The sequence below is a fragment of the Streptomyces sp. NPDC041124 genome, assembly GCF_055592385.1.
Window position 1 is genome coordinate 436,469 of the sequence record NZ_JBVIYR010000003.1, and the last position, 55,057, is coordinate 491,525.

Sequence of the window (55,057 nt, forward strand, 5' to 3'; positions counted from 1 at the left end):
AGGGAGGGCTGGAGCAGCCCGGCGTCGATCAGGCAGGGCACCCCGCGGGCCTCCTCGGCGGGCAGCGGGCCTTCGCGCAGCACCCGGGCGTACAGCTCGGCGCCCGCCTCGCACAGGTCCTCCGTGTCGTGCTCGTGCGCCGTCACGCCCGTTCGCCCCTCCTCGGCTTCACTGTTGCTGTTCCAGGATTCCCGACTGTGCGATCAGGTACCCCAGTTGGGCGCGGCTGCCGCTGCCGAGGGCGGATGCCAGTTTGGCTATGTGGGCGCGGCACGTGCGGACGTTCATGCCGAGGCGGCGGGCGATGGCCTCGTCGACGTGGCCCTCGACGAGCAGTTTGGCGATGGAGTGCTGGATGTCGGTCAGGCCGTCCGAGGCCGGTTCGTAGGGGGCGCCGGTGTTCAGCGACACCGCGCGGGTCCACATGAACTCGAAGACCTTGATCAGGTAGCGGATGAGGCCCGGGTGGCGCAGCTCCAGGGCGACCTGCCGGTCGTCGCGGATGGGGATGAAGGCGACGGTCTCGTCGCAGATGATGAGCCGCTCCACCAGTTCGTCGATGGTGCGGTACTCCACCTTGGCGGTGTCGAACCGGGCCACGTAGGCGAGGGTCTCGGGGCTGTGGCGGGCGGTGTGCTGGTAGAGGGTCCTGATGCGCACCCCCCGCTCGGTCATCTCGTGGTCGCGCTCCAGTCCCTGGGCCAGGGTGTGTTCGAGGCGGCGGCCGCCCGGCTGGACGGAGAGCATCTCGGACCGGCACTGGGAGGTGGCCAGGTCGAGGGCGGCGTTGATCCGGTCGAAGCCTTCCAGCACCGTCATCGAGTGGGTGCTCATGGTGGTCTGGGCGCTGAGGGCCATGAACGGCTCGAAGGCGTCGGCGAGTTCGATCGACATCCGCCGGCGCTCGGTGATCTCCCTCTCCAGGGGGTTGAGCCGCTGCGCCAGGGCGACCGCCGGGGACACCGGGCGCAGCCAGGTCGGGTCGTCGGGATCGGGGTGCAGCAGGGCGAGTTCCATCAGGCAGGGAGCGGGATCGACGTCCGCGCGCGGGATGCGGCCCGCCCGCAGCGCGTCGGCGTAGAGACGTCCACCGGCCTCACACAGTTCGGTCACCGCATGGGGATGTGTCTCATTGGTCCGATTCGTTGTCAAATCTCCACCCCCCAGGGTCCTGAACATGCAGGAACATGATGCACCGATTGTGTGGCCATGACGTGCCCGAATGAGCCATCGTCGTACTTGACGGGGGAAGGGTGACTTTCGAGTGAGGACGAAGCCGACTATGCGTAAGAGAGAGCTTCGCTCGGTACTTGTCGCCGCCTTCTCTGCCGTTATGGCCTTCGGAGTGCTGAGTGGCCTGGCCGGCACGAAGGGCGACGTACGGGCTGACAGCAGCTGGGGACCGGCGCCGGTGGCCAAGTCCGTGCCCCCGGACAGCAGCTGGGGACCGGTGGTGCCGCAGATTGCGAACGACAGTACGTGGGGCTGAGTGATGACCACACCACCCGACGACCGCTCCTTCCGCCGTGAGATGGCGACCGCCTACCGATCCGGATGGCACTTCATCGACCTGGTCACCGCCATCCCCCACAGTGGTGACTCGTTGATGGTGACCGTGTTCGGCGAGCCGGTCGTGGTCACACGCGACGAGGACGGGGACGTGCGGGCGTACCGGTGCCTGCGACGGCCCAGGGGCGCGCCGAAGCCCGTGCGCTGTGCCATCCGGTACGGAATGATCTTTGTGAACCTGGACCAGCGTGACCACCGGCAGGTGGAGTCCGACTCGCCTGCCACCCGGACCATCTCGGCCACCCCCCGCAGTGCCTGACGCGATTCCCCCGTCGTAAAAGATCGCGCAGGTGCTTCCCCCCGCAGCGGCGTCACCGTGACCTGAACACGGTGACGCCGCTGCAGTTTCACGGGACATTTCCCGGTATCGGGCGATCGTCCGATGGCCGGAACCCGCCGCTCGGCGACACGCTCCGCCCCGCTCGCCTCACGGGCGCCCCATGGCCCGCGTGAGCGTGATCTCGATGGCCACCCGGGCCGGGTTCGGCGACGGCATCCGCCCGTAGCGCTCCGCGTGCCGGAGCACCGCCTCCTCGACGCGCTCCGGTTCCGTCACGACCACCGCGCGCCCTTCCAGGGTCGCCCACCGCCTGCCGTCCACCTGGCAGACCGCGACGTGCGCGCCCTCGTCCCCCGCCGCCCGCACGTGGCGCGCCTTCGCGCTCGACCCGTTGGTGATGACGCGGGCGAGTCGCGCCCCGGGGTCGTACGTCACCCCGACGGGTACCAGGTGCGGGGTGCCGTCCGGGCGAAGGGTGGTGAGCGTGCACAGGTGCCTCTCGCGCCAGAAGCCGAGGAACGTCGCGCCCGGATCGCCCGGATCCACCGAATACGTGATGGCCATGACCCGGAACTTAGCCCCGTCGCACTCCCCGACACCACCTTGAGTGGAATAGACTCAAGTTTGTGTACGCTGACAGAGTCAGCCACGAAGACCGCTGAGGGTCACTGAAGGGTCACCGAGAAGGAGAACGGACACGTGGACGCCGAGCTGACCAACCGGAGCCGGGACGCGATCAACGCCGCCGGAAACCGGGCCGTGACCGAGGGACACGCCGACCTCACCCCCGCCCACCTGCTGCTCGCCCTGCTCACCGGGCAGGAGAACGAGAACATCACGGACCTGCTCGCCGCGGTCGACGCCGACCAGGCCGCCGCACGCTCCGGCGCCGAGCGTGTCCTCGCCGGACTGCCGAGCGTCACCGGCTCCACCGTGGCGCCGCCCCAGCCCAACCGGGAACTCCTCGCCGTCATCGCCGACGCCCAGTCCCGCGCCCGCGACCTCGGCGACGAGTACCTGTCCACCGAGCACCTCCTCATCGGCATCGCCGCCAAGGGCGGAGCCGCCGGGGAGGTGCTCTCCCGGCAGGGCGCCACCGCGAAGAAGCTGCAGGACGCCTTCCAGAAGACGAGGGGAGCCCGCCGGGTGACCACCGCCGACCCCGAGGGCCAGTACAAGGCCCTGGAGAAGTTCGGCACCGACCTCACCGCCGCCGCCCGCGAAGGCAGGCTGGACCCCGTCATCGGACGGGACCAGGAGATCCGCCGCGTCGTGCAGGTGCTGTCCCGCCGCACCAAGAACAACCCCGTCCTCATCGGCGAACCCGGCGTCGGCAAGACCGCCGTCGTCGAAGGCCTCGCCCAGCGCATCGTCAAGGGCGACGTCCCCGAATCCCTCAAGGACAAGCGGCTCGTCGCCCTCGACCTCGGCGCCATGGTCGCCGGCGCCAAGTACCGCGGCGAGTTCGAGGAACGCCTCAAGACCGTCCTCGCCGAGATCAAGGAATCCGACGGCCAAATCGTCACCTTCATCGACGAACTCCACACCGTCGTCGGCGCCGGCGCCGGCGGCGACTCCGCCATGGACGCCGGCAACATGCTCAAGCCCATGCTCGCCCGCGGCGAACTCCGCATGGTCGGCGCCACCACCCTCGACGAATACCGCGAGCGCATCGAGAAGGACCCCGCCCTGGAACGCCGCTTCCAGCAGGTCCTCGTCGCCGAACCCTCCGTCGAGGACTCCATCGCCATCCTCCGCGGACTCAAGGGCCGCTACGAGGCCCACCACAAGGTCCAGATCGCCGACAGCGCCCTCGTCGCCGCCGCCACCCTCTCCGACCGCTACATCACCTCCCGCTTCCTCCCCGACAAGGCCATCGACCTCGTCGACGAGGCCGCCTCCCGCCTCCGCATGGAGATCGACTCCTCACCCGTGGAGATCGACGAACTCCAGCGCGCCGTCGACCGGCTGCGCATGGAGGAACTCGCCATCGGCAAGGAGACCGACGCCGCCTCCCTGGAACGCCTGGAGCGGCTGCGCCGCGACCTCGCCGACAAGGAGGAGGAACTGCGCGGCCTCAACGCCCGCTGGGAGAAGGAGAAGCAGTCCCTCAACCGCGTCGGCGAACTCAAGGAGAAGCTCGACGAACTCCGCGGCCAGGCCGAACGCGCCCAGCGCGACGGCGACTTCGACACCGCCTCCAAGCTCCTCTACGGCGAGATCCCGGGCGTCGAACGCGACCTGGAGGCCGCCTCCGAGGCCGAGGAGGAAGTCGCCAAGGACACCATGGTCAAGGAGGAGGTCGGCGCCGACGACATCGCCGACGTCGTCGCCTCCTGGACCGGCATCCCGGCCGGCCGCCTCCTGGAGGGCGAGACCCAGAAGCTGCTCCGCATGGAGGACGAACTCGGCAAGCGCCTCATCGGCCAGAAGGAGGCCGTACGCGCCGTCTCCGACGCCGTACGCCGCTCCCGGGCCGGCATCGCCGACCCCGACCGTCCCACCGGCTCCTTCCTCTTCCTCGGCCCCACCGGCGTCGGCAAGACCGAGCTGGCCAAGGCCCTCGCCGACTTCCTCTTCGACGACGAGCGGGCCATGGTCCGCATCGACATGTCGGAGTACAGCGAGAAGCACTCCGTCGCCCGCCTCGTCGGCGCGCCCCCCGGCTACGTCGGCTACGAGGAGGGAGGCCAGCTCACCGAGGCCGTCCGCCGCCGCCCCTACAGCGTCGTCCTCCTCGACGAGGTCGAGAAGGCCCACCCCGAGGTCTTCGACATCCTGCTCCAGGTCCTCGACGACGGCCGCCTCACCGACGGCCAGGGCCGCACCGTCGACTTCCGCAACACCATCCTCGTCCTCACCTCCAACCTCGGCAGCCAGTACCTGGTCGACCCGCTGACCACCGAGGTGGAGAAGAAGGAACAGGTCCTGGAAGTGGTCCGGTCCTCCTTCAAGCCCGAGTTCCTCAACCGCCTCGACGACCTGGTCGTCTTCTCCGCCCTCACCAAGTCCGAACTGGAACGCATCGCGGACCTCCAGCTGAAGTCCCTCGCCCGCCGCCTCGCCGAACGCCGCCTCACCCTGGACATCACCCCCGAGGCGCTGGCCTGGCTCGCCGAGGAGGGCCTCGACCCCGCCTACGGTGCCCGCCCGCTGCGCCGCCTCGTCCAGACCGCCATCGGCGACCGCCTCGCCAAGGAGATCCTCTCCGGCGAGATCAAGGACGGCGACACGGTCCGCGTGGACCGCGTCGAGGACGGGTTGCTGGTGGGGCCGGCGACGGGGAAGACGCTGTAGCCCGCCGGGTCCCGCCCGGCCGTGGGGTCGGGCGGGACCCGGTCGTCCGCGCCGATGGCCGATTTCGACGGTCGCTGTCGGCCTGGGCAGGTTGCCCGGCACGGGCCAATGGAGAGAGGGTGGGGGGTGTACGTCTGGTCTCAGCGACGACCGGACGCCAGACGACCGCAGGAGTGTCCCAGTATGACCATCGACCCGTCCTCGATTCCGAATTTCGGGGGCCAGCCCGAGCCGCAGCCGCAAGGACCGGCGGGCCCCGTCGTCCCGGATCAGGACCTGGTGAAGCAGCTCCTCGACCAGATGGAACTGAAGTACGTCGTCGACGACGAGGGTGACCTCGCGGCGCCGTGGGAGCAGTTCCGCACCTACTTCATGTTCCGCGGGGAGGGCGACCAGCAGATCTTCTCCGTCCGGACGTTCTACGACCGGCCGCACCAGATCGACGAGAAGCCCCAGCTGCTCGAGTCCATCGACGACTGGAACCGGCGCACCCTGTGGCCCAAGCTGTACACCCACACCCACGACGACGGCACGGTCCGTCTCATCGGTGAGGCCCAGATGCTGATCGGCATGGGCGTCAGCCTGGAGCACTTCGTCTCCTCGACGGTCAGCTGGGTGCGGGCCGCGATCGAGTTCGACAAGTGGCTCGTCGAGCAGCTCGGCCTGGAGCAGGAGATCAACGAGGCGGACAAGCCCGGGGACGACGAGTAGTCCGCCTCCGAGCAGGGCGTGGCGGCGGGTGCCGAAAGGTGCGCGCCGCACGCGAGGGAGAGCCCGCCCAGGGCACCGGCCGCACCATGGCCGGTATCGGGGGCGGGCCCTCTTGTGTCCGGGGTGCGTCCGGGGTGGCATCCCGCCCGCGGTTCCGGTCCGCCCGCCCCGCCCGGCTGCCTATTCTGTGGCCATGACAGCCCAGACTCCGGAGCCCTCCTCGCGCCCCGCTCCCTCGGGTGACCTCCGCGCCTCCCACGACGACCGGGAAGCGGTGGTGGAGCGGCTGCGCGACGCGGCAGCCGAGGGACGCATCGACCTCGAAGAGCTGGACGCGCGCCTGGAGCAGGCGTTGACGTCCAAGACGTACGCGGAGCTGGCCGTCCTGACCGCCGACCTGCCGGGACAGGATCCAGCCGTCGCGGACCGGCGTCCCCTGGTGCTCAAGGGCGGCCTCCACGGAGCGTCCCGGGGCCCCGGACGCTGGGAGGTCCCCGGACACGTGATCGCTCACGGAGGCATGGCGGGGGTGAAGCTCGACTTCACCCGGGTCGAGTGCCGGCTCAGGGAGGTCACGGTGGAGGCGTACGGGGAGGCGGCCGGCGTCACGATCGTCCTCCCCGACGGCTGGGCCGTGGACACCAGCGCCATGGATCCCGGTTTCGGCGGCCTGAAGGACAAGACCACGTCCGACCGTCTTCCGGGCACCCCGCTGATCCGGCTCACCGGGTCCGGCGGCGTGGCGGGAGTACTCGTCCGCCACCCGAACCGCTGGGAGCGCCGCAAGCTGAACAGCAACCCGGCGCAGGGTTAGGGCGCTCCTCCCGTTCGGTGGACCCACAGCTCGGGCAGAGGACCGTTGGTGAGAACCGCCCCGCCCGGTCTCACTGGAGTTCGCTGAAGCGTTCGGTGGCTCGGGTGCGTCCGGCGACGATGACGGTGTCGTCTGCTTCCACGACGGTTTCGGGGGTGGCGTAGGTGAAGCCTTCGCCGGGGCGCTTGATGGCGACGACGGTGACGCCGTAGCGGGAGCGGACGGCGCTGTTGGCCAGGGGGAGGCCGATGATGTCGGCGGGCGGGTTGGTCTTGACCATGGCGAAGTCGTCTTCGAATTCGATGTAGTCGAGCATGCGGCCGCGTACGAGGTGGGCGACGCGCTGGCCCATGTCGTGTTCGGGGTAGACCACGTGGTGGACGCCGAGCTGGGTGAGGATGCGTCCGTGGGCTTCGCTGGTGGCCTTGGCCCAGACGTTCTCGATGCCGAAGGAGATCAGCAGCGAGGCGGTGAGGATGCTGGCTTCCAGGTCGGTGCCGATGGCGACGACGGCGCGCTCGAACTCGTGCACGCCGAGCTGGCGCAGGGCGTCCTCCTTGGTGGAGTCGGCCCGCACGACGTGGGTGAGGGAGCCGGAGAGGGCCTGGACGACTTCGGCCCTCTCGTCGATGCCGAGGACCTCGGTCTCTTCGTCGGCGAGTTCCAGGGCCAGGGCGCGGCCGAAGCGGCCCAGGCCGATGACGACGACGGAACCCTGCGGCCCGGTGCGGCGCTTCTTGGGGGTGGGTTTCCTAGCCAATGACGGGTCGCTCCTCGGGAAGGTCGTACAGGCGGTGGCGGGTGCGCAGGGCGAGCGCGGAGGCGACGGTGATGGGGCCCAGCCGGCCGAGGAACATCAACCCGATCAGCAGCAGCTGCAGTCCGGCGTGCAGGTCGGCGGTGATGCCGGTGGACAGGCCGACGGTGGCGAAGGCGGAGGTCACCTCGAACAGCGACTGGTCCAGGCTGTGGTCGCTGAAGACCATGAAGGCCACGGTGGAGGTGGCGACGGCGGCCACGGACAGCAGCACCACGGTCAGGGCCTGACGCTGGAGGTCTCCGTGCAGGCGGCGGTGGAAGATGTTGACCGCGCCCTCGCCCCGGATCTCGGCGTATATGACGAAGAACAGTACGGCGAAGGTGGTGACCTTGATACCGCCGGCGGTGCCGGCGCTGGCGCCGCCGACGAACATCAGCACGTCCGTGCCCAGCCAGCTCGCGGGGGTCATCTGGGAGGTGTCGACGCTGTTGAACCCGGCGGTGCGCGCCATGGCGCTCTGGAAGAACCCGGCCAGCAGTTTCCCGGGGGCGTCCAGGGGACCCAGGGCGGAGGGGTTGGACCATTCCAGCGCGGTGATGAAGAAGCTGCCGCCGACGAGGAAGGTCCCGGAGGCCCACAGCACGATCTTGGTGTGGAGGGACCAGGACCGTGGCCGGTGCCAGCGGCGGCGCAGCTCGAACAGCACGGGGAATCCCAGTCCGCCGGCGATGACCGCCAGCGCGATGGGCAGGCAGATCCACGGGTCGGTGATGAAGCCGATCAGGCTGTCGGAGTACAGGGCGAAGCCGGCGTTGTTGAATGCCGAGACGGCGTGGAAGACGCCCAGCCACGCCGCGCGCGGCCAGGACTCGTCGTAGGCGGTGGCGAACCGCAGGGCCAGCACCAGTGCGGTGACCGCTTCCAGCAGCAAGCTGACCTTGACCACACCGGTCACGACCGAGCGGACATCACCCAGTCCCAGGGTCTTGGTTTCCGCGGCGGCCGTCATGCGGGCCTTCAGGCCGATGCGGTGGGAGACCAGCAGCACCAGCAGGGAGGCGAAGGTCATGATGCCGAAGCCGCCCACCTGGATGAGAGCCAGGATCACCGCCTGCCCGAACCCGCTCCAGTAATGGGGGGTGTCCACCACGACCAGGCCGGTCACACACACCGCGGAGGTGGAGGTGAACAGCGCCTCCATCGCACCGGCGCCCCCGGGCCCGGCCTTGGCCACCGGCAGCATCAGCAGACCGGTCCCGGCCGCGACCGCCGCGGCGAAGCCGGCCACGACCACCTGCGCCGGATGCCGAAGACGCGGCCACCGCGCCCTCACCATTCCACGCCCGCCGCCCTGCGGACAGGCACCACGATTGTTCGCACCGGAAGACGATAGACAACCCCGCCGCCGTTCACGGCACCGGACTCTGCCGTGGGCCCTGCGCCGTCTCCAGGCTTACGCCGTGCGACCTCAGACCAGCACCTTGTGGCCGCCGCGGTTCTGGTCACCGTCGGTGCTCTCACTGAGGAGTGCGGAAGCTCTACAAGGTGCACTCCGCCCACACCGTCTTGCCCACGGGCTCACGGGGCTCCCAGCCCCAGCGCTCCGCCAGGACGTCCACCAGGAGCAGGCCCCGGCCGGACTCGGCTTCGGGCGGGACCGGAGGGGTGGAGAGGGGCGGACGCTTCGCGGTGGCGGCGTCCGCGACCTCGACCCGTACCAGGCCCGCCGCCTCGTCGAGTGTGAGCCGCAGGCCGAAGTCCCGTCCGGGGACCCGGCCGTGCCGCACGGCGTTCGCGGCGAGTTCGCCGACGACGAGGGCGATCGCGCACGACACGTCCGCCGCGGGCGGGTGACCCCACGCTTCCATGCACTGCACGGCGAAGCGCCGTGCGAGCTGCGCACCACGCGGTGAGGAGGTGAACTGCGCGGCGGCGGTGGGTGGTCCAGCGGCTTCGTCGGTGAGTGTGACGAGGTCCGACGGTGTCGGGCTCCGCCGTGGCTCGTCCTCAGCTGCGGTCGTTCTCGTGAGCACGGCTTCTTCCGTCCTTCTTCGTCGAGCCGGTGATGTCTCGTGGCGTGCACGAGTCGTTGCTTTCCGTGTTCAAGGTTCGTCGGATCGCCCTGATCCCGACAGAGGGCGCGGCCTTACCTTTCAGGCCATAAGGAACGGAAGTGACGCTTTGGCCAACGGAATTGACCCCAGCGCGTCGATGGCGGCGCTGTTCGGTGCGCGGGTCCGCCGCCTGCGTAGGGCGGCCGGACTCACGCAGGCCGAACTCGGTGCCATGACGCACGTGGTGAGTACCCGGATCACGCAGATCGAACGGGCGTCGGGCGCGAAGCCGACGCTGGAACTGGCGCGTGCGCTGGACGCGGCTCTCGGAGCGGACGACCTCCTCGTCGAGCTGTGGCCGTACGTGTACCGGGAGGCGTTCCCGGACTGGTCGCGGAAGTTCATGACGTACGCGGAGCGGGCGGTGGCCATCAGGCAGTACGCGGCCCATGTGGTGCCGGGTCTGTTGCAGACGGAGGACTACGCGCGGGCCGTGCTCAAGGTCGGTCGGACGCTCAGTGGTGAGGAGCAGTTGGCAGAGCGGGTTGCCCTTCGCATGGGGCGGCAGGAGCGGCTCGGCTCGCCGGACCGGCCGGAGTTGTGGGTGGTTCTCGACGAGGCTGTGCTCAGGCGCCCGGTCGGTGGTCTGCCGGTAATGCGCCAGCAGTTGGCGCGGCTGATGGCGGCCGGAGAGGAGCCTCACATCACTGTCCAAGTGCTGCCGTTCGACCAGGGCGAGCATGAGGTCATGGGCGGTTCGCTCACCGTCCTCGCCCTGCCGGACGGTTCGGAGGTGGCCTACACGGAAGGCGCGCACTACGGCCAACTCGTCGAGGAACGAGAAGAAGTCAGGAGTTTTGCGCTGACCTACGATCGGCTGCGGGCGGCAGCGCTGCCCCCGCTCATGTCGCTCGACATGATCCGATCCGTGAGGGAGGACAACCATCGTGGAGCGAACGTCCCGTCCCGATCCGAGCGTCGCCGTGTGGCGCAGGAGCAGCTACAGCAATCAAGAGGGGGGCGACTGCGTGGAAGTGGCGGACGGATTCCCCGGCGTCGTCCCCGTCCGTGACAGCAAGGCCGCGCACGGTCCCGCGCTGTGCTTCGCCGCCGCGTCCTGGGCCGTCTTCATAAGCGGGCTGAAGGCTGGACATCACGACCTCTGAGAGGGCGACCATCGTGAAGCGAACGTCCCGTCCCGATCCGAGCGTCGCCGTGTGGCGCAGGAGCAGCTACAGCAATCAGGAGGGCGGCAACTGCGTGGAAGTGGCGGACGGATTCCCCGGCGTCGTCCCCGTCCGTGACAGCAAGGCCGCGCACGGTCCCGCGCTGTGCTTCGCCGCCGCGTCCTGGGCCGCCTTCACAGGCGGATTGCGGGCGGAACACCACCGTCCCTGAATCGGCCGGGCCCTGGTGGCCTTCCGTCTTCCGGGCCCGCCGGGGCCTCGTCCGCGAGGGTCCGGTGGGCCACTGACCTCCCCAAAGAACCGGGAGAAAGAACTACCCGCCCACCCGCCCTCCCGGCCGGACGGCCCGCGTCACTCGTGCGGGTGACCGGCTTGCAGGCGCGGGAGACGGGCGGTTACGTTCACCGCACCGAGCGCAAACAGATACGGCCCCCGGCCGGGACTGGCATCCCGACCGAGGACCTGACCGATCAGGAAGAACGGACCTTCCCAATGGCTGACTCGCAGTCTAACGCGCGCCCGCGCGCCGACGCCGGAGCTCCGTCCTCCGGCGTGACCCACGTACGCACCCGCCTCACGGCCGACTTCACCGTGATCGCCAACGCCCTCGCCCAGCGGCGCGGCAGCGCGGTCACCATCGGCGTCGCGGCCTACATCGCCTCCCTGCCCGACGGCGCCCCCGTGAGCATCGCCGCCCTGTGCGGGCACTTCACCGAGGGCGAGATCCTGATCTCCCGGGCCCTGAGGGAACTGGAAGCCGCCGGCTACCTGGAGCGCCGCCGCGAGCGCCTGCCCTCGGGGCAGATCCGCACCCGCACGTACTTCTACGACGTCCCCGGCGGTACATCCGCCCCGGACCCGGACGGGCCACCCGAGCGGCCGGCCCCTCGCGCAACCCGGAAGCGTCCCGCCGCCGCGCCGGTCACCACCCTGGACACCTCGGCGTCACTCGCCGACGCCGACCCCCGGGCGGTCGGCGTGCTGGCGGCGCTGCGTCGGTTCGATCCCCGTCTCGTCCTCTCCGAGCGGGAGGCGGCGCGACTGGCTCCGGCCGTCTCCCAGTGGCTCGCGGCGGGTCTGGGCACGGTACAGATCATCAAGTCGCTGACCGAGGGCCTCCCCGACCGTTTCCTGACACGTCCTGCGGGCATCCTCGCCTACCGCCTGCGGGAGACACCCCTGCCCACCCCGTGCCACTCGGAGACGCGCCGGGACGACCGCCCTGGTGTTGTCCTCCCTTTCCAGACCTGTGAGGGCTGCGACAGGGCATTCCGTGCCCCTGCGCCGGGACGGTGTCGGAGCTGTCGAACAGAGAGTCTTCTGAGTGCTGTCGGCTGAATGGATGGCCGACCGGTTCGGCGACGGCCCGCTCCTCCCGATTGAAGTCAGAACACGATCTGAGTACTCTCTGAGTATGGCTAGCGTGCCCCTGGAAGCAGAAACCGAGACCGTCTCCTTCACCGACCTGTCCCGTAACCCCAAAGGAGTCGCTGCCAGGGCCGCAGCTCTGGGACGCCTCCGCATCACGCACAGAGACGCACCCGACATGATGCTGACGACGGCCGCACGCGCCGAGCACGCCGAGGAAAATCTGACCACCGCCTCGCGGCTCTTCCTCGCGCTGATGAAGCAGGACGACGGTGCCAGGTCGCTGCTCCTCGCGCTCCCAGAGGTTTTCCCTTGGGTGCGACACCTGGACGCGGAGGAGGTGCGCGCCTTCACCGTCGAGCTCCTCGAAGCGCTGTCCGACGCGGCGGAACTGGATGCGGGAGAGGCCGTTCACCGCGTCATCGTCTCCTGGCGCGCCACGGCCCGTATCAACGCGGACCCCGATCAGTTGAGGGAGTCGCTGCGTCCGCTCGACGGCGACGACCTCGGCTCGGTCGAGGTGCGTGGGTGAGCCCGAAGAAGGGAGATCGGGTCAGTGTTCCGCCACTCAATGGATGGAACGTCGTCTTCGGAACGACGGAGGCGGTAACAGGCTGGGAGGAACTGTGCCGCGTGGCACTGCCGAACGCGCACCGTTGCTTGGACGCGCTGCGCACTGACCCCCTGTCCCGGTCCAACTGGAGCCGTCAGCACCAGCTGCGGGGAAGGCATGCCACCAAGGTGTGGAAGGGGTCGGGCCTGGAACAGTGGGAGTACGAGGTCACCAGCGGTGGACGAGTGCGGTACCTGGTCAGTCCGGAGACCTCCACGGTGATCGTCGTGTACGCCTCTCCGCGGCATCCCAAAGACACCGAGTGAAAGTCGGATTCAAGGCCGGTGGGTGCCCGGGACACATGTCGGGCCAACCGCTCGCCCAGGGGTGCTCGTAGTGTCCGTCTGTCAGGGCGTCAGCCCCTTGAGACGGGCCGCCGCCTCTTCGAGTACCGCCCGCTTCTTGCAGAAGGCGAAGCGGACGAATGGGGCGCCCATGTCCTGGTGGTCGTAGAAGACGGCCGTGGGGATGGCGACGACGCCCGCCCGTTCGGGGAGGGCGCGGCAGAAGGCGATGCCGTCGGATGCGCCGAGGGGGCGGATGTCGGCGGTGATGAAGTAGGTGCCGGAAGGGCGGTAGACGGTGAGGCCCGCCTCCGCCAGGCCGGACGCGAGGACGTCGCGTTTGGTGCGCATGTCCGCGCGGAAGTCGGTGAAGTACGACTCGGGCAGGGCGAGCGCCTCGGCGATCGCGTACTGGAACGGGCCCGCGGAGACGTAGGTCAGGTACTGCTTGGCCGAGCGGACCGCCGTGACCAGGGGCGGGGCGGCCGTGATCCAGCCGACCTTCCAGCCCGTGAACGAGAAGGTCTTGCCCGCGCTGGAGATGGTGACCGTGCGGTCCCGCATGCCGGGGAGGCCGGCCAGGGGGATGTGCTCGGCGTCGTCGAAGACGAGGTGCTCGTAGACCTCGTCGGTGACCACGAGCAGGTCGCGTTCGACGGCCAGCTCCGCGATCGCGGTCAGCTCCTCACGGGTGAGGACGGTCCCGGTCGGGTTGTGCGGGGTGTTGATCAGCAGCAGGCGGGTCCGGTCGGTGACGGCGTCGCGCAGTTCGTCGAGGTCGAGGCGGAAGCGGCCCTCGCGCGGGCGGAGCGTGACGGGGACACGGGTGCCGCCGGCCATGGCGACGCAGGCCGCGTAGGAGTCGTAGTACGGCTCCAGGGCGATCACCTCGTCGCCGGGCTCCACCAGGGCGAGCAGGGCGGCGGCGATGGCCTCGGTGGCGCCCGCGGTGACCAGGACCTCGGTGTCGGGGTCGTAGGACAGGCCGTAGCGGCGCTGCTGGTGCGCGGCGACGGCGGTGCGCAGCTCGGGGACGCCGGGGCCCGGTGGGTACTGGTTGCCGCGGCCGTCCCGCAGGGCCCGCACGGCGGCCTCTCTGACCTCCTCGGGGCCGTCGGTGTCGGGGAAGCCCTGGCCCAGGTTGATGGCTCCGGTCCGCAGGGCCAGGGCGGACATCTCCGCGAAGACCGTGGTCCCGAACTCGGCGAGCCGGCGGTTGAGGAGGGGGCGCGCACTGGAGGTCATGGCGGCCATCCTGCGCCGAACCTCTGGACTTCCTCAACTCTGCTTTGGGCCGCGTGGGCGGAGGGCATCTCCCGGTCACCTGCGTGCGTGAGGTGCCCACGGGGGGCTGCTTCGGGGGTCACGGGGGACGGAAGGAGGGGTGGGGTCATGGAGGTCGGCATCACCTTGATCGCGCTCGTCGTGCTGTTCTACGGGGTCGGCTGGGCCGGCTCCAGGGGTCCGGGGCGCAGGGCGTCCGGGAGGCGTCGCGGGAGGGCCCGCGGGGAGAGCTGGTGGGCCGGCGACGGCGGCGGCTCAGGCGGTGGGGGTGCCGGGTGCGGATCGTCCTCCGGCGGTGGCTCGTCCTGCGGAGGCGGGTCGTCGTGCGGGGGCGGCGGATGCGGCGGCGGAGGGGGCTGACACGGGGCAGCTCGCTTCCCTGTCGGGGGAAGACGCATCCGCCGAGGCGGGGTCCGCACCTGGGCGGACCCCGCCGTTCCCGTGAAGCGGCGGTTCGGGGTCCGGTTCCGGGCGGGGACGCCCGACGGCGTACGCCGTCACTCGGGGGCGTACTCGGGGGTTGAACAGGTGAGCTGGGGAGCCCCCGAGCGGATGGAAAGGCCACGAAGTTGGGTAAAAACGCTGTGGTGGCAGCACAGTTCATGATTCCCTATAAATCACCAGCGCAGCTCTCGGACTCCCCGCGGACCCTTCCTCCGGCCGGGCGACCGGGCTGACGGGCCGCGTCTCCCGGTGCGATCCGGGGCGCGCGGACCCACCTCTCCTCCCTCTCCATGTGTGCTTGCGGAGCCGATCCATGCTCACGACCCTGAAGACCGCCTATTCCGACACGCGCGCGGCCGATCTCGCCTGGGCCCTGGGGCGCGAGCCGCTTCCCGCGCTCGCCGCGCTCGACCTGGAACTGACCGGTGTGAAACTCCAGTTGCGCCTGCTCGGCGCGTCCCACCAGGTGCTGGTGGAGGAGGAGGGGGGCCTGTGCTCGGAGACGGTGGCGTGCATCCCGGGCAGCAGTACGCCGCTTCCGCTGGGGGTCGCCAAGCGGGTGGGCGACTGGGAGTACGAGTTCGCCGCCCGGGTGGAGGTGATGACCCCGGCGTCGTTCGCGGGCCGGGCGCAGGAGCTGCTCGCCCTGGTCTCCGACCATCCGCAGGGCCTCGCCGGGGTGTTCCCGGGCAGTCCGCACGCGTTCACGGCGATGCTCGCCCAGCGGCGCGAGGGCCGGCTCCACTGGCGGACCTGGCACGCGTATCCGCAGGACGGGCAGTTGGTGGCCACGCGGACCAGGGTGGGGGTACGGGTGCCGGTCCGTTCCGGCGTCGGGCCGGTGTAAACAAACATCACGCGTGTGGGTGACGTTGCGCGGTGGAGCCGTGACGTAACGTCGCTGGAGTGATCGAGTCGCAGGCCCCCGCACCGCCCGGCTCCGCGCAGTCCTGGGACGGGCCCGGTGGCGACGCGGGGAGTCCGCTGCGGCTGCCCGTGCGACAGGACACCGGGCGGTTCCTGGTCCTCGCGGGAGTGTTCGTCTGCGCGGCCTGCGGCCTGGTGTACGAGCTGGAACTGGTCGCGCTGGCCGCGTACTTGATGGGCGACTCCGTCGCCCAGACGTCCGTCGTGCTGTCCGTGATGGTCTTCGCGATGGGCATCGGATCCCTCGCCGCGAAGCGGCTGCGGCGGCACGCGGCGGCCGGTTTCGGCGCCGTCGAGGCGGCCCTGGCGCTGGTCGGCGGATGCAGTGCGATGGCCCTGTACGCGGTGTTCGCCTGGACGGGCGACTGGGGCGGCGTCTGGGCGAGCGGCCCCCGCATCCTGCTGGTCGCCTTCTCCCTCGCCACCGGGCTGCTCATCGGGGCCGAGGTGCCGCTGCTGATGGAGCTGATCCAGCGGATCCGGCGACAGGACGCGGGCGGCGCGGTCGCCGACCTGTCCGCCGCGGACTACGTCGGCGCGCTGGTCGGCGGGCTCGCCTTCCCGTTCCTCCTCCTGCCCCTGCTCGGGCAGTTGACCGGAGCGCTGATCACCGGCGCGGTCAACGCGGTCGTCGGCGCGGCGCTGGTCCTCGGACTGTTCCGGCAGGACCTCACGCCCCGCGCCCGCCGCCTTCTGGTGGCGGCCAACGTGTGCGTGCTCGCCCTCCTCGGCTCCGCCGCCGCCCTCGTCGACGACTTCGAACGGGCCGCCCGGCACGCCATGTACGGCCCGGACGTACGGGTGGCCCTGCACACGGACGTGCAGGAGGTGCTGATCACCGGCGGGCGGGACGGGCGGCCGCTGAACCTCTTCCTCGACGGGCGGCTGCGGGTCAGCGGCCGGGACGAACTCCGGTACCACGAGGCGCTGGCGCACCCCGCGATGAACGGTCCGCACGACCGGGTCCTCGTCCTCGGCGGCGGTGACGGGCTGGCCGTGCGCGAGGTGCTGCGCCACAGCGGGGTGCGCCGCGTCGACGTCGTCGAACTCGACGCGGGCGTGGTGCGGCTGGCCCGCCACGACCCGGCGCTGTCCGCGCTGAACGCGCACGCCCTCGACGACCCACGGGTGCGGGTGACCACCGCCGACGCCTTCGACTGGCTGCGCGGGGCGCCCCCGGCCGCGTACGACGTGGTCGTCTCCGATCTTCCGCATCCCGGGATCACCGCGAGCACGAAGCTGTACTCGCGGGAGTTCTACGGGCTGGCCCGGAGGGTGCTGGCCCCCGGGGGACGGCTCGTGGTGCACGGGGGCGCGGTGGCGCACCGGCCCCGCGACTTCTGGACGGTGGACTCCACGCTCCGCGCGGCGGGCCTCCACACCGCCGCGTACCGCGTGCGCGGCCGGCAGGCCCCCTTCGCCACCGGGCCCGACCGCGGCTCCGGGACCACCGCGCACGCCCACCGCGACTGGGGGTTCGTGCTCGCCGCCCGCCACCGGCCGCCCGAGCCGCGCCTGGGCCCGTCCGGGCCGCACACCCGCACCCTCACCGACGCCTCCCTCGCGGCGGACGCCCGCGCCGCCGAGCGCACCCGGGTACGCGGCCTGCCACCCTCCACCCTGCTCCACCCGCGCTACGGCGACTGAACCCCTTACCGCGTTCCGCGCCGACGCGCCGCCACTTCCCGCGGACGGGGGTGCGGCCCGCCGTCGTCTGGGTAGGCTCCGCAGTCATGGAGCACGAGGTGTTCGTTCCGGTCGGGGAGCAGCGGCTCAGGGATGTGCTGGACGACCCCGCGCGGGTCGCCCGGGCGGTCCCCGGGCTCCAGCACGACGCCGGCGCGGATCCCGTCGCCGGCCGCCTGAAGGTCCGCGTCGGCAGCCACTCCGTCACCTACCGGGGTGCCCTGCGGGTGTCCGCGCGGGACGACGGCTCCTACGCCGTCGAGGGCGAGGCGTCGGAGACCCGCGGCAGCGGCACGGTGAAGCCGGCGCTGCGGCTGCGGCTGCGGCCCGCGGAAGGCGGCACCACCCTCACCGTCTCCGGCACGGCGACGGCCGCCGGCCGCGTCACGGAACTGCCCCCGGAAGCGGTGGCGGCGGCGGTGACCCGCCTGCTGGACCGCTTCGCGGAGAACCTGGGGCGCGTGGCGGCGGAGACACCCGGAGCGGAGCCGGAGCCGTCGGGCCCCGCTGCGGAACCCCAGTCGCCGGAACTGCTCTCCACGGGCGACTTCGAGCCCCGGGCCACCACCGACTTCGAGACCACCCCGGACGCCGAGGACACACCCCCGCCGCCCGCACCCGCGCCGGACGCGGACCGCGGCCCGGGGGCCCGGCAGGAGACCCCGCCACCCGCTCCCGGGGACGCCCAGGACGGCCCGGACCACGACGGGGACCACGAGGACGGCGAGGACGGCGTCGCGGAGGCCGCCCACGCCCGGCGGACGATGATCGGACGCAGCGCCGAAGAAGTCGACCACGCCCCGCCCCGCGGCCGCTACGCCCCCGTCCCCGCCCCGCAGACGGTCTCGTCCCCCACGACGCTCCGCTGGGCCGCCCCGGCGGCAGCCCTGGCGGTCGCCTCCGCCGTGGTCGCGATCCGAGCCCTCCGCAAACGCCACTGACCCCTGCCGGGGACGCCCGGGGTCCCGGTGACCTCACCGGTAACCCCCCCCGGCCTGCCCCCCCGGCCGTCCGCCCGTCGTGCCGCCGGACGGTTCCGCCGGCCGTGTGGGCCGTAGTCGCGCCCGCAGGCCGGGCGGCACCGGTGCCCGCGCCTCCGTCGGCCGGGCGTGCGGGGGCGCGGGCCGGGCGCTGCGAACCGCGCGGCCGGGGGCGCGGCGGACCGGAGCCTTCCGGTGCGCTTCGGGCCGGTGGGCGGATCGCGGCTCCGTCCACCCCTGCGACCACCCGGGCCGGCTGCCGGGGCCCCGTCGGGCGGTCCCGGGAACGCGCTCTTGATCGTCCCAGTAGGGTCGTTGACGTGAGTAACGAACACATCACGCTGACCGCGGGCGACGCGGAAGTGGACGTGCTGCCGGGGAACGGCGGGCGGGTCGGTGGGCTGCGGGTCGGAGGCGTCGAACTGCTGCGGCAGGGGGAGCGGTACGGGTGCTTCCCGATGGTGCCCTGGTGCGGACGGATCCGTGACGGACGCTTCCAGGACGGCGCCACCGTACGGCAGATGCCGCTCAACGCCCCGCCGCACGCCATCCACGGCACCGCCCGCGACGCCCCCTGGAGCGTCGCCCGCGAGACCACCGACGAGGTCGTCCTCACCTACGACCTCGTCGACCCGTGGCCCTACCCGGGCCGGGTCACCCAGCAGGTCGCGCTCGGCGAGGACGCGCTGACGCTGACGCTGAGCGTGGAGACGTACGAGTCGTCCTTCCCGGCGCAGATCGGCTGGCACCCGTGGTTCAACCGCCGCCTCGACGGCGCCGAGGTGAGCATCGACTTCGCGCCCGCCTGGCAGGAGGAGCGCGGCGAGGACCACCTGCCGACCGGGCGGCGCACCGACCCGCAGGCGGGGCCGTGGGACGACTGCTTCGCCATGCCCGGCGGTGTCGACGTCACCCTCACCTGGCCGGAGCGGCTGGCGCTGAAGGTGACCAGCCGCGAGGAGTGGGTCGTGGTGTACGACGAGCAGAGCGAGGCCGTGTGCGTGGAGCCGCAGACCGGGCCGCCCAACGGGCTGAACACCCACCCGCGCCTGGTCACACCCCTGGAGCCGCTGGAGGCCTCGACCACGTGGACCTGGACCCGCCTCTAAGCTGGCAGGCATGACGGACACGCGCGGCGCGCTGCTGCAGCAGATCAAGGACAAGGCCGTGGTGCACGGCAAGGTGACGCTCTCCTCCGGTCTGGAGGCCGACTACTACGTCGACCTGCGCCGCGTCACCCTCGACGGGCAGGCCGCCCCGCTGGTCGGACAGGTGCTGCTGGACCTGACCGCGGAGCTGGAGTTCGACGCGGTGGGCGGGCTGACCATGGGCGCCGACCCGGTCGCGGCCGCGATGCTGCACGCCGCCGCCGCGCGGGGCCGGAGACTGGACGCGTTCGTGGTCCGCAAGGCCGCCAAGGCGCACGGACTGCAGCGGCGCGTCGAGGGCCCGGACATCAAGGGCCGCCGGGTGCTCGTCGTCGAGGACACCTCCACCACCGGCGGCTCGCCGCTGACCGCCGTCGAGGCGGTGCGCGAGGCCGGCGCGGAGGTCGTGGCCGTCGCGACCATCGTGGACCGGGCGACCGGTGCCGCCGAGAAGATCCGGGAGGGCGCCGGGGTGCCGTACCTCTTCGCCTACTCCAAGGACGAGCTCGGCCTCGACTGAGGCCGCCGGACCCCGCCGGGGCGCCGCGGGGCCGCCCCGGCCGGACATCGCCCGACATAACGACTTGACCTGCACCGTCGACCCGCCGGGCAAGTCTGGGAGGATGAGCCCGACAATGACGTCGCTTCCAAGGTTCCAGGTCAGGGCCGACCGTACGCAGCACGCCACACCGCACGCTTAAGGAGCGGACAGATGCCCATCGCAACTCCCGAGGTCTACAACGAGATGCTGGACCGGGCGAAGGCGGAGAAGTTCGCCTACCCGGCCATCAACGTCACGTCGTCGCAGACCCTGCACGCGGCACTGCGCGGCTTCGCCGAGGCCGAGAGCGACGGCATCGTCCAGATCTCGACCGGCGGCGCCGAGTTCCTGGGCGGCCAGCACAGCAAGGACATGGTGACCGGCGCGGTCGCCCTGGCCGAGTTCGCGCACATCGTCGCCGAGAAGTACGACGTCAACATCGCCCTGCACACCGACCACTGCCCGAAGGACAAGCTGGACGGGTACGTACGCCCGCTGCTCGCGGTGTCCGAGGAGCGCGTCAAGGCCGGCCGCAACCCGCTGTTCCAGTCCCACATGTGGGACGGCTCCGCGGAGACCCTCGCGGACAACCTGTCCATCGCCCAGGAGCTCCTGGAGCGCGCCCGCGCCGCGAAGATCATCCTCGAGGTCGAGATCACCCCGACCGGTGGCGAGGAGGACGGCGTCTCGCACGAGATCAACGACTCCCTCTACACCACGGTCGACGACGCGATCCGCACGGCGGAGGCCCTCGGCCTCGGCGACAAGGGCCGCTACCTGCTCGCCGCGTCCTTCGGCAACGTGCACGGCGTGTACAAGCCGGGCAACGTCGTCCTGCGCCCCGAGCTGCTCAAGGAGCTCAACGAGGGCGTCGCCGCCAAGTACGGCAAGCCGGCCGGCGCCCAGCCGTTCGACTTCGTCTTCCACGGCGGCTCCGGCTCCACCCCGGAGGAGATCCTCACCGCGCTGGAGAACGGCGTCGTGAAGATGAACATCGACACCGACACCCAGTACGCGTTCACCCGCCCGGTCGCCGACCACATGTTCCGCAACTACGACGGCGTCCTGAAGGTCGACGGCGAGGTCGGCGACAAGAAGACCTACGACCCGCGCACCTGGGGCAAGCTCGCCGAGGCGTCCATGGCGGCCCGCGTCCTGGAGGCCTGCCAGAACCTGCGCTCCACGGGCACCCGCATCAAGTAACCCGCCCCCGGCACGCACGGGCCCGGCACCGCTCGCGGTGCCGGGCCCTTCCGTATGCTCGGCCGCATGCCCGACGTCCGGCTGTCCTCACCGCAGGGCAAGTGGATCCTGCTCACCACGGTCCTCGGCTCCAGCATGGCCCTGCTCGACTCGACCGTGGTCAACGTGGCCCTCCCGCGCATCGGCCGCGACCTCGACGCCGACCTCGGCGCCCTGCAGTGGACCGTCAACGCCTACATGGTCACGCTGGCCGGGCTGATCCTGCTCGGCGGGGCGCTCGGCGACCGGTTCGGACGGCGCAAGGTGTTCGTCGTCGGGGTGCTGTGGTTCGCCGCGGCCTCGCTGCTGTGCGGGCTCGCCCCGAACGCCGGGATGCTCATCGCCGCCCGTGCGCTCCAGGGCGTCGGCGGCGCGCTGCTCACCCCCGGCTCGCTCGCCCTCATCCAGGCCTCCTTCCACCCCGACGACCGGGGCCGCGCGGTCGGCCTGTGGTCCGGCTTCGGCGGGATCGGGGCCGCGGTCGGCCCGTTCGTCGGCGGCTGGCTGGTCGACGGGCCCGGCTGGCGCTGGGTGTTCCTGATCAACGTGCCCCTGGCCGTGCTGTGCGCCCCCATCGCCGTACGCCACGTACCGGAGTCCTCCGGTGGGAAGGCCGAGGGCCGCTTCGACGTGCTCGGTGCGGCGCTCGGCGCGATCGCCCTCGCACTGGTGACGTACGCGCTGATCGAGGCCGAGTCCGGGTCGCCGCTGGTCGCCGCGTCCGCCGTGGCCGGCCTGGCCGCCGCGGTCGCCTTCGTCCTCGTCGAGAAGCGGCGCCCGCACCCGATGATGCCGCTCGGCATCTTCGCCTCCCGGCAGTTCACGGCGGTCAACGTCGTCACGCTGTGCGTGTACGCGGCGTTCGGCGGCTTCTTCTTCCTCGCCGCGCTCCAGCTCCAGGTCGTCGTCGGCTGGTCCGCGCTGGCCGCCGGTACCGCCCTGCTGCCGACGACGGCGCTGATGCTGCTGCTCTCCGCCCGCTCGGGTGAGCTCGGCGACCGGATCGGCCCGCGCATCCCCCTCACCGCCGGGCCGCTGCTGTGCGCGGCGGGGATGCTGCTGATGCTGCGGGTCGGGCCTGGCGCCTCGTACGCCACCGAGGTGCTGCCCGCGCTGCTGGTGCTCGGCCTCGGCATGGTCACCCTGGTGGCGCCGCTGACGGCGACCGTCCTCGCCTCCGTCGACACCGCGCGGGCCGGCCTGGCCAGCGGCATCAACAACGCCGCAGCCCGCGCGGCCGGCCTGGTCGCGGTGGCGGCGCTGCCGCTGCTCGCCGGGATGGGCCCGGAGGCGTACCGGCTGCCCGAGGCCTTCGACGAGGCGTTCGGCCGGGCGATGGTGCTGTGCGCGGCCGTCCTCGTGGCGGGTTCCGCCCTCGCCTACGCGACCGTGCGCCGTCCCGCCCCCGACTGCCGGCACCCGGAGTGCCGCACGCACGGCAGCGTGGCGGTGCCGCCGCTGGAGGCGGGGGAGGAGCGCGGCGGCGGGACGCGCTGATGTACGAGACTGGACCCATGTCCATTCACGAGAACCTCCTCGGGGGCCCGCCCCCGACCCACCTCCCCGACGACCCCGGCCCGCGCGAACTGCTCGCCTCCGGCGCCACGTCCGCCGACGTCGCCGCCCGGTACCCCACCTCCTCACTGGCCTGGGCCCGGCTGGCCGACGAGGCGTTCGAGCGGGGCAGCGTCGTGGAGTCCTACGCGTACGCCCGCACGGGCTACCACCGCGGACTGGACGCCCTGCGCCGCAACGGCTGGAAGGGCCACGGCCCCGTGCCGTGGGAACACGAGCCGAACCGCGGCTTCCTGCGCGCCCTGCACGCCCTCGCCCGGGCCGCGCGGGAGATCGGCGAGCAGGAGGAGTACGAGCGCTGCTCCCAGTTCCTGAAGGACTCCTCACCGACGGCCGCCCAGGCCCTGGCCTGACCCTGCCGTGACCTTCCCGGGGCCCGCCTGTGAGCAGGCGGGCCTTGCGGTTCCGGGTGACCATTACGGAGGATGCACCGTGGGGACCGGGGCCCCCGTGCCGGTAACGGCAGGGGCGGACCGCTACCCGGAGTACACGTACAGGAGACAGCGATGTCCCACGAGGCTCACGAGCCCGAGACCCCGCATCTCGACTTCCAGGGAACCACTCCCTACGAGGACTACGTCAAGGCCGACGTCCTCACCCACCTCCAGCACACCCTCTCCGACGATCCCGGAGAGATGGTCTTCCTGGTCACCACCCAGGTGATGGAGCTGTGGTTCACCGTCATCGTCCACGAGTGGGAGACCGCGGCGAAGGCGCTGCGCCAGGACGACGTACCGACCGCCGTCGACGCGCTGAAGCGGTCCGTGCGGGAGCTGGAGGCGCTCAACGCGTCCTGGACGCCGCTGAGCGGACTCACCCCGGCACAGTTCAACTCCTACCGCGGCGCCCTCGGCGAGGGATCCGGCTTCCAGTCGGCGATGTACCGGCGCATGGAGTTCCTGCTCGGCGACAAGTCCGCGTCGATGCTGGTCCCGCACCGGGGCGCGCCGCGCGTGCACGCCGAGCTGGAGAAGGCACTGCACGAGCCGAGCCTGTACGACGAGGTGCTGCGCTTCCTCGCGCGGCGCGGGCACGCGGTCCCCGAGGACGTGCTGCGGCGCGACGTGACCCGGCGGTACGAGCCGTCGGCGGAGGTGGAGGCGGTCTGGACGGCCGTCTACGCGGGTGACCAGCGCGACGAGGTGGCGCGTCTCGGTGAGGCGCTGACCGACGTCGCCGAGCTGGTGTGGCGCTGGCGCAACGACCACCTGGTCGCCACCCGCCGTGCGATGGGCGCCAAGACCGGCACGGGCGGCTCCGCCGGGGTGGCCTGGCTGGAGAAGCGGGCGCAGAAGAGCGTGTTCCCCGAGCTGTGGACGGCGAGGTCCTATGTCTGAGCAGGCACGGAAGGCGGAGAAGCTCGACGCCGCCGATGAACTGGCGGCCAAGCGGGCCGAGTTCGTGCTGGACGACGTGGTGTACCTGGACGGGAACTCGCTGGGCGCGCTGCCGGTGGCCGTGCCCGGACGGGTCGAGGACGTGGTGCGCCGGCAGTGGGGCGAGCTGCGGATCCGGTCCTGGACGGAGGGCGGCTGGTGGACGGCGCCGGAGCGGATCGGTGACCGGATCGCGCCGCTGGTCGGTGCGGCGGCCGGGCAGATCGTCGTCGGCGACTCGACCAGTGTCAACCTGTTCAAAGCACTCGTGGGCGCGGTGCGGCTGGCCGGTGCCGGACGGGACGAGGTCGTGGTCGAAGCGACGACGTTCCCCACGGACGGCTACATCGCCGAGTCGGCGGCCCGGATGACCGGGTGCACGCTGCGCCCGGTGCAGCCGTCCGAGGTCCCGGGCGCGCTCGGGGAGCGTACGGCCGCCGTGCTGCTCAACCACGTCGACTACCGCACCGGCCGGCTGCAGGACCTGCCGTCGCTGACGGCGGCGGTGCACGCGGCGGGGGCACTGGCGGTCTGGGACCTGTGCCACAGCGCGGGAGCGCTGCCGGTCGGGCTGGACGAGCACGGCGTGGACCTGGCGGTCGGCTGCACCTACAAGTACCTGAACGGCGGGCCTGGTTCACCGGCGTTCCTGTACGTGCGCAAGGGGCTGCAGGACCGCTTCGACTCGCCGCTGCCCGGCTGGACCTCCCATGCGGAACCCTTCGGGATGCGCGCGGAGTACGAACCGGCGGCGGGCGCGGTGCGCGGGCGGGTCGGCACCCCGGACATCCTGTCCATGCTCGCCCTGGAGGCGGCCCTGGAGGTCTGGGACGGCGTGTCCGTCGACGCGGTGCGGGCCAAGTCGCTCGCCCTGACGGACTTCTTCCTGGAGTGCGTCGAGGCGTACGTCCCCGCGGGCCGGGTGGAGTGCGTGACACCGCGCGCCCACGCGGAGCGGGGCAGCCAGGTCGCGTTGCGCTGCCCGGACGCCGGTGAGGTGATGAAGCGGCTGATCGGGCGTGGGGTGGTCGGCGACTTCCGTCATCCCGACGTGCTCCGGTTCGGGTTCACCCCGCTGTACGTCGGCTTCGCGGACGTGGAGCGGGCGGCGCGGGTGCTGGCGGAGGAACTGGCATAGAGGGCGCCCGGGGGCCGGTGCCGTGCGGGCCGGCCCCCGGGGGCGCTGACCGAGCGTGACATCCGCATGTCGGGGGGCGTGGGCGTGCTGATACCGTCCCGGCCAAACGGCCGCGTCCCCGTCGGTCCGTCACCTACGTTGCACCGCTGAGAGGTTGAGCATGACGGACGACGTCGCAGCCGCCCGGACCGCCGCCGAGGAGGAGTCGGCTCTCTCCCGTCCGCCCGTGGATCCGGACACCACGGCGGCCTACGGCGACGACCCGGACCAGGTGATCGACTTCTACCTGCCGCGCGTCCAGGGCGGGCCGGGGCCCGCACCCGTGGTGGTCGTCCTGCACGGCGGCGCCTGGCGGGCACCCTACGACCGGCGCCACATCAGCCCGTTCGCCGCGTTCCTGGCCGGGCGGGGCTTCGCCGTGGCGAGCGTCGAGTACCGGCGCGGAGACGCGGGCGGCAGTGACACGGCCGCCGGACGCTGGCCCGACACGTTCGACGACGTGGCCGCCGCGATGGACGCGCTGCCCACGCTGATCCGGGAGCACCTGCCGCGGGCCGATCCGCGGCGGACCGTGCTCACCGGTCACTCGGCGGGCGGGCACCTGGCGCTGTGGGCCGCCGCCCGGCACGTGCTGCCGCGTGACTGCGCATGGCGGACCAGCGGTCCGGCGTCGCTGCGCGGTGTCGTCGCGCTCGCCCCGATCGCGGACCTCGAGGTCGCGGACAAGCTGGGTGTGTGCGGGGGTGCCGTGCGGCAACTCCTCGGCGGCGACGATCACTTCGCCGAGCGGCGGCCGTACGTGGATCCGGCGCTGCTGCTGCCCACCGGGATCGCCACGACGCTGGTGCAGGGACGCACCGACGTGGATGTGCCGCAGGCGGTGGCCGAGTCGTACGCGGAGGCGGCGGCGAAGGCGGGAGAGGTGGTGGGGGTGACGTTGCTGGAGGACGTCGGACACTTCCCGCTCATCGATCCGGGGGCGGACGCGTGTGCGGTGGTGGCGGAGGAGATCGCCCAGCTGGGCTGGTGAGCCGTCTCCCAGGGAGGGCTTCCGACACCCCTCCACAGGACGGCACCGCATGATCCGGGTACTCATCGCCGACGACCAGCAGATGGTCCGGCAGGGCTTCACCGTGCTGCTCAACACGCAGCCCGACATCGAGGTGGTCGGCCAGGCGGTGGACGGGCTCGACGCGGTCGAGCGGGTCGCCGAACTCGCCTCTGACGTCGTACTGATGGACATCCGCATGCCCGAACTCCGCTCATCGCGCAGGGCCTGTCGAACGCGGAGACGGCCGTACGGCTGGTGGTCGCCGAGCAGACCGTGAAGACGCACGTCGGCCGCATCCTGGTGAAACTCGGCCTGCGCGACCGCACCCAGGCGGCGGTGTTCGCGTACGAGTCGGGGCTGGTCCGCCCTTCGGGATACTGACCCCCGCAGTACCGCGGAGCAACCCGTCCTGATTCCGCGTAGTACCTGAGACGGACGCCCCGGAACCCGTCTCAGCGGGGACGACCGCCCTCACCCGGTCGGCCTACCGTGTGAGCGTGACCGAGACGACTCAGCAGCACATCCCGCGCGCCCCACGCGGCGACGGGGACGGCGCCGGGGCACGCAGCCCGGAGTACCGGCTGGCCCAGAACTCCCTGCGGGGACTGCGCCAGGACCTCTTCCACGACGCCTTCGCCTACCGGCCGCTTCCGCCCCGGCCCACGGACGGCCCGTTCGTCCGCAGGCTGCCCACGCGGCTGCGGTCCGCCGCCCAGCACCTCCCGCACGCGCTCGTGGGGGTGGTGGCCCTGCTCGCCCTGATGGCCGGCGCGCTGACCAGCGGACTGCCCGGCGGGGACCTGCCGGCCCTGCTGGTCGGCCTGCTGTGCGCGCTCCCCGTGCTCGCCACGCTGGTCCGGCCGGTCGGTGCGTTCTGGCTGTCCCTCGCCGTGACCCCGGTGGTCGCGGTCCTGGGCGGCGGCGGCTCCGACTGGCCCTGGATGCCGGGCGCGTTCATCTGCCACCTGGGGGTGCTGGTCGTCGTCGCGCTGCGCACCCGTCCTCGCACCGCCGCCTGGATGTGGGTCCTGACCGCCGTGTACGCCCTGCTCTCGGACGTCCTCATCGGCGGGTCGTACTACTACACCAACAGCGGCCCCATGATGGTGACGTCCGCCTTCGCCCTGCTCGTCGTCTGTCTCCGGCACGTCCGCCACACCGCCCAGCAGGAGGTGACCGCCCAGCAGACGGTCACCGCGCACGAACGCTCCCGGCGCACGGCGCTGGAGGAGCGCACCACCATCGCCCGCGAACTGCACGACGTGGTGGCCCACCACATGTCGGTGGTCGCCATCCAGGCCGAGGCCGCGCCGTACCGGGTGGAGAACCCGCCGCCGGAGCTGGAGCGGGCCTTCGCCACCATCCGGGAGAACGCGGTCGCCGCCCTCACCGAACTGCGCCGCATCCTCGGCGTGGTCCGCGCCGAGGACTACGAGGCCCCGGACGCCCCGCAGCCCACCCTCGCCGACCTGGACGCCCTGCTCGTCAATGTGCGTGGCGCCGGGCTCCAGGTGGAGAAGGTGGTGACCGGTGCGGTGCGGGAGCTGCCGCAGGGCGTGGAGCTGTCGGCGTACCGGATCGTGCAGGAGGCGCTGAGCAACAGCCTGCGCCACGCGCCCGGCGCGAGCGCCCGCGTGGAGATCGGGTACGTCCTCGGCGGGCTCGGCGTGCGGATCGTCAACGGTCCGGCACCCAACCCGAGCCTGGTGAAACCCTCCCCCGGAGCCGGCCACGGCATCACCGGCATGCGCGAGCGGGTCACCATGCTGAACGGCGGGATGACGGCCGGGCCGACGGACGACGGCGGCTACGAGGTCGCGGTGTTCCTGCCGGTCGCCACGGTGATCGAAGGTGACGCATGACCATCCGCGTCCTGATCGCCGACGACCAGATGATGGTGCGCGAGGGGTTCTCGGTCCTGCTCAACGCGATGCCGGACATCGAGGTCGCCGGCGAGGCGGTCAACGGCCGTGAGGCCGTCGAACGGGTCCGGGAACTCGCCCCGGACGTGGTGCTGATGGACATCCGCATGCCCGAGCTGAACGGCATCGAGGCGACCCGGGAGATCGTCGCCGCCGACGGCGCGGCGAAGGTGCTGGTGCTGACCACCTTCGACCTCGACGAGTACGTGTACCAGGCGCTGCGCGCGGGCGCCTCCGGCTTCCTCCTCAAGGACGCCTCCGCCCGCCAGCTCGCCGACGGGGTGCGGGTCGTCGCGTCCGGGGAGGCGCTGCTCGCCCCCACGGTGACCAGACGGCTGATCACCGAGTTCTCCAAGCTGTCCGAGGCACCGAGACTGATGCCGTCCGCGCAGGCGGCGTACGGCGATCTGACCGAGCGGGAGACGGAGGTGCTGGTGCTGATCGCGCAGGGCCTGTCCAACGCGGAGATCGCCGAACGGCTGGTGGTCGCCGAGTCGACGATCAAGACGCACGTGAGCCGCATCCTGGTGAAGCTGGGCCTGCGGGACCGTACGCAGGCGGCGGTGTTCGCCTACGAGGCGCGGCTGGTCACCCCGGGCTGACCCTGGTCAGCGGGGGTGCCGCCGGGCTACCGTCCGGTCATGGCAGCCCTTGACGACCTCGCCTTCGACCCGTGGGACCCGGCGTTCGTCGCCGACCCGTACCCCGCCTACGCCGAGCTGCGCGGGCTGGGCCGGGTGCGGTACTTCGAGCCGACGAACCAGTGGCTGGTCGCGCACCACGCGGACGTCTCGGCCCTGCTGCGCGACCGCCGCCTGGGGCGGACGTACCAGCACCGTTTCACCCACGAGGAGTTCGGCCGGACGGCACCGCCGCCCGAGCAGGAGCCGTTCCACACCCTCAACGACCACGGCATGCTCGACCTGGAGCCGCCGGACCACACCCGGATCCGGCGCCTGGTGTCGAAGGCGTTCACCCCGCGCACGGTGGAGCGGCTGAAGCCGTACGTCACCCATCTCGCCGGGCGGCTGGTCTCCCGGCTGGTCGACGCGGGCGGCGGCGACCTGCTCACGGACGTCGCCGAACCCCTCCCGGTCGCGGTGATCGCCGAGATGCTGGGCATCCCGGAGTCCGACCGGGCCCCGCTGCGGCCCTGGTCGGCGGACATCTGCGGGATGTACGAGCTGAACCCGTCGGCGGAGACGGCGGAGCGGGCCGTCCGGGCGTCGGTGGAGTTCTCGGACTACCTGCGCGAGCTGATCGCCGAACGCCGCAAGAACCCCGGCGACGACCTGATCTCGGGCCTGATCGCCGCCCATGACGAGGACGACGACCGGCTCACCGAGCAGGAGATGATCTCCACCTGCGTGCTGCTGCTCAACGCGGGCCACGAGGCCACGGTGAACTCCACGGTCAACGGCTGGTGGGCGCTGTTCCGCCACCCCGGCCAGCTCGCCGCCCTGCGCGCGGACCACTCCCTGGTCCCCTCCGCCGTGGAGGAACTGATGCGCTACGACACCCCGCTCCAGCTCTTCGAACGCTGGGTGCTGGACGAGATCGAGATCGACGGCCAGGTGATCCCGCGGGGCGCGGAGATCGCCATGCTCTTCGGCTCCGCCAACCACGACCCGGCGGTCTTCGCCGACCCCGCCCGCCTCGACCTGACCCGCACCGACAACCCCCACATCTCCTTCAGCGCCGGCATCCACTACTGCATCGGCGCACCCCTGGCCCGCATCGAACTCGCCGCCTCCATGCGGGCCCTGCTGGAGAGGGCCCCGACGCTGCGGCTCGCGGCGGAGCCGACGCGGAAGCCGAACTTCGTGATCAGGGGGCTGGAAGGCCTGAGCGTGGAGGTGGGGTGATCACCGCATTCGACGCCGAGGAGCTCAAGCCGTACATGGACTGCGGCCCTCCGCCGCCGGGGCACGGTGCGTCGACGGAGGGGCGGGGGGCCTACTTCGTTTCGAGGTCCCGCCGGCGGAAGCCCGCCAGACCCAGCCACACCAGTCCGGCGGCGACCAGGGTCAGCAGGAACAGCGGCGTCCAGTCCAGGTCCGCGGCGGGGAGCCGGGGGACGTGGCCGAACGGGGAGAGGTTGTTCATCCAGTCCGGGAACTGCAGGATCTGACCCAGGTAGCCGACCACGAAGGCGTACACCGGCACGGCCCAGGCCGCCTGGACCGCCCGCGGGAACCAGCCGAAGAGCACCACGGCCACCCCGGCCGTGACCCACAGCGCGGGCGCGTACGCGAGGGCCGCGCCCACCAGGTCCGGCACCAGCCCGGCGTCACCGGTCGAGGCCGCGCCCGCGACACCGAAGCCGAGCCCGGCCAGCAGCAGGACGACCGTGCCGCCGACCGTCGCCACGGCCAGGTGGCCGCCGGCCCAGCGGGTACGCGAGAGGCCGGTGGCGAGGAGCGGCTCGGCGCGGCCCGCCGTCTCCTCCGACCGGGGCCGCAGGGCCGCCATGACGACGTACACCGCCGCCACGACCGTCAGCACGACCATGACCATCGAGGCGAAGGACTCGACGACGCCCGCCCCGCCGATGCGCTCCAGGGCCTCCTCGATCTCCTCGATGCCCGCCAGCATGTCCTCGGCGTCCCCGAGGATCGACCCGTACATCGCGCCCATCAGGAACAGGCCGGTGCCGAAGCCGGTCAGCATGCCGCGGTGCAGGCGCAGGGCGAAGCCGACCGGTGTGGTGAGCGCGGCGGAGGCCGTGGGGCTGCCCGGCTTCTCCGGGCGCAGGCCCGCGCCCACGTCCCGCCGGGTGGACAGCGCGAACCCCGCCGCCGCGCACGCCGCCGCGGACCCCAGGCACAGCAGGAGCGGCCACCAGCGGTCGTCCACGTACGGGTAGCTGCGCTGGACCCAGCCGATCGGGGACAGCCAGGAGAGGGTTTCGTGCTGCCCGCTGTCGCCGGCGGCGCGCAGCACGTAGGCGACGCCGATGGCCGCCAGTGCCGTGCCGGTCGCCCCGCGCGTGTGCGCGGTGAACTGGACGGTGACCGCGGCGACGGCCGCGAAGACGAGGCCGGCGGCGGCGTGGGCGAAGCCGTAGACGAGCGAGCCGGCCGCGTCGACGCCCTCCAGGCCGAGGCCGGTCAGGCCGAGGGCCAGCAGCAGGGCGAGGGCGAGGTTGGCCAGGACGGCGACGGACAGGGCGGCGGCGAGGTGGGCGTGGCGGCCGACGACGGTCGAGCGCACCAGCTCGGCCCGGCCCGTCTCCTCCTCCGCGCGGGTGTGCCGGGTGACGACCAGCACGCTCATGAGACCGACGAGGACGGCCGTGAAGCCGATCATCTGGTGGCTCAGGATGGAGCCGAAGCCGTCGTCGACGAGGTAGTGGCGGGGGCCGGACAGGGCCAGGCCGGCCGGGCTGTCCGCGCTCTCGACGGCGTTCGCCCGGTCCTGCGGGTCGCTGTAGAGCGTCGTGAAACTGTTCGCCGTGGCGAGCGTGGAGAGGAGCAGGGCCCCGATCCACACCGGGAGCCGGACCCGGTCGCGGCGCAGGGCGAAGCGGATCAGCGTCCGGGTTCCGGCCAGCGCGTTGCCGCCCGCGACGGGTGCGGCGGGCGCCCGGGTGGCGGGGGCGGTGGTCGCGGAGGTCATCGCGGCTCCCCGTCCGTGTCGCGTCCGGTGGCGTGCCCGTTGGCGGCGAGCTCGTCGCCGTAGTGGCGCAGCATCAGTTCCTCCAGCGTCGGCGGGTGGCTGATCAGGCTGCGGATGCCGAACTCGGTGAGCTTGCGGACCGTGCCGTCGACCCGGCCGCCGTCGACGGAGAAGCGGATCCGGCCGGTGGCCTCGTCGACGGTCCGCAGGTCATGGACACCGGGCAGGGCGGCGAGGCCGGTCGCGGGCCGTTCGGTCTCCACCTCGATGGTGGTGCGGGTCAGGTGGCGCAGCTCGCCGAGGCTGCCGGACTGGACGGTGCGGCCCAGCCGGATGATGCTCACCCGGTCGGCGAGCTTCTCCACCTGGGCCAGGATGTGACTGGAGAGCAGCACCGTCCGGCCGGCTGCCTTGGCCTCGCCGATGACGTCCTGGAAGACGACCTCCATGAGCGGGTCGAGACCCGCGGTCGGCTCGTCGAGGACCAGCAGCTCGGCGTCGGAGGCGAGCGCGGCGACGATGGCGACCTTCTGCCGGTTGCCCTTGGAGTAGGCCCGGCCCTTCTTGGTCGGGTCGAGGTCGAAGCGGTCGATGAGCTCGGCGCGCCGCTTGTTGTCCAGGCCGCCGCGCAGCCGCGCCAGCAGGTCGATGGCCTCGCCGCCGGTCAGGCCCGGCCACAGTTCGACGTCGCCGGGTACGTAGGCGAGGCGCCGGTGCAGCTCCACGGCGTCCGCCCACGGATCGCGGCCGAGCACCCGGGCGGCGCCCGAGTCGGCGCGCAGCAGGCCGAGCAGGACGCGGATGGTGGTGGACTTGCCGGAGCCGTTCGGACCCAGGAAGCCGTGGACCTCGCCCGGTTCGACCTCCAGGTCGAGACCGTCGAGTGCGCGCGTGCGGCCGAACGACTTGTGGAGTCCGGACACGGTGATGGCCTTCGTCATGCTTCGGAACGTACGCTGCATTCACAAATTTGTGAAGTTAAGGAAGCGTATGAACGCTGATTACACTGATCCGTGACGCCTGAGCAGGGGAGATGGTCGGATCATGGCGGAACCGAGCAGGACGGCCAGGGACCCGGAGGCGGTCTCACGCTTCGTGGAGCACTTCGCGTCCCAGTTGGTGGAGGCCGGACTGCCGCGCATGCCCGCCCGCGTCTTCGTGGCCCTGCTCTCCTCCGACACGGGCGTGCTGACCTCGGCCGAACTGGGCGAACAGCTCAAGATCTCACCGGCCGCGGTGTCCGGCGCGGTGCGCTACCTGGCGCAGCAGCGCCTGGTCTCCCGTGAGCGCGCGCCCGGCTCCCGCAGGGACCGGTACCGGGTCCACGGCGACCAGTGGTACGAGGCCCTCACCAACCGCGAGGCCGTGATCCGGCGCTGGGAGGACGCCCTGCGCGAGGGTGTCGGCAGCCTGGGCGCGGACACCCCGGCGGGGCGCCGGCTGGCGGAGACACTGGCCTTCTTCGAGTTCATCGAGAAGGAGTTCGAGGCGATGATGGGGCGCTGGCGCGCGGAGCGGGAGGAGCGGTTCGGCCGGGGCTGAGTGCCATCACGCCCCCTGCGCACCCTCACCTCGCCGGCAGGACCAGCCCCCAGGCCCCCGCCCGCACCACCCATGTCCGTGTCCGCACCGGTCCCGACACGACCGCGTCCGCCCGGTAGCGGAAGTGCGCGCCCGACACCGTCACCGTGCCGCCCTCGGCCGACAGCGGGGACGCCTCCGCGCCCACCGACGCCGGACGCACCTCGACCCGGGCCCTCCCCGCCGCGCCGGGCACGACCGTGACGCCCTCCACCGGCTGCCCCAGGTCGACGAGCGTCTCCCCGTCGACCTCCACCCGCAGCCGGGTGGGCCCCGCCTCCAGCGCGGAGACGGTCCCCGACGGCCGCGCCGCCGGCACCAGCGTCCGCACCAGCGACCGGCACGTGCGCAGCCACGGGCCGCCCATCCCCGCCGCCGCCCCCCGCACCGGCGTCACACCTCCCACCGGAGGGATCCGCAGCGTGCCGAGCACCACCCCGTCGCTGTCGTCCACCAGCAGGTCCATCCGCCGCTCCGCCCCCTCCAGCACCGCGCGGGCCGCCGCCACCGTCCCCGTGGGCACCCCCAGCGACCGGGCGAGAGCGACCGCGCCCCCCACCGGCACCAGTGACAGCGCGCACGCGGCCAGCTCCCGCTGCCGGTGCAGCAGCTCCACCGCCCGCACCAGGGCCCGGTCGTCACCGACCACCACCGGCCGCCGCGACCCGCGCCGGGCCAGCGCCCGCGCGAACTCCTCCGGACCGTCCGGCAGGCACATCTTCGTGCCCGCCGCACCCGCGCCGATCACGTCCTTCGCGATCCGGACGGACTCGCCGTCCGCCCGCCGGGCCACCGGATCGACGACTACCAGGAGCTGATCGGACGTCGCGGAAAAGGTCCTGGAAGTCGCCACCTCGGCCATGCCTCACTTCCTCGGGTAGCATCTTTGTGCAAGAGCCCCTTGCGCTGTTGCGCCAGGGGCTTCGTCTATTCCGGGGCACCCGGTCCGACGGTCGGCGGCCAACGGTGGTCGCACGGTGCACACGGTGGTGATCCTCCGTACGCGCCCCTGACCTTGGACATGCCCCGCCCGGAAGGGGTGTACGCGCGTGCCCGCACTTGTGCTGCTCGGTGCTCAGTGGGGTGACGAAGGCAAGGGAAAGGCGACGGACCTGCTCGGTGGGTCCGTCGACTATGTGGTGCGCTACCAAGGCGGCAACAACGCCGGCCACACGGTAGTCGTGGGCGACCAGAAGTACGCCCTCCACCTGCTCCCTTCCGGGATCCTGTCCCCCGGCTGCACGCCGGTCATCGGCAACGGCGTCGTCGTCGACCCGTCGGTCCTGCTCTCCGAGCTGAGCGGTCTGAACGAGCGAGGCGTCGACACGTCGAAGCTCCTGATCAGCGGAAACGCTCACATCATCACGCCGTACAACGTGACGGTGGACAAGGTGACCGAGCGCTTCCTCGGCAAGCGCAAGATCGGGACCACCGGCCGCGGCATCGGCCCGACCTACGCCGACAAGATCAACCGCGTCGGCATCCGCGTCCAGGACCTCTACGACGAGTCGATCCTCACCCAGAAGGTCGAAGCGGCCCTCGACGCCAAGAACCAGATGCTCACCAAGCTCTACAACCGGCGCGCGATCGCCGTGGAGCAGGTGGTCGGGGAACTGCTCGGCTACGCCGACAAGCTCGCCCCCTACGTCGCCGACACGGTGCTGGTGCTGAACGAGGCGCTGGAGCAGGACAAGGTGGTCCTCTTCGAGGGCGGCCAGGGCACGCTCCTCGACATCGACCACGGCACGTACCCCTTCGTCACCTCGTCCAACCCGACCGCGGGCGGCGCCTGCACGGGCGCGGGCGTCGGCCCCACGAAGATCAGCCGCGTCATCGGCATCCTGAAGGCGTACACCACCCGCGTCGGCGCCGGACCGTTCCCGACCGAGCTGTTCGACGAGGACGGCGAGGCCCTGCGCCGCATCGGCGGCGAGCGCGGTGTCACCACCGGCCGTGACCGCCGCTGCGGCTGGTTCGACGCGGTGATCGCCCGCTACGCCACCCGCGTCAACGGCCTCACCGACTTCTTCCTCACCAAGCTCGACGTCCTCACCGGCTGGGAGCAGATCCCGGTCTGCGTCGCCTACGAGATCGACGGCAGGCGCGTCGAGGAGCTGCCCTACTCGCAGACCGACTTCCACCACGCGAAGCCCGTCTACGAGATGCTCCCCGGCTGGAGCGAGGACATCAGCAAGGCGAAGTCCTTCTCCGACCTCCCGAAGAACGCCCAGGCGTACGTCAAGGCACTGGAGGAGATGTCCGGCGCCCCGATCTCCGCGATCGGCGTGGGCCCGGGCCGTACCGAGACGATCGAGATCAACTCGTTCCTGTAGCCGGGACACCGCCCACCGGCGCCCGTGCGGGCGCCGGTGGGCGCCGGAAAGGGCTCTCCGCGATGCGGTGAGCCTCGCCGGACTCAGCTGAACACGATCATCGACCCCTGCGCGAGACTCCGGGTCGCCGCCGCGTGCAGGCCCAGCCAGACGTGGCGCTCGCGGGCGAAGGGGCTCGGGTCGTAGGGGGCCGGGACGGCCGGCTCCTCCAGCTCGGTGGGCCCGTGCGGCGGTTCGGGAGCCGCCGGGGGGTTCGCCGGGTCGATGCCGATCGACGGGGCGACCAGCTCCAGTTCGCGCAGCAGCGCGTGGGAGGAGCCCAGGGGCCCGCCCCCGGCGAGGAGTTCGTCGCTGGAGAGGGGGCCGGGGAAGTCGACGGGGACGTACGCGCCCGCGTGGTCGTAGTGCCAGACCAGGTGGGACTGCTGGGCCGTCGCCTCGAACATCTCCAGCAACTGCTCGTAGTCGCCACCGAGTTCGTCCACCGGCGTGACCGGGAATCCGCACACCTGGAGCAGGTACACGCGCCGCAGGAAGTGCAGCGCGTCGTAGTCGAACCCCGCGACCGGGGCCACCTCGCCGGTCAGTCCCGGCATGTACTGGTACACCGGTACCGGGGGGAGGCCCGCCTCGGCCAGTACCGTGTTGTACTGCGCGAGTTCCTCGGCGAAGGGGTTGTCGGGCGTGTGGCACAACACGTCGACGAGCGGTACCAGCCACAGGTCACAGGCCAAAAGAGGGCTCCTCGCAGCGCGCGGTCGTCGGGATGGCCGGGGTGGTCGTCCCGGTCAGGGAAGGGTATCCGGGCCCGGGACGGCAGGCGCCTCCCGTGCGGGAGACGGTGGTGCAGGTCCCTTACCCATCCCCGTCGGCCGTCAGCCCCTCGACGAGGGACAGCGAGTGCGCGTCGTACGCCTCGACGATCGCGCGGGCGGCGTCGGTGTCACGGCGCGCCAGCGCGTCGACCAGATCGGTGTGCCCGGACCACAGCCGCCCTCGGAGGTCGGGCAGCCCCCGCAGCCGCTGCACCGCGTACACCCAGCCCTGGGCGCGGAGCCGGTGCAGGAAGTCGGTGAGGTGCCGGTTGCCGAACACGGCGGTGAGTTCGCGCCAGAAGCGCAGGTCGTAGCCGATGAGGACGGTGACCTCACCGGCGAGGGCGGCGCGCTGGGCCTCCTCGCCGCGCCTGCGCACCCCGGCGAGGGCGGCGGCGACCCGCGGCTCGTCCGGGCGGAGCGGATCGGGCCGGCCGCCGGCCAGTGTCCGGAACATGCCGTCGACGACGAGACGGCGCGCCTCGACCATCTCCCGGAAGTCGTCGGCGGAGTACGCGCGCACCTGGAAACCGCGGTGCTGGTCGGCGTCGAGCAGCCCCTGTGCCGTCAGGTCGACCAGCGCCTCGCGGACGGGCGTCGCGGACACCCCGTACTGCTCGGCGATCTCCCTGACGGTGAACGCCTGCCCCGGCTGGAGCCGCCCGGCCAGCACCTCGTCACGGAGCGCGTCGGCGATCTGCTGCCGCAGGGTGCTGCGGGTCACTGCGCCGGTGCCGGTGATGCCGGGCATGGTCGGGGCGTCTCCCTCGTCGCGTTCGAGTGACGTGCCCGCCGCAGGGGCACGGGCACGCCACCTTACGCCCTCGGGTGGGCTCGGATGTTCGAACGGATGCGGGGCGGAGGCCGTCCCGCGTCCGTCCCGCGCCGGGGAGTCCCGGCCCGTCCTCCCGGTTACGCCACGTAGCCGTCCGCGACGGTCAGGGCCGCGTCCAGCGCCGCCAGACCCTCCTTCAGCTCGGCCTCGCTCGCGTTGCACGGCGGCACCACGTGCGTGCGGTTCATGTTCACGAAGGGCCAGATGCCGGCCTCCTTCGCGGCGGCGGCGAAGGCCGCCATCGGCGCGTTCGCCTCACCGGCCGCGTTGTACGGGACCAGCGGCTCCCGGGTCTCCCGGTCGCGCACCAGCTCCAGCGCCCAGAACATGCCCACGCCACGCACCTCGCCCACGCAGGGGTGCCGCTCGGCCAGTGCGCGCAGCCCGGGTCCGACGACGGACGTCCCGAGGGCCGCCGCGCCTGCGACGACGCCCTCCTCCTCCATCACGGTGATCGTCGCGACGGCGGCGGCGCACGCGAGCGGGTGCCCCGAGTAGGTCAGACCGCCCGGGTACGGCCGCCTGGCGAACGTCTCGGCCACCGCTCCCGAGAGGGCGACACCGCCGAGCGGCACATAGCCGGAGTTCACGCCCTTGGCGAAGGTCATCAGGTCCGGGACGACGTCGTACAGGTCGGCCGCGAACCACGTGCCGGTCCGGCCGAACCCGGCCATGACCTCGTCCAGGACGAGGACGATGCCGTGCTGGTCGCACAGCTCGCGCACCCCGGCGAGGTAGCCGGCGGGCGGCGGCATGATCCCGGCCGTGCCGGGGATCGTCTCCAGGATGATCGCGGCGATGGTCGACGGACCCTCGAAGGCGATCGTCGCCTCCAGGTGCTCCAGGGCCCGCGCGCACTCCTGCTCCTCGGTCTCGGCGTGGAAGCGCGAGCGGTACAGGAACGGCGCCCAGAAGCGCACGACCCCGGCGGTGCCGGTGTCGGAGGCCCAGCGGCGCGGGTCACCGGTGACGTTCACGGCCTGCTGGGTGCCGCCGTGGTACGAGCGGTATGCGGAGAGCACCTTGGGGCGCCCGGTGTGCAGCCGCGCCATGCGCAGCGCGTGCTCGACGGCGTCGGCGCCGCCGTTGGTGAAGAAGATCTTGTCCAGGTCGCCGGGGGTCCGCTCGGCGATCAGCCGGGCCGCCTCCGAGCGGGCCTCGACGGCGAACGCGGGCGCGAACGTCGTCATCCGCGCCGCCTGCTCCTGGATCGCGGCGACGACCTTGGGGTGCTGGTAGCCGATGTTCGTGTAGACGAGCCCGCTGGCGAAGTCGAGGTAGCGCCGGCCGTCGTAGTCCCAGAAGTAGGACCCCTCCGCCCCGGCGACGGCGAGCGGGTCGATGAGCTCCTGTGCGGACCAGGAGTGGAACACATGCGCACGGTCGGCGGCCTTCACGGCGGTCCCGACCTCGGGGTTCGGCTGAGGAGTCATGCCGCAGAGGGTAAGCGGGGCGGGCCGGGCCGCGACATCGGCGGCCTGTCTGCGGTCGGGACCATTCCGCGACAGGTTGTCGACACCGCCGAACGACGGTCAATTGACAGTGTGCTGTCGTCATGACAGGCTGCTGTCATCAGAAGGCGGATCCGGAACCCACACCCCAGGGAGCGGTCATGACCCGCAAGCCCGTGCACCTCGCCGTCTACGACACCTACACCGACTGGGAGACCGGACACACCACCGCGCACCTCGCGCAGGCCGGCTACGCGGTGCGCACCGTCGCCCCGGCCGGGGAGCCGGTCACCAGCATGGGCGGACTGCGTGTGCTGCCCGACCTTGCGCTCGACGCGCTGCGCCCCGCGGACAGCTCGCTGCTGATCCTCCCCGGCGCCGCCCGCTGGGACGAGGGCGACGAGCTCGCCCCCTTCGCCCGCACCGCCCGCGCCTTCCTCGACGCCGGTGTGCCCGTCGCCGCGATCTGCGGGGCCACCGCCGGGCTCGCCCGCGAGGGGCTGCTCGACGACCGCGCGCACACCAGCGGCGCCGCCCCCTACCTCGCCATGACCGGATACGCCGGCGCCGGGCGGTACGTCGAGGCGGACGCGGTCACCGACGGCGCTCTCGTCACCGCCGGACCGACCGAGCCCGTCGCCTTCGCCCGCGAGGTCTTCCGGCTGCTCGGCGCCTACGACGAGCAGGTGACCGACGCCTGGTACCGGCTGTTCCACGACTCCGACCCGGACGCGTACGCCGCGTACGAGGAGGCGCTGAGCCGGTGAGCCGCCGGCAGCAGGACCTGCTCAGCCGGGGCGCGCTCGGCACCTTCCGGCTGAACGGCCAGTTCCTCGCGGTCGCGGAGGAACTGGCCCGGCCCGCCGGGATCAGCGCCGCCCGGTGGCAGGTGCTCGGCGCGATCCTCGGCGAGCCGCTGCCGGTCTCCGGAATCGCCAGGGCCATGGGCATCACCCGGCAGAGCGTCCAGCGCGTCGCCGATCTGCTGGTGGACGCCGGACTGGCCGAGTACCGGCCCAACCCCGCCCACCGACGCGCCAAGCTCCTCGCCCCCACCGACGAGGGCCGCGCCGCGGTCCGCCGCATCGACCCCGGCCACGCGGCCTTCGCCGAGCGGCTGGCGCGGGCGTACGAGGAGGAGTACGGCGAGGACGGGCTGGACCGGGCGGTACAGGCACTCGAGCGGCTGTCCGAGGTGCTCGACAGGATCGGTCCGCCTGTTACGGAACCGTAGACAGCACCCGGCTCACCGGGCACCGGCCCCGCACTATCCTCGATCCGTTGCTCACTGCACGGGGGAAGGCGGCGCAGCGATGGACAAGCTCGGGGCCGGGGATCCGCGGAACATCGGGGCGTACCGGCTGCTGGCGCGGCTCGGGGCCGGCGGGATGGGGCAGGTCTACCTCGCCCGCTCCGACCGGGGGCGCACCGTCGCCGTGAAACTGGTCCGCGAGGAGCTGGCCCGCGAGGAGGAGTTCCGGGCGCGCTTCCGCCAGGAGGTGCGGGCCGCACGGCAGGTCGGCGGCGACTGGACCGCACCGGTGCTGGACGCGGACACCGAGGCACCCGTGCCCTGGGTCGCCACCGGGTACGTCGCCGGACCGAGCCTCCAGCAGGTGGTCGGCCACGACCACGGGGCGCTGCCCGAGCGGTCGGTGCGGATCCTCGCCGCCGGTCTCGCGCAGGCGCTGAAGGACATCCACGCCGCCGGGATCGTCCACCGCGACCTCAAGCCGTCCAACGTGCTCGTCACCATCGACGGCCCCCGGGTCATCGACTTCGGGATCGCGCGGGCACTGGAGACGGTGACCGACGGCGGGCTGACCCGCACCGGGGCGCTCGTCGGCTCGCCCGGGTTCATGGCACCCGAGCAGGTGCGCGGCGACCGCATCACGCCCGCCTGCGACGTGTTCTGCCTCGGCTCGGTCCTCGCCTACGCCGCGACCGGCGAACTGCCCTTCGGCACCGCCAACAGCGGGGTGCACGCCCTGATGTTCCGCATCGCCCAGGAGGAACCCGACCTGGAGCGGGTGCCCGAGGGCCTCGCCGGGCTCGTCCGCGACTGCCTGCACAAGGACCCGGCCGCGCGGCCCACCCTCGACCAGGTGCTGGAACGCACCGGCGCGCAGGACACCGTCGTCGACGGCCGCTCCCGCGACCCCTGGCTGCCGAGCGCCCTGGTCGCCCAGCTCGGCCGGCACGCGGTACGGCTGCTGGACACGGAGGACCCCGAAGCGCCCCGCCGGCCCACGCCGGCGGGCGCCGACCCGGCCCCGCCGACGGAACCCGACGGTGACGCCGCGGCCGGTGACGCCCCCGAACACGCCCGCGCCGCCGACGACTCCGCGGCGCCCGCGCCCCCCGGCACCCCGGTCCCGCCCCCGCCCGGGCAGGCGGGTGTGAACCACCTCCCCACCCTGGTCGCGGGCCAGAACGGGCAGAACGGCCCCACCCCGCCGCCCGGCCCCACCCCGGCCGGAGCGTACGGCCAGGCCCAGCAGCACCCGCAGCCCCACGCGCACGGCCACCCGTACAACGGCTACGGCACCGGCCCCACCCCGCCGTACGGCCCGCCCCCGCCCGGGATGATCCCGGCCTACCCGCCCGCGCCCGAGCCGCGCAGGGACAACCGCTCCACCGCGCTGCTCGTGGTGATCGCGCTGGTCGTCGCGCTCGCCGCGGGCGGCACCGTGTACGCCCTGATGAGCGGCGGCACGGCCGACGACCGCGCCGGCGGCGACCCGTCGACACCCACCACGCCGAGCAGCGCGCCCCGGACCCCGGGGTCGGGCACCCCGGACGACGGCACGACGACCGACGCCGGGCAGCCCACCACCTCCGCGCCCGCGGACGGCACCGTCCCGGCGGACTTCCTCGGCACCTGGTCCACCACCATCGACAACGCCGGCGGGCAGCACAGCCGCCGGCTCACCGTCCAGCAGGGCGAGATCGGTGACACGGTGATGTCCCTGGTCGCCGACGGGCCCACCGGCAACGGCACCTACCACTGCGTCTTCGAGGCCCGGCTCACCGGCAGCTCCGGCGGCCGGCTGGACCTCGGCCCGTCCACCGTGACGGCCGGCCCGAGCGGCGCCTGCTCCCCGGGCGCCGCCAGCCGGATCACCCTGCGCCCCGACGGCTCCCTCCAGCGCGTCAACACCGGCAGCGGCGAACAGCTCACCTACACCCGCGACTGACCAAGTCCCCTGATGTCCGCACTGGTTGAACGTTCGGCGAACGCCGGTGAACTTCCGCGGACGCGGACCGCCCCCGCCTTCGTACGGCCGTACGGTGGCCCCCCTGTCGGACGTGCGGGGCGGTTGCGGGGGCGGCACGATGGAGTGGCTGAGCGCGGAGAACCTGGTGGCCGTGGCGACGGCGATCCTCGGCATCGTCGCCTCGGCCGTGATGGTCTGGTACGAGAGACGGGTGCCGCGCCGCAAACGCATCGGCTACCGGGTGCAGTTGGACGCCCCGATCGGTGACGACCCGCGGTCGGGCCGGCGGATCAACCGGCGGGTGGGCTGGTTCGACACGGCGGCAGGCATGACGGACGCCAGCATGGTGCTGCTGCGCATCGAGAACGACGGCTGGGGGACCATCGGCCGCGAGGACTACCAGAACCCGGGAACCCACGGCATGACCGTGGAGTTCGAGGGCCGCACCATCCTCGGCGTCTCCGTCACCCAGCCGACGGTGACCAGCCACCTCATCGAACACTTCACCGCCGAGCGGGGCTTCACCTACCGGGGCGGCACCCTCGACCTGCCGCGCGTCCCCCTCAACCGGGGCGCCTACTTCAAACTGCTGGTGCTGCTCTCCGGCGGCAGCGTGGGCGACGGGATCGAACTGCGCTGCGACCTGAGCGACGGCGAGGTGCACAGCAACCGCAGCGCCACCCCGGACGAGAAGGCCCCGCTGTTCAGCCGGGCGGCCCGGCTGATCACCATCACCCTCACGCTGTGCGTGGTGGCGCTCGCGGTGATCGTCGTCGCCCAGGACGACAGCCCGCCGCCCATCGGCTGCGAGGGCGGCACCCTCACCCTCACCGGCTCGACCGCGTTCGCACCCGTGCTGCGGGAGGCCGCGCGGGCGTACGAGGAGGACTGCGCGGAGGACGAGCCGCGCATCGAGGTGGACGCGCACGGATCGGCCTCGGGCATCCGCCGGCTGCTCGCGGCCGGCGCCGAGTCGGAGCACGGCTCGCCGCCCCTGGTGGCCCTGTCGGACGGCCCCAAGCCCGGCGGGATGCCGGAACTGCGGGAGAACCGGATCGCGGTGTCCGTGTTCGCCCTGGTGGTGAACGAGGACGTGGGCCTGCGCGAGCTGTCGACGGCGGACGTGAGGCGGCTGTACCGGGGCGAGATCGCCAACTGGAGCGAACTCGGCGGCTCCGACCTGCCGGTCCACCTGGTCAGCCGGGACGCCAACTCCGGCACCCGGCAGGTGTTCCAGCGGCGGGTACTGGGCCGGAGCGAGATCGCCCACTCCTCCGTCGACTGCGTGCACAAGGACGATCCGGCCGCGCCCGTCATCCGCTGCGAACTCGGCTCCACCAAGGAGGTGCTGACGACCGTCGCCGCACTGCCCGGCGCGATCGGCTACAGCGAACTCAACCTGGCCGCCCGCGCGCAGGGCCTGCACCGGCTCGACCTCGACGGCCACCCCGCGTCCGTCGACGCGATCGAGAACGGCACCAGCTCCTACCCGTACCAGGAGATCGAGTACGCCTACACCTACGGCAAGCCGCCACGGGACTCGCTCGCGTCGAGCTTCATGACGTACCTCGCGCGGGGGATCGGCCAGGACGTGATCCGCACGCACGGGCACCTGCCGTGCTGGACGCCGCAGGGGATGGGGCTGTGCGCGCGGCGCGCGGCCTGAGGGCCGGCTCCGGCGGGACGGCCGGGGTCAGCGCGGCTCCGGCGGGCGCTGGCGCGGCATGTTGGGGCGGGCCGGTCCCGGCGGGGACGGGAAACGGCCGTGCGGGAGGGGGCCCTCCGGGCGCCCTCCGCCCGCCAGCGCCGTCTGCACGCCCAGCGGCGCGCCCCCGCTGCGGAACTCCACCATCCAGTCGGCCGTCTCGACCCGCACCAGCTCCGTCACGTCCTCCGAGAACCGCCTGAGCACCGTCAGGCACCGCTCGGCCGCCTCGCTCGCCGTGCCCTCGGTGGGCCCCAGCACCTCACGGACGCACTCCGAGGCCCAGTCGAACTGGAAGGCCTGCAGCCGCCGTTGAAGGGCCTGGGCCGTCGCCACGTCGCGCATCCAGCCGGACGTCATCCCGAAGAACCGGTCCCCGGCGACACACGCCACCGCCAGCAGCAGCGCCAGATACCCCCACGGCGCCGACCCGTCGGCCACCGCGGTCAGATCCAGCAGCGGCAGCGCCGCCCCGGTCAGCGCGCCCACCGCGGCACCGGCCCGCAGCGCCCACGCGCACCGCCGCTTCCACGCGCGCTCCTCCACGTACCAGGCGACGGTGTCCAGCGCCCCGCGCTCCACCCACCGGTACAGCTCGTCCAGCCGGGTCGCCGGGTCGCCCCAGTCCCCGAGCGGAAACGCGCGCCCGGCCGGGTCGCCCGGCCGCTCCCCGGCCGCCCCCTCGCCCCGCCGGTCCTGAGACCGACCCTCGGGCTGCATCTCCGGCTGACCCACCCGGCATCTCCCTACTGCACCGACCCTGCCGACCCCTGCTGATCCCCGCCGCCCCCGCCGGCCTCGCGTACGTTCCGTGCGTGAAGTGTGACGCCATGTGCTCGCGTACCCGACCCTTCCTACCTCCCAACGGGTGGCGGCGCCGGGGGTTCGGGCGCCCTTTCCCCCGGAAGTAGGCCGTCATCCGGTATAGGGCCCCGATCGGAACTCACTCGAAAGAGTGCTGGGGCGACGGCTGGTCCGACCACGTAGGCTCGTGCCGAACGGCAAAACCGTGATACACGGACCGACGGAAACCGACCAAGGAGCTGAATCGTGATCCCCGGTGGTGGCCAGCCCAACATGCAGCAGCTGCTCCAGCAGGCCCAGAAGATGCAGCAGGACCTTGCCCAGGCGCAGGAGGAACTCGCGCGCACCGAGGTGGAGGGACAGGCGGGCGGCGGACTGGTGAAGGCCACCGTCACCGGCTCCGGCGAGCTGCGGGCGCTGAAGATCGACCCGAAGGCGGTGGACCCGGAGGACACCGAGACCCTCGCGGACCTGGTCGTCGCGGCGGTCCAGGCGGCCAACGAGAACGCCCAGACCCTCCAGCAGCAGAAGCTCGGCCCGCTCGCCCAGGGACTGGGCGGCGGAGGCATCCCGGGCCTCCCCTTCTGACCTTCCCACCCTTACCAAGAAGGCCCGCGGGCCTCTACCGTACGTACTGAAGCACCACCTAGGAAGGACGGCAGTCCGTTGTACGAAGGCGTGGTCCAGGACCTCATCGACGAGCTGGGGCGGCTGCCCGGCGTCGGTCCCAAGAGCGCGCAGCGGATCGCCTTCCACATCCTGCAGGCGGAACCGACGGACGTGCGGCGCCTCGCGCACGCGCTGATGGAGGTCAAGGCGAAGGTCCGCTTCTGCGTGACCTGCGGGAACGTCGCGCAGGAGGAGCAGTGCGGCATCTGCCGCGACGCCCGCCGCGACCCCGCGGTCATCTGCGTGGTGGAGGAGCCCAAGGACGTGGTGGCCATCGAGCGCACCCGTGAGTTCCGGGGCCGCTACCACGTCCTGGGCGGGGCGATCAGCCCGATCGACGGGGTGGGCCCGGACGATCTGCGGATACGGGAACTCCTGGCCCGTCTCGCCGACGGCACGGTCACGGAACTCATCCTGGCCACGGACCCGAACCTGGAGGGCGAGGCCACGGCCACGTACCTCGCCCGCATGATCAAGCCCATGGGCCTGAAGGTCACCCGCCTGGCCAGCGGCCTCCCGGTGGGCGGCGACCTGGAATACGCGGACGAGGTGACCCTCGGCCGCGCCTTCGAGGGGAGACGACTCCTAGATGTCTGACGCCACGCTGCACGCGACCGATCAGAACCCGGACGACTTCGCGGTCCAGGTCGCCGACCAGATCGAGAGCTTCCTCGTCGCCGTGACCGAGGTCGCGAAGGGCGACGAGCCGGACTCGGCCGTCCCCTTCCTCCTCCTGGAGGTCTCCCAGCTGCTGCTGGCGGGGGGCCGCCTGGGCGCCCACGAGGACTTCGTCCCCGACGAGCGCTACGAGCCCGACCTGGGCCCCGAGGGCGACGTGGACCAGCTCCGCGAGAACCTCGCCCGCCTGCTCGACCCGGTCGACGTCTACTCCGAGGTCTTCGACCCCTACGAGCCCCGCAAGGCGCCCGTCCCGGCCCGCATCTCCGACGACCTCACCGACGTCATCACCGACCTCCGCCACGGCATGGCCCACTACAAGGCCGGCCGCACCATGGAGGCGCTGTGGTGGTGGCAGTTCTCCTACTTCTCCAACTGGGGCTCCACGGCGTCCGCCACCCTGCGCGCCCTGCAGTCGGTGGTCGCCCACGTCCGCCTGAACCAGCCCCTCGCCGAACTCGACGGCCTCGACACCGACCAGGGCATGGGTGACGACACCCTGGAGTTCGAGGCGGGCCGCGTCATGGCCCGGGAGATCGCGGCCCCCCTGGGCATGCGCCCGGTCGTCTGAACGCCCCGGCCGCGCCGGCCCTCGTGAGCATCACCCCGGCGGCCTCGCCGGCCGTGCCCCTGTGTGACACGGGTCGCTTTTCCGAGTGGTCCGGGTCGGGTTGGGCATGAGCCCCCTGCGCGAGCGGCCGTATGTCTCACGATGCGATATCGCGGAGGGGTTTTTCGGACGCTCGATAGACTGGACCGACCGCGGCGCACACCTGTGTGTGCGGACTGTGGAAAACGACGGACTGAGCGAGGAGCGCACGTGGGCCTTGTCGTGCAGAAGTACGGAGGCTCCTCCGTAGCCGATGCCGAAGGCATCAAGCGCGTCGCCAAGAGGATCGTGGAAGCCAAGAGGAACGGCCACCAGGTGGTCGCCGTGGTTTCCGCGATGGGCGACACGACGGACGAGCTGATCGATCTCGCCGAGCAGGTTTCCCCGATTCCTGCCGGGCGCGAGCTCGACATGCTGCTGACCGCCGGAGAGCGGATCTCCATGGCCCTGCTGGCCATGGCGATCAAGAACCTGGGCCACAACGCCCAGAGCTTCACCGGCAGCCAGGCAGGTGTCATCACCGACTCGGTCCACAACAAAGCCCGCATCATCGATGTCACGCCGGGCCGGATCAAGGCATCGGTGGACGAGGGCAACATCGCCATCGTCGCCGGTTTCCAGGGCGTCAGCCAGGACACCAAGGACATCACCACGCTCGGCCGCGGCGGCTCCGACACCACCGCCGTCGCCCTCGCCGCCGCGCTCGACGCCGAGGTGTGCGAGATCTACACGGATGTCGACGGCGTGTTCACCGCCGACCCGCGCGTGGTGACGAAGGCCAGGAAGATCGACTGGATCTCGTTCGAGGACATGCTCGAACTGGCGGCCTCCGGTTCCAAGGTGCTGCTCCACCGCTGTGTGGAGTACGCCCGCCGGTACAACATCCCGATCCACGTCCGCTCGTCCTTCAGCGGACTCCAGGGCACGTGGGTCAGCAGCGAGCCGAAGAAGCAAGGGGACAAGCAGGTGGAGCAGGCTCTCATCTCCGGTGTCGCGCACGACACCTCCGAGGCCAAGGTCACGGTCGTCGGCGTGCCGGACAAGCCCGGCGAGGCGGCTTCGATCTTCCGCACGATCGCCGATGCCGAGATCAACATCGACATGGTCGTGCAGAACGTGTCCGCCGCCTCCACGGGCCTGACGGACATCTCCTTCACCCTCCCGAAGACCGAGGGCCGCAAGGCCATCGACGCCCTGGAGAAGAACAAGGGCACCATCGGCTTCGACTCCCTGCGCTACGACGACCAGATCGGCAAGATCTCCCTCGTCGGCGCGGGCATGAAGACCAACCCGGGTGTCACGGCCGACTTCTTCACGGCGCTCAGCGACGCGGGCGTCAACATCGAGCTGATCTCGACCTCCGAGATCCGCATCTCGGTCGTCACCCGCAAGGACGACGTCCCCGAGGCCGTCCGCGCGGTGCACTCCGCCTTCGGACTGGACTCCGACAGCGACGAGGCCGTGGTCTACGGAGGCACCGGCCGCTGATGGCCGGACCCGAGGGACCCGGACGTTCCGGGCGGCCGACGCTCGCGGTCGTGGGAGCGACCGGGGCCGTCGGCACGGTCATGCTCCAGATCCTGTCCCAGCGGGCGGACGTCTGGGGCGAGATCCGGCTCGTCGCCTCCCCGCGCTCGGCCGGCCGCAAGCTGACCGTGCGCGGTGAAGAGGTCGAGGTGGTGGCGCTCACCGAGGAGGCCTTCGACGGGGTCGACGTCGCGATGTTCGACGTACCCGACGAGGTCGCCGAGCGGTGGGCGCCCGTCGCCGCAGCGCGGGGCGCGGTGGTCGTCGACAACTCCGGCGCCTTCCGCATGGACCCGGACGTGCCGCTCGTCGTGCCCGAGGTCAACCCGCACACCGTACGCAGGCGCCCGCGCGGGATCGTCGCCAACCCGAACTGCACCACCCTGTCGATGATCGTCGCGCTGGGCGCGCTGCACGCCGAGTTCGGTTTGCGCGAGCTGGTCGTCTCCTCGTACCAGGCGGTCAGCGGTGCCGGGCACGCGGGTGTGCGGACCCTGCGCGAACAGATGTCCCTGGTGGCCGGTACGGAGCTGGGGACCCATCCCGGTGACGTGCGGCGGGCCGTGGGGGACAACACGGGCCCCTTCCCGGAGCCGGTCGCGCTGAACGTCGTGCCGTGGGCCGGGTCGCTGCGCGAGGACGGCTGGTCCTCCGAGGAGATGAAGGTCCGCGACGAGACCCGCAAGATCCTGGGCCTGCCCGCGCTCCCCGTCGCGGTCACCTGTGTCCGCGTCCCCGTCGTCACCACGCACTCCCTCACCGTCCACGCCCGTTTCGAGGGCGAGGTCACCGTCGACCGGGCGCGCGAGATCATCGCCACCGCCCCCGGAGTCGTCCTGTTCGACAATCCGGCCGCGGGGGAGTTCCCCACCCCCGCCGACGTCGTCGGCACCGACCCGACCTGGGTCGGGCGGGTACGGCGGGCCCTGGACGACCCCACGGCACTGGAGCTGTTCGTGTGCGGGGACAACCTGCGCAAGGGAGCGGCGCTCAACACCGCGCAGATCGCCGAACTCGTGGTGCTCGAACGATAAAGAGTTTCGGATCGCAGAGGATTCGTTTGTAGGATCTGTGTAAGTCTTGTGCGCTGGGTTCTCGGTCTGGACCACTTGTCACCGCGGGTGCGGCGACCGAGGATTGCAGGTGGAATCATCTCCCCGTCCTCCGCAACCGAGCGGAGGGCGGGGAGCGTCTTTGCGGTCGCCCTTTCCGGGGCCTTGAGGACGCTGCCTTTCAGACGTGGGGACGTCTGGAACCGGACGTGGGGACGTCCGTTCATATGGGACACAGGGGAAGAGCGGGTCGCATGAGGGCATTTGACGCGCTGTCGGTGGTGCTGCCTGACGCGGGCGGGCGGCCGGCGCCGGCCGCCGCAGAAGTGACACCCGGCACGTACAACCCTTACGGGGGGAAGCGTGTCCAACTGGCGTGGCTGAGGTACTCGACTTCACAGCGCCGCGCGGCACGGCCCTCCGGCCGCCCCGCCAGGCTCTCCGACCCCGCATGCCGGGCGCGTCCGGCGGCGGCATGCCGGTGATCGCCCGCATGCCCGCAGCGCGGCCCGCCCGCATACCCGGCCAGCGTGACGGCGCCGACGACGCCGTCGCGGCCGGCACCACCGTCGACCACCTCACCGAGACCTACCGCGCGCACTACCGTTCGCTGCTGGGTCTCGCGGCGCTGCTGCTCGACGACACCGCCTCCTGCGAGGACGTCGTCCAGGAGGCGTTCATCCGCGTCCACTCCGCCCGCAAACGCGTCCGGGACCCGGAGAAGACCCTGGCCTATCTGCGCCAGACGGTGGTCAACCTGTCCCGTTCCGCGCTGCGCCGCCGCATCCTCGGCCTGAAGCTGCTCTCCAAGCCCATGCCGGACATGGCGAGCGCGGAGGAGGGCGCCTACGACCAGCTGGAGCGCGACTCCCTCATCAAGGCGATGAAGAACCTCCAGCGCCGCCAGCGCGAGGTGCTGGTGCTGCGCTACTTCGCGGACATGACGGAAGCGCAGGTCGCCGAGACGCTCGGCATCTCGCTGGGCTCGGTGAAGGCGTACGGCTCGCGCGGCATCGCGGCGCTGCGGCTGGCCATGGGGGCGTCCGCATGAGCGACGGCAGCACCGCGGGTCGTGAGGAACGCGAGCCGGAGAGCCCGCGTACGGCCGACGCCGGACGGGAGACCGAGGGCGCACGGGAGACCGGGGACGCCCCGGACACCGACGCGCGGGACACCGACACCGGGCGGGACGCCGAAGGCGCTCGGGGCACCGAGGACGGGCCGGCGCGGCTGCGCGGGCTCGTGACGCCGCACGGGCAAGAACCGAAGCACACGCACGCTGGGAACGGAACTGTGAACCACGGCCTGGACGACCGAGGCCCCGAGGGGCTCGACTCGGACGAGCTGGAACTGCGCACCCTGCTGCGGCAGGCGGTGCGCGAGGTGGAGCCGGGCGACGGCACCCTGGACTACCTGCGCCGGGCCGTCCCCGCCCGCCGGGCGCACAAGCGCCAGGCCCTCGTCGGCATGGCCGCCGCCGCCCTCTTCGTCGGCACGGCCGTCCCCGCCCTCGTGCACGTCACCACCACCGCCGGCTCCGACGCCAACCCGTCGGCCGTCGGCCACGCCTCGCAGGCGCAGGGCGGCACCGGCCAGGGCAAGGACCCCGGCGGCGGCGAGAGCACCGCGGGCGGCTCCTCGGACGAGGTCGGCGGCGGAGCCGGGGGCGACAAGAAGGACGAGGACAAGGACGGCACCGGCAACGACTCCGGTACGGGTGCGACCGAGGGCACCGGCCCCTCGGCCGACGCGTCCGCAGGGGCGTCCGCCTGCACCGCCGCCCAGCTCGGTCCGGCGACGGCGAGCAGCGCCGCTCCCGACTCGACGGGCGCGGTCTACGGCTCCTTCCGGGTCACCAACGTCTCCGCGGCCGGCTGCACGGTCGACGGCGCGGGCGTCGTGGGCGTCACCGCGCAGGGCGCCGCCTCGGCCGCCAAGGTGAGCGCGATGCGGCACGTGGCGGGGGACGCGGCAGCCGGACTGCCCGACCCCTCCCTGGAGGCGGGGTCGCTGGTCCTCGGGCCGGGCGCCGCCTACGAGGTGCGGTTCGCCTGGGTGCCCTCCGAGACCTGTCCCGCCCCGGGTGGTACACCCGGTGGCAGCACCGGCGGGCCCTCGCCCGACCCGACGCCCTCGGGCGACCCGACCACGACGACCGGCGCGCCGGCGGGCACCGACGGCGGCACGGCGACGCAGACGCTCCGGGCGGACGGCGGGACCGAGGGCAGTGTGGCGGTGTCGTACACGGCGTCGACCGGATCGAGCTCGGCCACCACGACCGTGGGCAACGCGTGCGCGGGGACGGTCTACTGGACGGGGCTGCTGACACCCGCCGGCTGACGGGGGGTGTCGTCGTCCTCGTTCCCGTCCGCGCCGCTCCCGTCCCCGTCCTCCGCGAGGCCCAGTTCCGCGTCGTGGGCGAGCTCCAGCTCGCGGCGCAGCAACCGGAACCACATGAAGATCACGAAGCCGACGAAGGCGAACCACTCGGCGGTGTAGCCGAGGTTCTGGAACGCCTTCAGGTCCAGTCCGGTACCGCCCGGCGCGGACGCCGGTACCGCCTTCATCCCCGAGTCCCCGCGGTTGAGGGTGATCCAGGCGTCGTACAGGTCGTACGGCACCAGGTTCACCAGCGAGGCCGAGCTGATCGCGGCCGTCTGGCCCTGCGGCAGGCCGCCGCGGGCACTGACGCCGTTGCTGCCCGGGGTCTCGGACGCCTGGAGCGCACCGGTGACGGTGACCTCACCCGAGGGCGGCGCGGGCACCTTCGACGGGTCGGGCTCGCCGGGCAGCCAGCCCCGTACGACGGGCAGGGCGCGGCCGGTCTCGGTGCGCAGCAGCGTCAGGACGTAGTAGCCGTCCTCGCCGTCCACCTTCCGGTCGGGCACCAGCAGCTCGGTGTCGTACCGGCCGCTCGCGGTGGTCTGCTTGCCGGAGGTGGCCTTGGTCACGGGCAGCAGGTCGTCCAGCGGCCGGGCCTCCTCCCGCTGGTCCGAGACGACCCGCTCCTCGGCGTCGCGGTGGTGGTCCACCCGGTCCTCGAACCGGCCCAGCTGCCAGGACCCCATGAAGATGCAGAAGGGGATGGACAGCAACAGGAAGACGTTGATCCCCCACCAGCGGGGCGTCAGCAGAAACCGGTACACGCCCCCAACGGTACGGGTCCGCGGCCGGTTCCCGGCCCGCGGGGTCGGTACGGGCACGGGACGTCCGACCCGCCGACCACGCGTCTACGACAGCTCGACCAGATGTTCGCGGCCCGTCGGCGGCTCGTACGGCTCGGGCCAGAAGTCGGTGATCGTCGATATCAGCCCCGAGGCGTCCGTGGTGAAGAAGGAGAGGGCGTCCATCTCCTCCTCACCGACCGTGCACCGCAGCCAGGTGACCACCTGGCCCGGCTCGGCGACGACGCGCTCGACCCGCAGGTGCCAGTCGCCCGGGTACTCGCGGTTGAACCGGACGTACCGCTCCCGGCCACGGATCGTCTCCCCGGTCTGGGGCAGGGCGTAGACGACGTCCTCGGCCAGGGTGGCGGCGAACGCGGTCCAGTCACGGGCCTCCGCGGCCCGCCAGAAGCGCTCGATGATTTTTCGCGGATCCGTCATGCCGTGCAGTGTGCACCGTGCCACTGACAATCCGGTCCGGCCGCCGGATCCGTCGGCCCCGACCTGCGGGGGGAAGCCCCCCGGGCCGGTGGACGCGGGGAGCGGTGACGGATCCGGTGGAGGTTGTCCACAGGGCTGGGGACGTGTCGGTGGAATGCCCGCCGGACGGGCAAGATGGGGTCATGACTGAGAGCAACGGGTCCGACGCGCCGGGCCGGGCGGACCACCAGACCGATCGAGCCGGACAGGGCACGGGGATGCCCGACTGGGAGAAGCGCTTCCGGGCGCCCCGGGTGTCCCTGCCCGACTGGGCCGAGGACGCCCCCGACCGCTCCCTGTTCGTGTCGAACGCGACGGGGACGTACGAGCTGTACGCGTGGGACCGGTCGACGGGCGACCAGCGCCAGGTGACGCACCGGCCCAACGGCACGACGGACGGTGTGCTCTCCCCGGACGGCGAGTGGATCTGGTGGTTCGACGACAAGGACGGCGACGAGTTCGGCGTCTGGCGCCGGCAGCGGTTCGCGGGCGGCGAGGACGAACCGGCGGCCCCGGGCCTGGACCCGTCGTACCCCGCCGGTCTGGCGCTCGGCAGGGACGGCCGCACGGCGGTCGTGGGCCGCTCCACCGACGAGGACGGGACGACGATCCACCTGGTGCGCACCGGCGAGGCGCCGGTGGAGCTGTACCGGCACCGCGAGTCGGCGGGCGTCGGCGACCTCTCCTACGACGGTTCGCTGATCGCCGTGGAACACACCGAGCACGGTGACGCCATGCACTCCGCGCTGCGGGTGATGCGCCCCGACGGCACGACGGTCGCCGAGCTCGACGACACCGAGGGCGGCACCAGGGAGCTGGGCCTGGAGGTGCTGGGCTTCGCTCCGGTGGAGGGCGACACCCGGCTGCTCATCGGTCACCAGCGGCGCGGCCGCTGGGAGCCCCTGGTGTGGGACGTGGCCACGGGCGAGGAGAGCGACCTCGCGCTGGAGCTGCCCGGCGACGTCAGCGCCGAGTGGTACCCGGACGGCACGGGGCTGCTCATCGCGCACGGCTTCGAGGCCCGCGGCGAGCTGTTCCGCTACGACCTGGCCGAGCGCCGGCTGGTGGAGATCCCCACCCCGCGCGGCGCCGTCTCGGGCGCGACGGCCCGCCCCGACGGCAGCGTGGAGTACCTGTGGTCGTCGGCGGCGCAGCCGCCGGTGGTGCGCTCCACGGCGGGCGGAGTGGTCCTCGACCCGCCCGGCGTGAAGTCGCCCGGTTCGGTGCCGGTGGAGGACGTGTGGGTGGAGGGGCCCGGCGGCCGCATCCACGCGCTCGTCCAGAAGCCGGCCGGCGCGACCGGCCCGCTCCCCACGGTCTTCGACATCCACGGCGGCCCCACCTGGCACGACAGCGACTCCTTCGCGGCGGGCCCGGCGGCCTGGATCGACCACGGCTACGCGGTGGTCCGCGTCAACTACCGGGGCTCCACCGGGTACGGGCGCGCCTGGACGGACGCCCTGAAGCACCGGGTGGGTCTGATCGAGCTGGAGGACATCGAGGCGGTCCGCGCGTGGGCGGTCGACTCCGGCCTGGCGGACCCCGCCCGGCTGATCCTCACCGGCGGCTCCTGGGGCGGCTACCTCACGCTGCTCGGCCTCGGCACGCAGCCGGACGCGTGGGCGCTGGGCATCGCGGCGGTCCCGGTCGCCGACTACGTCACGGCGTACCACGACGAGATGGAGGCGCTGAAGGCGATGGACCGCACGCTGCTCGGCGGCACGCCGGAGGAGGTCCCCGACCGCTTCGAGGCGTCGTCCCCCATCACCTACGTCGACCAGGTCAAGGCCCCGGTCTACATCTCGGCCGGCGTCAACGACCCGCGCTGTCCCATCCAGCAGATCGAGAACTACGTCAAGCGCCTGGAGTCACGCAACGCGGTCCACGAGGTCTACCGCTACGACGCCGGCCACGGCTCCCTGGTCGTCGACGAACGCATCAAGCAGATCCGCCTGGAACTCGACTTCGCGACCCGACACCTCCCGGCGTGACAACACCCCCGCCCGCGGCCCCCGCGGCCGCGGGCGGCGGCACCGTCCAGCCGCGCCAGTCGCGCCGGCGCTGATCACCGCCCCGCCCGGCCGCGGTAGCCGCGGCCGGGCGTGCCGCTGGGGCGGGAGGAGAGCGTCGCCATGCCCGACCACGCCCCGCAGCCGGTGGACCGGCACCGTCCGGGCCGCGGCCGTCCACCGCACCCCGGAGCACCGCGTCTCTCAGAGTCCGGCCTGCTCGGCCTGCCCTACGACTCCGAGTACGGCGGCGGCGA

54 protein-coding genes and 2 pseudogenes (2 of these 56 cut by a window edge) are annotated in these 55,057 nt (G+C 72.3%); 40 read left to right on the forward strand and 16 right to left on the reverse strand.

What is annotated here, in order from left to right:
* Positions 1 to 146, reverse strand: partial view of a LuxR C-terminal-related transcriptional regulator gene (locus ACZ6A9_RS10320; protein WP_468982044.1) — the 5' portion only. The gene continues 844 nt to the left of window position 1, outside the view; 146 of the gene's 990 nt are visible here — the first part of the coding sequence; its start codon is at positions 144 to 146; the stop codon falls past the left edge of the window.
* A gap of 22 nt (positions 147 to 168) precedes the next feature.
* Positions 169 to 1,179, reverse strand: a complete 1,011-nt coding sequence (locus ACZ6A9_RS10325) for a helix-turn-helix transcriptional regulator (protein ID WP_468982047.1) — start codon at positions 1,177 to 1,179, stop codon at positions 169 to 171.
* 313 nt (positions 1,180 to 1,492) lie between these two features.
* Here ACZ6A9_RS10325 and ACZ6A9_RS10330 point away from each other — a divergent pair, with 313 nt between their 5' ends.
* Positions 1,493 to 1,828: a Rieske (2Fe-2S) protein gene (locus tag ACZ6A9_RS10330; protein ID WP_189557454.1), complete on the forward strand. Its 336-nt coding sequence runs from the start codon at positions 1,493 to 1,495 to the stop codon at positions 1,826 to 1,828.
* Positions 1,829 to 1,996: 168 nt separating this feature from the next.
* Here ACZ6A9_RS10330 and ACZ6A9_RS10335 read toward each other — a convergent pair whose 3' ends face one another.
* The gene (locus tag ACZ6A9_RS10335; protein WP_468982051.1) at positions 1,997 to 2,413 is read right to left on the reverse strand and encodes a pyridoxamine 5'-phosphate oxidase family protein; all 417 of its coding nucleotides are present in this window, start codon (positions 2,411 to 2,413) and stop codon (positions 1,997 to 1,999) included.
* A gap of 135 nt (positions 2,414 to 2,548) precedes the next feature.
* Between ACZ6A9_RS10335 and clpB the strand changes: the two genes are divergently transcribed.
* The 3 genes from clpB (at position 2,549) to ACZ6A9_RS10350 (ending at position 6,671) form a co-directional block, all read left to right on the forward strand.
* Positions 2,549 to 5,146: an ATP-dependent chaperone ClpB gene (clpB, locus tag ACZ6A9_RS10340; RefSeq protein WP_468982054.1), complete on the forward strand. Its 2,598-nt coding sequence runs from the start codon at positions 2,549 to 2,551 to the stop codon at positions 5,144 to 5,146.
* Positions 5,147 to 5,329: 183 nt separating this feature from the next.
* Positions 5,330 to 5,857, forward strand: coding sequence for a YbjN domain-containing protein (locus ACZ6A9_RS10345; RefSeq protein WP_468982056.1), 528 nt, complete (start codon positions 5,330 to 5,332; stop codon positions 5,855 to 5,857).
* 193 nt (positions 5,858 to 6,050) lie between these two features.
* A complete protein-coding gene (locus ACZ6A9_RS10350) occupies positions 6,051 to 6,671 on the forward strand; it encodes a DUF1707 SHOCT-like domain-containing protein (protein ID WP_468982059.1) in 621 nt (206 codons plus the stop codon).
* A 70-nt stretch (positions 6,672 to 6,741) separates the two neighbouring features.
* On the opposite strand, the gene ACZ6A9_RS10355 is transcribed toward ACZ6A9_RS10350, so the two are convergent.
* From ACZ6A9_RS10355 to ACZ6A9_RS10365, 3 genes are all read right to left on the reverse strand, one after another.
* Positions 6,742 to 7,431, reverse strand: a complete 690-nt coding sequence (locus ACZ6A9_RS10355; protein ID WP_468982062.1) for a potassium channel family protein — start codon at positions 7,429 to 7,431, stop codon at positions 6,742 to 6,744.
* The gene (locus tag ACZ6A9_RS10360; RefSeq protein ID WP_468982064.1) at positions 7,424 to 8,767 is read right to left on the reverse strand and encodes a TrkH family potassium uptake protein; all 1,344 of its coding nucleotides are present in this window, start codon (positions 8,765 to 8,767) and stop codon (positions 7,424 to 7,426) included. Before ACZ6A9_RS10360 ends, ACZ6A9_RS10355 begins: the two co-directional genes overlap by 8 nt.
* A gap of 202 nt (positions 8,768 to 8,969) precedes the next feature.
* A complete protein-coding gene (locus ACZ6A9_RS10365; protein WP_468982067.1) occupies positions 8,970 to 9,464 on the reverse strand; it encodes an ATP-binding protein in 495 nt (164 codons plus the stop codon).
* A 178-nt stretch (positions 9,465 to 9,642) separates the two neighbouring features.
* On the opposite strand from ACZ6A9_RS10365, the gene ACZ6A9_RS10370 reads away from it, so the two are divergent.
* The 6 genes from ACZ6A9_RS10370 to ACZ6A9_RS10395 all read left to right on the forward strand — a co-directional run bounded on the left by ACZ6A9_RS10370 (position 9,643) and on the right by ACZ6A9_RS10395 (position 12,919).
* Complete coding sequence (locus ACZ6A9_RS10370; protein WP_468982922.1) at positions 9,643 to 10,557, forward strand: helix-turn-helix domain-containing protein; 915 nt, start codon at positions 9,643 to 9,645, stop codon at positions 10,555 to 10,557.
* Positions 10,469 to 10,651: a DUF397 domain-containing protein gene (locus ACZ6A9_RS10375; RefSeq protein WP_468982070.1), complete on the forward strand. Its 183-nt coding sequence runs from the start codon at positions 10,469 to 10,471 to the stop codon at positions 10,649 to 10,651. The genes ACZ6A9_RS10370 and ACZ6A9_RS10375 overlap by 89 nt, the downstream gene beginning before the upstream one ends.
* Before the next feature lie 13 nt (positions 10,652 to 10,664).
* A complete protein-coding gene (locus tag ACZ6A9_RS10380; RefSeq protein ID WP_468982073.1) occupies positions 10,665 to 10,883 on the forward strand; it encodes a DUF397 domain-containing protein in 219 nt (72 codons plus the stop codon).
* A 281-nt stretch (positions 10,884 to 11,164) separates the two neighbouring features.
* Positions 11,165 to 12,010, forward strand: coding sequence for a hypothetical protein (locus tag ACZ6A9_RS10385; RefSeq protein WP_468982075.1), 846 nt, complete (start codon positions 11,165 to 11,167; stop codon positions 12,008 to 12,010).
* Between the two features lie 4 nt (positions 12,011 to 12,014).
* Positions 12,015 to 12,572: a prevent-host-death family protein gene (locus ACZ6A9_RS10390; RefSeq protein ID WP_468982077.1), complete on the forward strand. Its 558-nt coding sequence runs from the start codon at positions 12,015 to 12,017 to the stop codon at positions 12,570 to 12,572.
* Between the two features lie 101 nt (positions 12,573 to 12,673).
* Positions 12,674 to 12,919: a hypothetical protein gene (locus ACZ6A9_RS10395; protein WP_468982079.1), complete on the forward strand. Its 246-nt coding sequence runs from the start codon at positions 12,674 to 12,676 to the stop codon at positions 12,917 to 12,919.
* A gap of 81 nt (positions 12,920 to 13,000) precedes the next feature.
* Here ACZ6A9_RS10395 and ACZ6A9_RS10400 read toward each other — a convergent pair whose 3' ends face one another.
* A complete protein-coding gene (locus ACZ6A9_RS10400) occupies positions 13,001 to 14,191 on the reverse strand; it encodes a pyridoxal phosphate-dependent aminotransferase (RefSeq protein ID WP_468982082.1) in 1,191 nt (396 codons plus the stop codon).
* 787 nt (positions 14,192 to 14,978) lie between these two features.
* Here ACZ6A9_RS10400 and ACZ6A9_RS10405 point away from each other — a divergent pair.
* The 15 genes and pseudogenes from ACZ6A9_RS10405 (at position 14,979) to ACZ6A9_RS10475 (ending at position 30,116) form a co-directional block, all read left to right on the forward strand.
* On the forward strand, positions 14,979 to 15,512 hold the full coding sequence (locus tag ACZ6A9_RS10405; RefSeq protein ID WP_468982084.1) for a DUF2617 family protein: 534 nt from the start codon (positions 14,979 to 14,981) through the stop codon (positions 15,510 to 15,512).
* A 59-nt stretch (positions 15,513 to 15,571) separates the two neighbouring features.
* A complete protein-coding gene (locus tag ACZ6A9_RS10410; RefSeq protein WP_468982087.1) occupies positions 15,572 to 17,239 on the forward strand; it encodes a polyamine aminopropyltransferase in 1,668 nt (555 codons plus the stop codon).
* An 86-nt stretch (positions 17,240 to 17,325) separates the two neighbouring features.
* Positions 17,326 to 18,219, forward strand: a complete 894-nt coding sequence (locus ACZ6A9_RS10415) for an SRPBCC domain-containing protein (RefSeq protein ID WP_468982089.1) — start codon at positions 17,326 to 17,328, stop codon at positions 18,217 to 18,219.
* 359 nt (positions 18,220 to 18,578) lie between these two features.
* Positions 18,579 to 19,367, forward strand: coding sequence for an aldose epimerase family protein (locus ACZ6A9_RS10420; protein WP_468982092.1), 789 nt, complete (start codon positions 18,579 to 18,581; stop codon positions 19,365 to 19,367).
* Between the two features lie 10 nt (positions 19,368 to 19,377).
* Entirely contained in the window at positions 19,378 to 19,926 is a 549-nt protein-coding gene (pyrE, locus tag ACZ6A9_RS10425; protein ID WP_468982098.1) for an orotate phosphoribosyltransferase, read from the forward strand.
* A 192-nt stretch (positions 19,927 to 20,118) separates the two neighbouring features.
* Positions 20,119 to 21,150 carry a class II fructose-bisphosphate aldolase gene (gene fbaA, locus ACZ6A9_RS10430; RefSeq protein ID WP_468982101.1) on the forward strand — a complete coding sequence of 344 codons (1,032 nt, stop codon included), beginning with the start codon at positions 20,119 to 20,121 and terminating at the stop codon, positions 21,148 to 21,150.
* A gap of 66 nt (positions 21,151 to 21,216) precedes the next feature.
* Entirely contained in the window at positions 21,217 to 22,686 is a 1,470-nt protein-coding gene (locus ACZ6A9_RS10435) for an MFS transporter (protein WP_468982104.1), read from the forward strand.
* Positions 22,687 to 22,703: 17 nt separating this feature from the next.
* Positions 22,704 to 23,117, forward strand: coding sequence for a DUF3151 domain-containing protein (locus tag ACZ6A9_RS10440; protein ID WP_468982106.1), 414 nt, complete (start codon positions 22,704 to 22,706; stop codon positions 23,115 to 23,117).
* A 153-nt stretch (positions 23,118 to 23,270) separates the two neighbouring features.
* Positions 23,271 to 24,101 carry a tryptophan 2,3-dioxygenase family protein gene (locus tag ACZ6A9_RS10445; protein ID WP_468982109.1) on the forward strand — a complete coding sequence of 277 codons (831 nt, stop codon included), beginning with the start codon at positions 23,271 to 23,273 and terminating at the stop codon, positions 24,099 to 24,101.
* Positions 24,094 to 25,278 carry a kynureninase gene (kynU, locus tag ACZ6A9_RS10450; RefSeq protein ID WP_468982116.1) on the forward strand — a complete coding sequence of 395 codons (1,185 nt, stop codon included), beginning with the start codon at positions 24,094 to 24,096 and terminating at the stop codon, positions 25,276 to 25,278. Before ACZ6A9_RS10445 ends, kynU begins: the two co-directional genes overlap by 8 nt.
* 160 nt (positions 25,279 to 25,438) lie before the next feature.
* Positions 25,439 to 26,308 carry an alpha/beta hydrolase gene (locus ACZ6A9_RS10455; protein ID WP_468982119.1) on the forward strand — a complete coding sequence of 290 codons (870 nt, stop codon included), beginning with the start codon at positions 25,439 to 25,441 and terminating at the stop codon, positions 26,306 to 26,308.
* A gap of 49 nt (positions 26,309 to 26,357) precedes the next feature.
* A pseudogene (locus ACZ6A9_RS10460) lies at positions 26,358 to 26,710 on the forward strand (response regulator transcription factor).
* A gap of 116 nt (positions 26,711 to 26,826) precedes the next feature.
* Positions 26,827 to 28,191 (forward strand): sensor histidine kinase, encoded by a 1,365-nt coding sequence (locus tag ACZ6A9_RS10465; protein WP_468982121.1) that lies wholly within the window; start codon positions 26,827 to 26,829, stop codon positions 28,189 to 28,191.
* Positions 28,188 to 28,853, forward strand: coding sequence for a response regulator (locus tag ACZ6A9_RS10470; RefSeq protein ID WP_468982124.1), 666 nt, complete (start codon positions 28,188 to 28,190; stop codon positions 28,851 to 28,853). Before ACZ6A9_RS10465 ends, ACZ6A9_RS10470 begins: the two co-directional genes overlap by 4 nt.
* Before the next feature lie 39 nt (positions 28,854 to 28,892).
* Entirely contained in the window at positions 28,893 to 30,116 is a 1,224-nt protein-coding gene (locus tag ACZ6A9_RS10475; protein WP_468982126.1) for a cytochrome P450, read from the forward strand.
* Between the two features lie 91 nt (positions 30,117 to 30,207).
* On the opposite strand, the gene ACZ6A9_RS10480 is transcribed toward ACZ6A9_RS10475, so the two are convergent.
* Both ACZ6A9_RS10480 and ACZ6A9_RS10485 read right to left on the reverse strand, forming a co-directional pair.
* Entirely contained in the window at positions 30,208 to 31,869 is a 1,662-nt protein-coding gene (locus tag ACZ6A9_RS10480) for an ABC transporter permease (protein WP_468982129.1), read from the reverse strand.
* A complete protein-coding gene (locus ACZ6A9_RS10485) occupies positions 31,866 to 32,810 on the reverse strand; it encodes an ABC transporter ATP-binding protein (RefSeq protein WP_468982131.1) in 945 nt (314 codons plus the stop codon). The genes ACZ6A9_RS10480 and ACZ6A9_RS10485 overlap by 4 nt, the downstream gene beginning before the upstream one ends.
* A 103-nt stretch (positions 32,811 to 32,913) precedes the next feature.
* Here ACZ6A9_RS10485 and ACZ6A9_RS10490 point away from each other — a divergent pair, with 103 nt between their 5' ends.
* The gene (locus ACZ6A9_RS10490; protein WP_468982133.1) at positions 32,914 to 33,411 is read left to right on the forward strand and encodes a GbsR/MarR family transcriptional regulator; all 498 of its coding nucleotides are present in this window, start codon (positions 32,914 to 32,916) and stop codon (positions 33,409 to 33,411) included.
* Positions 33,412 to 33,436: 25 nt separating this feature from the next.
* On the opposite strand, the gene ACZ6A9_RS10495 is transcribed toward ACZ6A9_RS10490, so the two are convergent.
* Positions 33,437 to 34,312 (reverse strand): diacylglycerol kinase, encoded by an 876-nt coding sequence (locus tag ACZ6A9_RS10495; protein WP_468982136.1) that lies wholly within the window; start codon positions 34,310 to 34,312, stop codon positions 33,437 to 33,439.
* Positions 34,313 to 34,499: 187 nt separating this feature from the next.
* Here ACZ6A9_RS10495 and ACZ6A9_RS10500 point away from each other — a divergent pair, with 187 nt between their 5' ends.
* Complete coding sequence (locus ACZ6A9_RS10500) at positions 34,500 to 35,783, forward strand: adenylosuccinate synthase (protein ID WP_468982139.1); 1,284 nt, start codon at positions 34,500 to 34,502, stop codon at positions 35,781 to 35,783.
* An 83-nt stretch (positions 35,784 to 35,866) separates the two neighbouring features.
* Here the strand turns inward: ACZ6A9_RS10500 and ACZ6A9_RS10505 are convergent, their stop codons facing one another.
* The 3 genes from ACZ6A9_RS10505 to ACZ6A9_RS10515 form a co-directional block, all read right to left on the reverse strand.
* Positions 35,867 to 36,517, reverse strand: a complete 651-nt coding sequence (locus tag ACZ6A9_RS10505; protein ID WP_468982141.1) for a hypothetical protein — start codon at positions 36,515 to 36,517, stop codon at positions 35,867 to 35,869.
* Between the two features lie 121 nt (positions 36,518 to 36,638).
* A complete protein-coding gene (locus ACZ6A9_RS10510) occupies positions 36,639 to 37,349 on the reverse strand; it encodes a GntR family transcriptional regulator (protein ID WP_468982144.1) in 711 nt (236 codons plus the stop codon).
* 161 nt (positions 37,350 to 37,510) lie between these two features.
* A complete protein-coding gene (locus ACZ6A9_RS10515; protein ID WP_468982147.1) occupies positions 37,511 to 38,866 on the reverse strand; it encodes an aminotransferase class III-fold pyridoxal phosphate-dependent enzyme in 1,356 nt (451 codons plus the stop codon).
* A gap of 179 nt (positions 38,867 to 39,045) precedes the next feature.
* Here ACZ6A9_RS10515 and ACZ6A9_RS10520 point away from each other — a divergent pair, with 179 nt between their 5' ends.
* The 4 genes from ACZ6A9_RS10520 to ACZ6A9_RS10535 all read left to right on the forward strand — a co-directional run bounded on the left by ACZ6A9_RS10520 (position 39,046) and on the right by ACZ6A9_RS10535 (position 43,768).
* Complete coding sequence (locus ACZ6A9_RS10520) at positions 39,046 to 39,651, forward strand: DJ-1/PfpI family protein (RefSeq protein ID WP_468982149.1); 606 nt, start codon at positions 39,046 to 39,048, stop codon at positions 39,649 to 39,651.
* Positions 39,648 to 40,118 carry a MarR family winged helix-turn-helix transcriptional regulator gene (locus tag ACZ6A9_RS10525; RefSeq protein WP_468982151.1) on the forward strand — a complete coding sequence of 157 codons (471 nt, stop codon included), beginning with the start codon at positions 39,648 to 39,650 and terminating at the stop codon, positions 40,116 to 40,118. The genes ACZ6A9_RS10520 and ACZ6A9_RS10525 overlap by 4 nt, the downstream gene beginning before the upstream one ends.
* Positions 40,119 to 40,197: 79 nt before the next feature.
* The gene (locus tag ACZ6A9_RS10530; protein WP_468982155.1) at positions 40,198 to 42,081 is read left to right on the forward strand and encodes a serine/threonine-protein kinase; all 1,884 of its coding nucleotides are present in this window, start codon (positions 40,198 to 40,200) and stop codon (positions 42,079 to 42,081) included.
* A 139-nt stretch (positions 42,082 to 42,220) separates the two neighbouring features.
* Complete coding sequence (locus tag ACZ6A9_RS10535) at positions 42,221 to 43,768, forward strand: substrate-binding domain-containing protein (RefSeq protein ID WP_468982926.1); 1,548 nt, start codon at positions 42,221 to 42,223, stop codon at positions 43,766 to 43,768.
* 27 nt (positions 43,769 to 43,795) lie between these two features.
* On the opposite strand, the gene ACZ6A9_RS10540 is transcribed toward ACZ6A9_RS10535, so the two are convergent.
* Complete coding sequence (locus tag ACZ6A9_RS10540) at positions 43,796 to 44,542, reverse strand: SLATT domain-containing protein (protein WP_468982157.1); 747 nt, start codon at positions 44,540 to 44,542, stop codon at positions 43,796 to 43,798.
* 315 nt (positions 44,543 to 44,857) lie between these two features.
* Here ACZ6A9_RS10540 and ACZ6A9_RS10545 point away from each other — a divergent pair, with 315 nt between their 5' ends.
* From ACZ6A9_RS10545 to ACZ6A9_RS10575, 7 genes are all read left to right on the forward strand, one after another.
* Positions 44,858 to 45,199: a YbaB/EbfC family nucleoid-associated protein gene (locus ACZ6A9_RS10545; RefSeq protein WP_190096373.1), complete on the forward strand. Its 342-nt coding sequence runs from the start codon at positions 44,858 to 44,860 to the stop codon at positions 45,197 to 45,199.
* 78 nt (positions 45,200 to 45,277) lie between these two features.
* Entirely contained in the window at positions 45,278 to 45,877 is a 600-nt protein-coding gene (gene recR / locus ACZ6A9_RS10550) for a recombination mediator RecR (protein WP_468982165.1), read from the forward strand.
* Positions 45,870 to 46,529, forward strand: a complete 660-nt coding sequence (locus ACZ6A9_RS10555; RefSeq protein WP_468982170.1) for a DUF5063 domain-containing protein — start codon at positions 45,870 to 45,872, stop codon at positions 46,527 to 46,529. The genes recR and ACZ6A9_RS10555 overlap by 8 nt, the downstream gene beginning before the upstream one ends.
* Positions 46,530 to 46,778: 249 nt before the next feature.
* On the forward strand, positions 46,779 to 48,056 hold the full coding sequence (locus tag ACZ6A9_RS10560) for an aspartate kinase (protein WP_228968594.1): 1,278 nt from the start codon (positions 46,779 to 46,781) through the stop codon (positions 48,054 to 48,056).
* Entirely contained in the window at positions 48,056 to 49,129 is a 1,074-nt protein-coding gene (locus ACZ6A9_RS10565; protein ID WP_468982173.1) for an aspartate-semialdehyde dehydrogenase, read from the forward strand. The genes ACZ6A9_RS10560 and ACZ6A9_RS10565 overlap by 1 nt, the downstream gene beginning before the upstream one ends.
* Before the next feature lie 394 nt (positions 49,130 to 49,523).
* Complete coding sequence (locus tag ACZ6A9_RS10570) at positions 49,524 to 50,198, forward strand: SigE family RNA polymerase sigma factor (RefSeq protein ID WP_189557498.1); 675 nt, start codon at positions 49,524 to 49,526, stop codon at positions 50,196 to 50,198.
* Entirely contained in the window at positions 50,195 to 51,487 is a 1,293-nt protein-coding gene (locus tag ACZ6A9_RS10575) for a hypothetical protein (protein WP_468982176.1), read from the forward strand. Before ACZ6A9_RS10570 ends, ACZ6A9_RS10575 begins: the two co-directional genes overlap by 4 nt.
* Here ACZ6A9_RS10575 and ACZ6A9_RS10580 read toward each other — a convergent pair.
* Together ACZ6A9_RS10580 and ACZ6A9_RS10585 are read right to left on the reverse strand one after the other, a co-directional pair.
* On the reverse strand, positions 51,454 to 52,293 hold the full coding sequence (locus tag ACZ6A9_RS10580; protein WP_468982178.1) for an SURF1 family protein: 840 nt from the start codon (positions 52,291 to 52,293) through the stop codon (positions 51,454 to 51,456). The genes ACZ6A9_RS10575 and ACZ6A9_RS10580 overlap by 34 nt on opposite strands.
* Before the next feature lie 84 nt (positions 52,294 to 52,377).
* Complete coding sequence (locus ACZ6A9_RS10585) at positions 52,378 to 52,752, reverse strand: nuclear transport factor 2 family protein (protein ID WP_468982180.1); 375 nt, start codon at positions 52,750 to 52,752, stop codon at positions 52,378 to 52,380.
* 182 nt (positions 52,753 to 52,934) lie between these two features.
* Here ACZ6A9_RS10585 and ACZ6A9_RS10590 point away from each other — a divergent pair, with 182 nt between their 5' ends.
* Positions 52,935 to 54,782, forward strand: a complete 1,848-nt coding sequence (locus tag ACZ6A9_RS10590; RefSeq protein WP_468982183.1) for a S9 family peptidase — start codon at positions 52,935 to 52,937, stop codon at positions 54,780 to 54,782.
* A gap of 141 nt (positions 54,783 to 54,923) precedes the next feature.
* Positions 54,924 to 55,057 (forward strand): annotated as a pseudogene (locus ACZ6A9_RS10595) (acyl-CoA dehydrogenase); its annotated part runs 4 nt beyond the window's last position; the annotation flags it as partial.

What these genes read in the sequence shown, in the direction of transcription:
- ACZ6A9_RS10325 (WP_468982047.1), bottom strand. Translation starts at nt 1,179, where the DNA reads ATGTTCAGGACCCTGGGGGGTGGAGATTTGACAACGAATCGGACCAAT.
- ACZ6A9_RS10330 (WP_189557454.1), top strand. Translation starts at nt 1,493, where the DNA reads ATGACCACACCACCCGACGACCGCTCCTTCCGCCGTGAGATGGCGACC.
- ACZ6A9_RS10335 (WP_468982051.1), bottom strand. Translation starts at nt 2,413, where the DNA reads ATGGCCATCACGTATTCGGTGGATCCGGGCGATCCGGGCGCGACGTTC.
- ACZ6A9_RS10345 (WP_468982056.1), top strand. Translation starts at nt 5,330, where the DNA reads ATGACCATCGACCCGTCCTCGATTCCGAATTTCGGGGGCCAGCCCGAG.
- ACZ6A9_RS10350 (WP_468982059.1), top strand. Translation starts at nt 6,051, where the DNA reads ATGACAGCCCAGACTCCGGAGCCCTCCTCGCGCCCCGCTCCCTCGGGT.
- ACZ6A9_RS10360 (WP_468982064.1), bottom strand. Translation starts at nt 8,767, where the DNA reads ATGGTGAGGGCGCGGTGGCCGCGTCTTCGGCATCCGGCGCAGGTGGTC.
- ACZ6A9_RS10370 (WP_468982922.1), top strand. Translation starts at nt 9,643, where the DNA reads ATGGCGGCGCTGTTCGGTGCGCGGGTCCGCCGCCTGCGTAGGGCGGCC.
- ACZ6A9_RS10385 (WP_468982075.1), top strand. Translation starts at nt 11,165, where the DNA reads ATGGCTGACTCGCAGTCTAACGCGCGCCCGCGCGCCGACGCCGGAGCT.
- ACZ6A9_RS10390 (WP_468982077.1), top strand. Translation starts at nt 12,015, where the DNA reads ATGGCCGACCGGTTCGGCGACGGCCCGCTCCTCCCGATTGAAGTCAGA.
- ACZ6A9_RS10400 (WP_468982082.1), bottom strand. Translation starts at nt 14,191, where the DNA reads ATGGCCGCCATGACCTCCAGTGCGCGCCCCCTCCTCAACCGCCGGCTC.
- ACZ6A9_RS10405 (WP_468982084.1), top strand. Translation starts at nt 14,979, where the DNA reads ATGCTCACGACCCTGAAGACCGCCTATTCCGACACGCGCGCGGCCGAT.
- ACZ6A9_RS10415 (WP_468982089.1), top strand. Translation starts at nt 17,326, where the DNA reads ATGGAGCACGAGGTGTTCGTTCCGGTCGGGGAGCAGCGGCTCAGGGAT.
- pyrE (WP_468982098.1), top strand. Translation starts at nt 19,378, where the DNA reads ATGACGGACACGCGCGGCGCGCTGCTGCAGCAGATCAAGGACAAGGCC.
- fbaA (WP_468982101.1), top strand. Translation starts at nt 20,119, where the DNA reads ATGCCCATCGCAACTCCCGAGGTCTACAACGAGATGCTGGACCGGGCG.
- ACZ6A9_RS10435 (WP_468982104.1), top strand. Translation starts at nt 21,217, where the DNA reads ATGCCCGACGTCCGGCTGTCCTCACCGCAGGGCAAGTGGATCCTGCTC.
- ACZ6A9_RS10440 (WP_468982106.1), top strand. Translation starts at nt 22,704, where the DNA reads ATGTCCATTCACGAGAACCTCCTCGGGGGCCCGCCCCCGACCCACCTC.
- ACZ6A9_RS10445 (WP_468982109.1), top strand. Translation starts at nt 23,271, where the DNA reads ATGTCCCACGAGGCTCACGAGCCCGAGACCCCGCATCTCGACTTCCAG.
- kynU (WP_468982116.1), top strand. Translation starts at nt 24,094, where the DNA reads ATGTCTGAGCAGGCACGGAAGGCGGAGAAGCTCGACGCCGCCGATGAA.
- ACZ6A9_RS10455 (WP_468982119.1), top strand. Translation starts at nt 25,439, where the DNA reads ATGACGGACGACGTCGCAGCCGCCCGGACCGCCGCCGAGGAGGAGTCG.
- ACZ6A9_RS10470 (WP_468982124.1), top strand. Translation starts at nt 28,188, where the DNA reads ATGACCATCCGCGTCCTGATCGCCGACGACCAGATGATGGTGCGCGAG.
- ACZ6A9_RS10475 (WP_468982126.1), top strand. Translation starts at nt 28,893, where the DNA reads ATGGCAGCCCTTGACGACCTCGCCTTCGACCCGTGGGACCCGGCGTTC.
- ACZ6A9_RS10480 (WP_468982129.1), bottom strand. Translation starts at nt 31,869, where the DNA reads ATGACCTCCGCGACCACCGCCCCCGCCACCCGGGCGCCCGCCGCACCC.
- ACZ6A9_RS10485 (WP_468982131.1), bottom strand. Translation starts at nt 32,810, where the DNA reads ATGACGAAGGCCATCACCGTGTCCGGACTCCACAAGTCGTTCGGCCGC.
- ACZ6A9_RS10490 (WP_468982133.1), top strand. Translation starts at nt 32,914, where the DNA reads ATGGCGGAACCGAGCAGGACGGCCAGGGACCCGGAGGCGGTCTCACGC.
- ACZ6A9_RS10495 (WP_468982136.1), bottom strand. Translation starts at nt 34,312, where the DNA reads ATGGCCGAGGTGGCGACTTCCAGGACCTTTTCCGCGACGTCCGATCAG.
- ACZ6A9_RS10510 (WP_468982144.1), bottom strand. Translation starts at nt 37,349, where the DNA reads ATGCCCGGCATCACCGGCACCGGCGCAGTGACCCGCAGCACCCTGCGG.
- ACZ6A9_RS10515 (WP_468982147.1), bottom strand. Translation starts at nt 38,866, where the DNA reads ATGACTCCTCAGCCGAACCCCGAGGTCGGGACCGCCGTGAAGGCCGCC.
- ACZ6A9_RS10520 (WP_468982149.1), top strand. Translation starts at nt 39,046, where the DNA reads ATGACCCGCAAGCCCGTGCACCTCGCCGTCTACGACACCTACACCGAC.
- ACZ6A9_RS10530 (WP_468982155.1), top strand. Translation starts at nt 40,198, where the DNA reads ATGGACAAGCTCGGGGCCGGGGATCCGCGGAACATCGGGGCGTACCGG.
- ACZ6A9_RS10535 (WP_468982926.1), top strand. Translation starts at nt 42,221, where the DNA reads ATGGAGTGGCTGAGCGCGGAGAACCTGGTGGCCGTGGCGACGGCGATC.
- ACZ6A9_RS10555 (WP_468982170.1), top strand. Translation starts at nt 45,870, where the DNA reads ATGTCTGACGCCACGCTGCACGCGACCGATCAGAACCCGGACGACTTC.
- ACZ6A9_RS10565 (WP_468982173.1), top strand. Translation starts at nt 48,056, where the DNA reads ATGGCCGGACCCGAGGGACCCGGACGTTCCGGGCGGCCGACGCTCGCG.
- ACZ6A9_RS10575 (WP_468982176.1), top strand. Translation starts at nt 50,195, where the DNA reads ATGAGCGACGGCAGCACCGCGGGTCGTGAGGAACGCGAGCCGGAGAGC.
- ACZ6A9_RS10585 (WP_468982180.1), bottom strand. Translation starts at nt 52,752, where the DNA reads ATGACGGATCCGCGAAAAATCATCGAGCGCTTCTGGCGGGCCGCGGAG.
- ACZ6A9_RS10590 (WP_468982183.1), top strand. Translation starts at nt 52,935, where the DNA reads ATGACTGAGAGCAACGGGTCCGACGCGCCGGGCCGGGCGGACCACCAG.